This window comes from Vibrio sp. Y42_MX_L11 (assembly GCF_024181785.1).
GTDB lineage: Bacteria > Pseudomonadota > Gammaproteobacteria > Enterobacterales > Vibrionaceae > Vibrio > Vibrio diabolicus.
This window is the reverse complement of record NZ_JAMZAP010000001.1, coordinates 288356-346026: the sequence shown is the minus strand read 5'-3', so window position 1 is coordinate 346026 and position 57671 is coordinate 288356. Positions and strand designations below refer to the sequence as shown.

Annotated in this window: 47 protein-coding genes and 1 other RNA gene (2 of these 48 running past the window's edge); 28 read left to right on the top strand and 20 right to left on the bottom strand. The window is 44.5% G+C overall.

Going from position 1 to position 57671, the window contains the following annotated elements; genetic code table 11:
• Both vmeF and NL643_RS01485 read left to right on the top strand, forming a co-directional pair.
• Positions 1–1660: the 3' portion of a multidrug efflux RND transporter permease subunit VmeF gene (vmeF, locus tag NL643_RS01490; RefSeq protein WP_253643789.1), read on the top strand. 1454 nt of this gene lie to the left of the window's left edge; only the last 1660 of its 3114 coding nucleotides appear in the window; the start codon falls outside the window, past its left edge; its stop codon occupies positions 1658–1660.
• 223 nt (positions 1661–1883) lie between these two features.
• Positions 1884–2081: a type II secretion system protein gene (locus NL643_RS01485; RefSeq protein WP_047008491.1), complete on the top strand. Its 198-nt coding sequence runs from the start codon at positions 1884–1886 to the stop codon at positions 2079–2081.
• A 90-nt stretch (positions 2082–2171) separates the two neighbouring features.
• Here the strand turns inward: NL643_RS01485 and NL643_RS01480 are convergent, their stop codons facing one another.
• Positions 2172–2747 carry a porin family protein gene (locus NL643_RS01480; RefSeq protein WP_253643788.1) on the bottom strand — a complete coding sequence of 192 codons (576 nt, stop codon included), beginning with the start codon at positions 2745–2747 and terminating at the stop codon, positions 2172–2174.
• Between the two features lie 213 nt (positions 2748–2960).
• Between NL643_RS01480 and NL643_RS01475 the strand changes: the two genes are divergently transcribed.
• Positions 2961–3278, top strand: a complete 318-nt coding sequence (locus NL643_RS01475; protein WP_005390574.1) for a DUF1244 domain-containing protein — start codon at positions 2961–2963, stop codon at positions 3276–3278.
• Between the two features lie 64 nt (positions 3279–3342).
• On the opposite strand, the gene NL643_RS01470 is transcribed toward NL643_RS01475, so the two are convergent.
• Positions 3343–4437 carry a PLP-dependent cysteine synthase family protein gene (locus NL643_RS01470; RefSeq protein ID WP_253643787.1) on the bottom strand — a complete coding sequence of 365 codons (1095 nt, stop codon included), beginning with the start codon at positions 4435–4437 and terminating at the stop codon, positions 3343–3345.
• 138 nt (positions 4438–4575) lie between these two features.
• On the opposite strand from NL643_RS01470, the gene NL643_RS01465 reads away from it, so the two are divergent.
• Positions 4576–5040 carry an Lrp/AsnC family transcriptional regulator gene (locus tag NL643_RS01465; protein WP_053807138.1) on the top strand — a complete coding sequence of 155 codons (465 nt, stop codon included), beginning with the start codon at positions 4576–4578 and terminating at the stop codon, positions 5038–5040.
• Positions 5041–5501: 461 nt separating this feature from the next.
• Positions 5502–8543 carry a cadherin repeat domain-containing protein gene (locus NL643_RS01460; RefSeq protein ID WP_253643786.1) on the top strand — a complete coding sequence of 1014 codons (3042 nt, stop codon included), beginning with the start codon at positions 5502–5504 and terminating at the stop codon, positions 8541–8543.
• 63 nt (positions 8544–8606) lie between these two features.
• On the opposite strand, the gene tesB is transcribed toward NL643_RS01460, so the two are convergent.
• Positions 8607–9467, bottom strand: a complete 861-nt coding sequence (gene tesB, locus NL643_RS01455) for an acyl-CoA thioesterase II (protein WP_005390581.1) — start codon at positions 9465–9467, stop codon at positions 8607–8609.
• A 240-nt stretch (positions 9468–9707) separates the two neighbouring features.
• Between tesB and NL643_RS01450 the strand changes: the two genes are divergently transcribed.
• A complete protein-coding gene (locus tag NL643_RS01450; RefSeq protein ID WP_012842007.1) occupies positions 9708–10142 on the top strand; it encodes a YbaY family lipoprotein in 435 nt (144 codons plus the stop codon).
• Positions 10143–10172: 30 nt separating this feature from the next.
• Here the strand turns inward: NL643_RS01450 and NL643_RS01445 are convergent, their stop codons facing one another.
• Positions 10173–10475: a DNA base-flipping protein gene (locus NL643_RS01445; protein WP_005390592.1), complete on the bottom strand. Its 303-nt coding sequence runs from the start codon at positions 10473–10475 to the stop codon at positions 10173–10175.
• Positions 10476–10732: 257 nt separating this feature from the next.
• On the opposite strand from NL643_RS01445, the gene NL643_RS01440 reads away from it, so the two are divergent.
• From NL643_RS01440 to udp, 7 genes are all read left to right on the top strand, one after another.
• Entirely contained in the window at positions 10733–11476 is a 744-nt protein-coding gene (locus NL643_RS01440) for a hypothetical protein (RefSeq protein ID WP_253643785.1), read from the top strand.
• Between the two features lie 152 nt (positions 11477–11628).
• Positions 11629–13632 carry a GGDEF domain-containing protein gene (locus NL643_RS01435; protein ID WP_253643784.1) on the top strand — a complete coding sequence of 668 codons (2004 nt, stop codon included), beginning with the start codon at positions 11629–11631 and terminating at the stop codon, positions 13630–13632.
• 137 nt (positions 13633–13769) lie between these two features.
• Positions 13770–13866: signal recognition particle sRNA small type (gene ffs, locus NL643_RS01430), an RNA gene on the top strand.
• Between the two features lie 208 nt (positions 13867–14074).
• A complete protein-coding gene (locus tag NL643_RS01425) occupies positions 14075–14809 on the top strand; it encodes an RNA methyltransferase (RefSeq protein WP_005390601.1) in 735 nt (244 codons plus the stop codon).
• Between the two features lie 248 nt (positions 14810–15057).
• Entirely contained in the window at positions 15058–15477 is a 420-nt protein-coding gene (locus NL643_RS01420; protein WP_005390603.1) for a CBS domain-containing protein, read from the top strand.
• 178 nt (positions 15478–15655) lie between these two features.
• Entirely contained in the window at positions 15656–17962 is a 2307-nt protein-coding gene (locus NL643_RS01415; protein WP_253643783.1) for a zinc/cadmium/mercury/lead-transporting ATPase, read from the top strand.
• 306 nt (positions 17963–18268) lie between these two features.
• A complete protein-coding gene (gene udp, locus NL643_RS01410; protein WP_253643782.1) occupies positions 18269–19027 on the top strand; it encodes a uridine phosphorylase in 759 nt (252 codons plus the stop codon).
• Between the two features lie 156 nt (positions 19028–19183).
• On the opposite strand, the gene NL643_RS01405 is transcribed toward udp, so the two are convergent.
• Together NL643_RS01405 and NL643_RS01400 are read right to left on the bottom strand one after the other, a co-directional pair.
• Positions 19184–20344 (bottom strand): DUF1887 family protein, encoded by a 1161-nt coding sequence (locus tag NL643_RS01405; protein ID WP_005390608.1) that lies wholly within the window; start codon positions 20342–20344, stop codon positions 19184–19186.
• A gap of 163 nt (positions 20345–20507) precedes the next feature.
• Positions 20508–22499 carry a methyl-accepting chemotaxis protein gene (locus tag NL643_RS01400; RefSeq protein ID WP_005390610.1) on the bottom strand — a complete coding sequence of 664 codons (1992 nt, stop codon included), beginning with the start codon at positions 22497–22499 and terminating at the stop codon, positions 20508–20510.
• A gap of 267 nt (positions 22500–22766) precedes the next feature.
• Between NL643_RS01400 and hinT the strand changes: the two genes are divergently transcribed.
• The 7 genes from hinT (at position 22767) to NL643_RS01365 (ending at position 28984) form a co-directional block, all read left to right on the top strand.
• On the top strand, positions 22767–23117 hold the full coding sequence (gene hinT, locus NL643_RS01395; RefSeq protein ID WP_005390611.1) for a purine nucleoside phosphoramidase: 351 nt from the start codon (positions 22767–22769) through the stop codon (positions 23115–23117).
• Between the two features lie 71 nt (positions 23118–23188).
• The gene (locus NL643_RS01390) at positions 23189–24586 is read left to right on the top strand and encodes a hypothetical protein (protein ID WP_253643781.1); all 1398 of its coding nucleotides are present in this window, start codon (positions 23189–23191) and stop codon (positions 24584–24586) included.
• Positions 24586–24978, top strand: coding sequence for a YcfL family protein (locus NL643_RS01385; protein ID WP_005390620.1), 393 nt, complete (start codon positions 24586–24588; stop codon positions 24976–24978). The genes NL643_RS01390 and NL643_RS01385 overlap by 1 nt, the downstream gene beginning before the upstream one ends.
• Positions 24979–25044: 66 nt before the next feature.
• Positions 25045–25635 (top strand): penicillin-binding protein activator LpoB, encoded by a 591-nt coding sequence (lpoB, locus tag NL643_RS01380; protein ID WP_005378467.1) that lies wholly within the window; start codon positions 25045–25047, stop codon positions 25633–25635.
• A 24-nt stretch (positions 25636–25659) separates the two neighbouring features.
• Complete coding sequence (thiK, locus tag NL643_RS01375) at positions 25660–26541, top strand: thiamine kinase (RefSeq protein WP_114322534.1); 882 nt, start codon at positions 25660–25662, stop codon at positions 26539–26541.
• Positions 26542–26616: 75 nt separating this feature from the next.
• Complete coding sequence (gene ycfP / locus NL643_RS01370) at positions 26617–27156, top strand: alpha/beta hydrolase YcfP (RefSeq protein ID WP_012842003.1); 540 nt, start codon at positions 26617–26619, stop codon at positions 27154–27156.
• Positions 27157–27694: 538 nt separating this feature from the next.
• The gene (locus NL643_RS01365; RefSeq protein WP_005390626.1) at positions 27695–28984 is read left to right on the top strand and encodes an NAD(P)/FAD-dependent oxidoreductase; all 1290 of its coding nucleotides are present in this window, start codon (positions 27695–27697) and stop codon (positions 28982–28984) included.
• Between the two features lie 84 nt (positions 28985–29068).
• Here the strand turns inward: NL643_RS01365 and NL643_RS01360 are convergent, their stop codons facing one another.
• The 4 genes from NL643_RS01360 to NL643_RS01345 all read right to left on the bottom strand — a co-directional run bounded on the left by NL643_RS01360 (position 29069) and on the right by NL643_RS01345 (position 34595).
• Positions 29069–29617, bottom strand: coding sequence for a GNAT family N-acetyltransferase (locus tag NL643_RS01360; RefSeq protein WP_047008529.1), 549 nt, complete (start codon positions 29615–29617; stop codon positions 29069–29071).
• Positions 29618–29780: 163 nt separating this feature from the next.
• A complete protein-coding gene (locus NL643_RS01355; protein WP_074191059.1) occupies positions 29781–30551 on the bottom strand; it encodes a peptidoglycan binding protein CsiV in 771 nt (256 codons plus the stop codon).
• 7 nt (positions 30552–30558) lie between these two features.
• Positions 30559–34020: a transcription-repair coupling factor gene (gene mfd / locus NL643_RS01350; RefSeq protein ID WP_253643780.1), complete on the bottom strand. Its 3462-nt coding sequence runs from the start codon at positions 34018–34020 to the stop codon at positions 30559–30561.
• 5 nt (positions 34021–34025) lie between these two features.
• Complete coding sequence (locus tag NL643_RS01345; RefSeq protein ID WP_114322529.1) at positions 34026–34595, bottom strand: PilZ domain-containing protein; 570 nt, start codon at positions 34593–34595, stop codon at positions 34026–34028.
• A gap of 249 nt (positions 34596–34844) precedes the next feature.
• On the opposite strand from NL643_RS01345, the gene lolC reads away from it, so the two are divergent.
• The 3 genes from lolC to lolE are packed head-to-tail and all read left to right on the top strand — an operon-like array spanning position 34845 to position 38000.
• A complete protein-coding gene (gene lolC, locus NL643_RS01340) occupies positions 34845–36053 on the top strand; it encodes a lipoprotein-releasing ABC transporter permease subunit LolC (protein ID WP_253643779.1) in 1209 nt (402 codons plus the stop codon).
• A complete protein-coding gene (gene lolD / locus NL643_RS01335) occupies positions 36046–36753 on the top strand; it encodes a lipoprotein-releasing ABC transporter ATP-binding protein LolD (protein WP_237283738.1) in 708 nt (235 codons plus the stop codon). The genes lolC and lolD overlap by 8 nt, the downstream gene beginning before the upstream one ends.
• A 2-nt stretch (positions 36754–36755) precedes the next feature.
• On the top strand, positions 36756–38000 hold the full coding sequence (gene lolE, locus NL643_RS01330) for a lipoprotein-releasing ABC transporter permease subunit LolE (RefSeq protein ID WP_048626175.1): 1245 nt from the start codon (positions 36756–36758) through the stop codon (positions 37998–38000).
• A 148-nt stretch (positions 38001–38148) separates the two neighbouring features.
• On the opposite strand, the gene NL643_RS01325 is transcribed toward lolE, so the two are convergent.
• Positions 38149–38658, bottom strand: coding sequence for a DUF2062 domain-containing protein (locus NL643_RS01325; protein ID WP_006742150.1), 510 nt, complete (start codon positions 38656–38658; stop codon positions 38149–38151).
• An 8-nt stretch (positions 38659–38666) separates the two neighbouring features.
• Between NL643_RS01325 and NL643_RS01320 the strand changes: the two genes are divergently transcribed.
• Genes NL643_RS01320 through kdsB form a run of 5 tightly spaced genes read left to right on the top strand, consistent with a single transcriptional unit; the run spans position 38667 to position 44633 of the window.
• Positions 38667–40925, top strand: coding sequence for a DNA internalization-related competence protein ComEC/Rec2 (locus NL643_RS01320; protein ID WP_253643778.1), 2259 nt, complete (start codon positions 38667–38669; stop codon positions 40923–40925).
• Positions 40926–40956: 31 nt separating this feature from the next.
• Complete coding sequence (gene msbA, locus NL643_RS01315; protein ID WP_005390646.1) at positions 40957–42705, top strand: lipid A ABC transporter ATP-binding protein/permease MsbA; 1749 nt, start codon at positions 40957–40959, stop codon at positions 42703–42705.
• A 5-nt stretch (positions 42706–42710) separates the two neighbouring features.
• A complete protein-coding gene (gene lpxK / locus NL643_RS01310; RefSeq protein ID WP_253643777.1) occupies positions 42711–43718 on the top strand; it encodes a tetraacyldisaccharide 4'-kinase in 1008 nt (335 codons plus the stop codon).
• Positions 43699–43878: a Trm112 family protein gene (locus tag NL643_RS01305; protein ID WP_005390649.1), complete on the top strand. Its 180-nt coding sequence runs from the start codon at positions 43699–43701 to the stop codon at positions 43876–43878. Before lpxK ends, NL643_RS01305 begins: the two co-directional genes overlap by 20 nt.
• The gene (kdsB, locus tag NL643_RS01300; protein WP_005390653.1) at positions 43878–44633 is read left to right on the top strand and encodes a 3-deoxy-manno-octulosonate cytidylyltransferase; all 756 of its coding nucleotides are present in this window, start codon (positions 43878–43880) and stop codon (positions 44631–44633) included. Before NL643_RS01305 ends, kdsB begins: the two co-directional genes overlap by 1 nt.
• A gap of 77 nt (positions 44634–44710) precedes the next feature.
• Here the strand turns inward: kdsB and NL643_RS01295 are convergent, their stop codons facing one another.
• From NL643_RS01295 to NL643_RS01255, 9 genes are all read right to left on the bottom strand, one after another.
• Entirely contained in the window at positions 44711–46270 is a 1560-nt protein-coding gene (locus NL643_RS01295) for a SpoVR family protein (RefSeq protein WP_006742146.1), read from the bottom strand.
• 11 nt (positions 46271–46281) lie between these two features.
• The gene (locus NL643_RS01290; RefSeq protein WP_005390656.1) at positions 46282–47553 is read right to left on the bottom strand and encodes a YeaH/YhbH family protein; all 1272 of its coding nucleotides are present in this window, start codon (positions 47551–47553) and stop codon (positions 46282–46284) included.
• 47 nt (positions 47554–47600) lie between these two features.
• Positions 47601–49535, bottom strand: coding sequence for a PrkA family serine protein kinase (locus tag NL643_RS01285; protein WP_253643776.1), 1935 nt, complete (start codon positions 49533–49535; stop codon positions 47601–47603).
• 486 nt (positions 49536–50021) lie between these two features.
• Complete coding sequence (locus NL643_RS01280; RefSeq protein ID WP_005390659.1) at positions 50022–50522, bottom strand: YfbU family protein; 501 nt, start codon at positions 50520–50522, stop codon at positions 50022–50024.
• A gap of 136 nt (positions 50523–50658) precedes the next feature.
• Complete coding sequence (locus tag NL643_RS01275) at positions 50659–51324, bottom strand: energy-coupling factor ABC transporter permease (protein ID WP_253643775.1); 666 nt, start codon at positions 51322–51324, stop codon at positions 50659–50661.
• 154 nt (positions 51325–51478) lie between these two features.
• Positions 51479–52219: a pyruvate formate lyase 1-activating protein gene (gene pflA, locus NL643_RS01270; protein ID WP_005390663.1), complete on the bottom strand. Its 741-nt coding sequence runs from the start codon at positions 52217–52219 to the stop codon at positions 51479–51481.
• Between the two features lie 211 nt (positions 52220–52430).
• A complete protein-coding gene (locus tag NL643_RS01265; protein ID WP_253643774.1) occupies positions 52431–53408 on the bottom strand; it encodes a lipid A deacylase LpxR family protein in 978 nt (325 codons plus the stop codon).
• Positions 53409–53560: 152 nt separating this feature from the next.
• A complete protein-coding gene (pflB, locus tag NL643_RS01260) occupies positions 53561–55837 on the bottom strand; it encodes a formate C-acetyltransferase (protein ID WP_005390666.1) in 2277 nt (758 codons plus the stop codon).
• 305 nt (positions 55838–56142) lie between these two features.
• Positions 56143–57671, bottom strand: the 3' portion of a protein-coding gene (locus tag NL643_RS01255) for a DUF3360 family protein (RefSeq protein WP_005390668.1). Its footprint extends 19 nt past the window's final position; the window shows 1529 of its 1548 coding nt (coding positions 20–1548); its start codon lies off the right edge, out of view; its stop codon occupies positions 56143–56145.

Genomic DNA, 57671 nt, shown 5'->3' with positions numbered 1-57671 from the left:
GGGTAGTCAGATTTTGAAGGCGAATGTAAAACCAAATCGATTTAATCAAGTGGTCGATCGCCTATTTAGTAAACTTGAGAGTGGTTACCGCTCATTATTGAAAGGCGCATTGAAAATGCGTTGGGCTGCACCGCTGGTGATTTTGGCGTGTTTGGGCGGCAGTTACTTCTTGATGAACCAAGTGCCAGCCCAGTTGACCCCTCAAGAAGATCGCGGAGTGATGTTTGCGTTTGTTCGCGGGGCTGATGCCACGTCATACAATCGTATGTCAGCCAATATGGACATTGTTGAAGACCGATTGATGCCATTACTCGGGCAAGGGTATCTGAAGTCGTTTAGTATCCAAACGCCTGCATTTGGTGGACAGGCTGGCGACCAAACCGGCTTTGTTATCATGATTCTAGAAGACTGGAACGAGCGAGATGTAACAGCTCAGGAAGCGCTTAACAAAGTGCGTGGCGCACTGGCTGGCATACCTGATGTTCGAGTGTTCCCATTCATGCCTGGTTTCCAAGGTGGTTCGAGTGAGCCTGTTCAGTTTGTATTAGGTGGCTCTGATTACGATGAACTTCTCGTCTGGGCTGAAATGTTGAAAAACAAAGCAGAAGAATCGCCAATGATGGAAGGCGCTGAGATCGATTACTCAGAGAAAACGCCAGAGCTATTGGTTACGGTCGACAGACAGCGTGCCGCAGAACTAGGGGTCAGTGTCAAAGACATTTCTGATACGCTAGAAATCATGCTTGGTGGTAAAAGTGAAACGACTTATGTTGAGCGTGGCGAAGAGTATGATGTGTATCTTCGTGGTGATGAAAACAGCTTTAATAATGCAGCGGATTTAAGCCAGATTTATCTGCGAACTAATAGTGGGCAGTTAGTGACGTTAGACGCGGTCACTAAAATTGAAGAAGTGGCAGCTTCTATTCGTCTATCTCACTACAACAAACAGAAATCCATCACTATTACAGCCAACTTGTCAGAAGGCTACACATTAGGAGACGCGCTGAATTACCTTGATCAACAAGCGATAGACAATTTACCAGGCGACATCTCGGTGAGTTATTCTGGTGAGTCAAAAGACTTTAAAGAGAACCAAGCGAGTGTTGCTGTTGTGTTTGCGTTGGCATTGCTTGTGGCATATCTCGTGTTGGCGGCTCAGTTTGAAAGCTTCGTGAACCCGTTAGTTGTGATGTTTACGGTGCCGATGGGCGTATTTGGTGGCTTCCTTGGCTTGGTTGTGATGGGGCAAGGCATGAACATTTACAGCCAGATTGGCATGATCATGTTGATCGGCATGGTGACGAAAAACGGCATTTTGATTGTCGAATTTGCCAACCAGTTACGTGACCGTGGTGTTGAATTCGAAAAAGCGGTTATTGATGCAGCTGCGCGACGTCTACGCCCGATCTTGATGACAGCATTTACCACGCTTGCTGGTGCCATCCCACTGATCGTTTCGACAGGGGCAGGTTATGAGAGTCGTATTGCTGTGGGTACCGTGATCTTTTTCGGGATGGGATTTGCAACATTGGTGACCTTATTTGTCATCCCGGCTATGTACCGATTGATTTCGGCGAAAACACAGGCGCCAGGTCATGTAGAAGCAGAATTGAACAAAGCACTCAGCCACGATACAAAAGGCCGTATTGCTCATCCTTAGCCGCTGTACGTAAAGCTTTGATTGAAAACACCGAACAACTTTTGTTCGGTGTTTTTTTATATTGAGAGTGATTACTTATAGATCTAATGATTATTTTTGTTTATTATTTCGCCACTTCTTCGAGGGGCACAGGACTCGCTCATCGTATTTGACTGAATGTCGGGTCTTGTTAGGTGTCATGCCGGGAAAGCAGCATATACCTATTATTATTTGAGGTGTTCTCTTGAAAAAAGTACGTGGTAGTTACATGGTAGAAATGGTTTTAGTTGCGGGTGTTATGGCGTTGTTAGCGACCACTGCACTTCCGACGTTAACGAATGCACTAAAAGATCGTCAAGATGGCATTTTACACTCTCTCGATACCGGTCAACCAAGTAGCCATGTGAATCAAGAGACAACAGAAAAGTTCTCCGCTCAGTAACTGATGACACTCCGTAGATTGTAAAACAAGCCGAGGTAAAAACCTCGGCTTGTTTGTATTTCAATTCTGGTAACTTGGTGCTACCTAATGTTAGAAGCGTTTACCTAAGCTAACTTGCACACCTTCGTAGCTGTCGTAAAAATCTTCAAAGCCCATATCTGCGACATTATAGATGTACTCTGCGCGCAACCAGATGTCTTTGCTCATATCCCAATGGATACCAGCACCGATGTTGAATAGTGCTCCTGAATCATCGGTGACTTTTTGTTGGTTTGGAACGTACATTTCTGCCTGAGTCCCTAACGCGGTCACGCGGCCAAACAAAGAAAGTGGCGTATCGCCAAGGTTATCACTGGTCAATACAGCTGACATACCCGCTTGGTAATAGTGCAAATCCAAATCTGTTTTCAGTTTGTCGTTCTTAAGTTCGTTTTGGGAATAGCGAAGCACACCTTCAAACGCAAGGTATTGATTAACATGATAGCCCCAACCAACAGTGATATGTGGTGTGGACCACTCATTGTCTCTGTCTGAGCCAAAATAGGGGGTATCAAAACCGACGTTACCAGTACCCAGATAAAAATAAGATTGATGAGTTTGTTCTTGAGCAGCAAAAGTCGGCACACTGATGGTCAAGGCAGACAATAATAGAATGGCGTTTTTCATAACTTGACGATAACCTTTGTAAAAGACCGTTGTAATGATTTGTGTTAATATTAAATTAATCAATAAGATAGATGGCGTTTATCATATCAGCTTTTACGCAAAGGTAGTCATTTAGACTGGGAATTGTTGCGCTAAAGCAGACTTCCTAGGCTGGAGAACTTACTATTCGGTATGGTGACTAACGTCAATCAAATTAGAGAGAAGGAAAGGAAAGTGGCTGAATTCAAATATAAAAATCTGACTCAAGAAGAACAAGATAAGTTAGACGCGGCGACATTTCGTCGTTTATTGGCGCATTTAGACGCGAATAAAGACGTGCAGAACATCGACCTCATGATTCTTGCGGGCTTCTGTCGCAACTGCTTTAGCAAATGGTACAAAGCTGAAGCGGAAAATCTCGGTGTGGATTTAGATATTGATGACGCTCGCGAACGTGTTTACGGCATGACTTACGATGAATGGAAACAAAATCATCAGCCAGCGGCAACGCCAGAACAATTGGCGGCGTTTGAAGCGCGTCAGAAAAAGTAATACTCATTTCCAAAAAAACAGCCCGCACATCAGCGGGCTGTTTTTTTACATTCGAATTTACATATTAAGCGGTAATTGGACCGCAACATGCAGGTTCGACACAGCCTTTCGCTTGAATGACTTCAAGTTGCGCGAGGTAAGGTTGAATATCACCGATGTTCTCTTTTACCCATGCTAAGTCGTAATACGTATCTAAGTAACGCTCACCAGAGTCACATAAAAGTGTCACGATAGAGCCTGTTTCACCGCGTTGTTTCATTTCGCAGGCCAGCTGAAGCACACCGTAGAGGTTCGTCCCCGTTGATGCACCGACTTTACGCCCAATGAGTTGAGAAACCCAATGTGCAGTTGCCACACTGGCAGCGTCTGGAATTTTGCGCATTTCATCAATGACACCTGCAATAAAGCTTGGCTCGACACGTGGTCGACCAATGCCTTCAATTTTGCTGCCGGTCTCACCTTTTAATGAGTGATTCCCTGACTGGAAAGCGTCGTAAAACACCGAGTTTTCAGGGTCTACGACACAAAGTTTGGTGTCGTATTTTTGGTAACGAATAAAACGGCCAATGGTTGCGGATGTACCACCAGTTCCTGGGCTCATTACTACCCAATTAGGAATTGGGTGATCTTCTAGTTCCATTTGGCTAAAGATAGAGTTCGCAATGTTGTTGTTGCCGCGCCAGTCAGTCGCACGTTCAGCATAAGTAAACTGATCCATGTAGTGACCATTTAACTCTTGAGCTAAGCGTCGAGACTCGTCATAAATCTGATCTGAGCGCTCTACAAGATGCGCTTTACCACCGTAAAACTCAATTTGTTCAATCTTTTTACGTGCGGTGGTTTTCGGCATAACAGCAATGAACGGTAAGCCAAGCAAGCGAGCAAAATACGCTTCTGAAACGGCAGTGCTGCCTGAGGACGCTTCAATCACTGTGGTTTCAGGACCAATCCATCCGTTACAAATCGCATAAAGAAACAACGAGCGTGCCAATCGGTGTTTCAGAGAGCCTGTTGGGTGCGTGCTCTCATCTTTTAGGTAGATATCGATACCATCAAGAGAAGGCAGTTCGAGTTTAAATAAATGAGTATCAGCAGAACGTTGAAAGTCTGCTTCAATTTTACGCACTGCATTGTTGATCCAGCTGTGGTCAGTACACATGGCGTCTCTCCTTGGAAATCGATAGATAAGCATTAGATGGGAATAATTTACCTATAATACGAGAGAAAAACTTTGCTATAGTTGCCGGTAATGACTATTTTGATAGAAAAGTTTTCTACACTTCGTGGGTTTTATAGGATGATTTTGGATCGGGTCGATAAGCAGCTGCTTGCGTTGTTACAAACCGACAGCACCTTGTCATTAAATGAGTTAGCAGAGCAGGTAAATCTGACAACAACGCCATGTTGGAAGCGTTTGAAAAGGTTGGAAGAAGAAGGCTACATTGAAAAGCGCGTGGCGTTACTGAGTGCAGAAAAACTCGACCTGTCTTTTATCGCTTTTGTTCAGCTAAAAACCATCGATCACTCCGAAGATTGGTATCACCACTTTGTCACAACAGTGAGTGATTTCCCTGAGGTGATGGAGTTTTATCGTATGGCCGGCGAGTATGACTACATGATGAAAGTGCTGGTGAAAGATATGAAGTGTTTTGACGAGTTTTATAAGCGCTTAGTTAATAGTGTAAAGGGATTGTCTAATGTGACTTCAACATTTGCTATGGAATCCATTAAATATACGACTGAGTTACCACTTCTCAACTAAATAGCTTTATACGAATTTTATTTAATGGTTACTCTACCTGTTAGCATTTTAAGTGTTAACAGGTAGCAGGGTTATTCTAACTAGGTTACTTTTTACTGGATTGGAATAAATATAAACGATATTTATTCTCTCTTCTATTTTCGCATTAACTGTTTGTTTTTTATCCTTTATTAAGTGCTCATACAGCAAAACGCATGAAAAAATAACGCAATTTTTTCTCTTTATTTTTCGTGTTTTATTTTTATTGAATATTCATTTTTACTAAATTAATTAATTGGTTTAATTTAAACGTTTGCTTAGTGTTGTTTTGTGTATTTTAGTCACCACTTCTGAACATTTCTTTTTATGCGTAATACAGTAGCAAATACTTAAGTAACAAAGTACTCAAAAATGGATATAGTGATTAATAAAACATCGTATTATTATCGCTAGCACTTATTTGTGACAAAGTGTTTCTAAAAATGAACAGAAAATATTATTTGCTTTTTCTCGCGGCGTTACTCGCTGGTTGTGGTGGTGGAGGTGACTCTAAAACGAACAATACAAACACACCAACTACGATAACAAAGCAGAGCCGTCCACAGTTAAAAGCTGAAGACACGGTATTGAAGTTTGAGGGCGTGGGAACCGTTACAGAGGCAAAATTGAGCAATGTACATGGCTCGGTGTCTTATCAAGTCATTGACTCTAATCCGCTAAATGTTGTGAAAATTAATGACTCTGGAATGCTACAAATTTTGCGTCCAGGAACGGCAACAATTCTGGCTACGGATAGCAGTTCTGCTTATGAATCCTCTGAAGCACGATTTTCTATCACTGTGGAACGAGGTATTAACACAGACCTTTCGGTTAGTGATCTAAACTTCAATGCAATCGAATCTGAAGGGAAAGCGCTGACCGTTCGTGGCCAAAAAGGTGAATTGAGTTATGAAGTAGAAAGTGGTCATAACTTGATTCGGGTTGATCAGAACGGTTCGGTATATTCATTAGGCTCAATTGGTCAGGCGTCGGTACTGATTACTGACTCAGGTAACGAGCTTTATCTGCCGAAGCAAGTTCGCGCGACGGTGAAGCTTCATGGAGTAGCATCCGGGCAACTTCAATTCGCCTTGCTGGAAGACGAATATAGAGAAGGGCTGACGTTAGAACCTGCACGTTTAGATAAAGCTCAAACGCAAAGCATCACATACAAAATCATTCGCAGCGAACCAGACAACAAAGTTGCCGAGTTACTCAACCCTGAGTCAGGTGTGCTCCTTGTTCATAATGTTGGGCAGTTAACCGTTGAAGCGACAGCAACTTACAGCGATGCCTTTTTAGATAAGCAGCAAACGGCGCAATTTGTTGTGGATGTAAAGCAAGGTCAACGCGAAACAATCAGCGTAGCGGATGTTGTGAAAACTTATGAGGAAGGTGGCCGAATTTTCCCTAAGGTGACGAATGCTCGCGGCGACTATTCACTGCGAATTATTAGCGGCACAGATGTTATCGCTAAGTCTATGAGCAGTGAAGCACTGCTGATCAAAGGTGTAGGTACGGCTGAAGTTGAAATCTACGAGCATGAAATGCGTAATTATCCTGCAAGTAAAGCTCGCTTCAATGTTGAAGTTAATCGCGCGCCTCATCCAGTGATGAACGACATTGAAATGTCGCTTATTTATCAGCCTAGCCTCTCAATTCCTTTGGCATTTTCAGGACAAAAAGGCAACGTAAGCCTAGTCGGTAGTTTACCGGACGGTTTAAGAATGACCGATGGCAAGTTAGAAGTAGAGACGGCTGGTGAATATCGTCTTAAGTTTGAAGATGATGGTGGGGATTTATATCAACCAATTCAGTTTAATGTAGTCATCAAAGTAGCGAAAGCTGCGGGACAAGCCATGGTGACACAAGATTATGAAATGGTGTATAGCAAAGACTATAGCTTTGATCTTCGTCGTGACTTTGGTTTAAGTACAAGTAACGATCATGTAGAACTCGTTGATAACACTGCTACAGATGTTATAGAGGTTACTGCAGATGGACGTGCCTATGTTTACAAAGCGGGTAAAGCGACGTTAACAGTTCGCAGACAGGAGAGCGCGAATTATACTGCGGGTCCAGATCAGAAAGTGTACGTTAATATTCTTAGTGCGCCGAGTCGGATTGATGTGCAATCCGATGTGGAAGAGACTTGGAAAACCAGCCAGCCTTATGTTCAAAAACCGACCATCTCTGGTACGGTTGGCGAAGTTTCGTATCGATTTGCAGAAAATGCAGCAACGGATGTGGTTTCCCTAGACAGCAAAACGGGCGAGATGCGCATCCTCAATGCTGGCAGCACAAGAGTTGTTGTATCGGATGCAGGGGACGATAAATTTACTCCGGGTGAAAGCAGTTTCTCTGTAACGATCAAACAGGGCACAAACCCTGTATCGATTGCTTATCCAACGGTAGACTTTTCAGCGGGTACTATTATCTCACCAGTGATGAGTGGAGGAGAGGCGAAAGCCAGCTATCGTCTTATTAACCAAAAAGATCCTGTGGTTGAGTTAGTCTCTTCTGAAACGGGGCGTTTGAAGATTTTGCACGCAGGCGAGTACCAATTAGAAGTGACACTAACTGCACGTAACTATACAACTAAAACCGTATTGGTTAACGGCACCATTAATAAAGCGGATCATCCCGGTCTTACCACGAAACTTCAAACCGTTGAGTTTACGCCTTTCAAGGCAATTGACTTAGATTTCGGTAGAACGGTCGGTACTCGCACTTACTCATTTGGCGATACTGTGAGCAAAGATCTTGCCACGTTAGACAATGCGAATGCAGAGTTGACGCTAACCAATTACTCTCAATACCATTCTATTGCGCTAGACATCTCTGAGAGTGAATCGCGAGATTACAAAGCGTTACCAAGAACAAAAGTCACGGTTAGTGTCGATTTGGCAGAGTCGGGTGTTGCAGATAAATACACACAACTTAATAGCGAACAAACCGTCATTGTGAGCACGCTTAGTGCCCCACAGTTTGCCAATTTAGAAGAGAGTGAATTTGGTATCTTGGGTTCGCGTTCGGTACGTGAACCGACGGATGACGAGCTGCAAAAACACGGTAAAGGTAAGGTTGTGCTATTTATGTTTAAGCCAGTTGGTAGCGATGACCGAAGACAAGAAAAGGCTGCATGGGTGCATGTTGCTCGATTCGATGGATGTACATCAGAGCTATTTGCTGATGACCTTAAGCCTTTTAATGCAATTAGTTATGATGATCCAGGGTATTGCACCAGCGGTAGCACTATCCGTATGACTCGGTTCTTAGTGATTGATGATTCTAATTTGGAAGACATAGAGTATGAGTTGGCAGCACCAGTCATTACTTACCGTCGTGGGGTGCGTGAATTTTTAGCAACGGATAAAGGTGGATTCTATGCTGACCCAAATGTCGTTTACGGGAAAGGCGAATACGGTTACCCGAAATCACTTTACGAATGGTCGGTCATTACTATGAAGTATCAACCAAATTAATTATCGTTTGATACCCATAAAAAGGAGTGCTGAGCACTCCTTTTGTCGTTTAGGGTTTAGCGGTTACTTGGTATAGCGCATTACACCTTCTTGCACTGCGGTTGCCACTAAATGACCTTGCTGGTTATAGATTTCGCCACGCACTAACCCACGAGTGTTACTCGCTGTTGGGCTTTCTATCGCGTACAACAGCCATTCATCCATTTTGAACGGACGGTGGAACCAGATTGAATGGTCAATGGTGGCAACTTGGAAGTTTGGTGTCATTAATGACACTTCATGCGGGTGCATTGCTGTCACGAGGAATCCCCAATCTGATGCGTAGGCCAACAGGTACTGATGTATAAGCAGGTTCTCTGGCATTTCACCATTGGCACGAATCCAAAGATACTGTTTAGGCTCTGCTTTTTTGGGTTTTAGGGGGTTGATGACCGTAACAGGACGGGTTTCAATTGGCTTTTCACCACAAAATGTTTTGCGTAGTCGCTCTGGCAGGAATTCGGCTATATGGCTAGCAAGCTCACTCTCAGAGGCGAAGTTTTCTGGGCCAGGAATGTCTGGCATTTCCTTTTGATGATCAAACCCAGGTTGATCGCCATGGTAAGACGCCGTTAGGTAGAAAATAGGGCGTCCATTTTGAATCGCCTTAACGCGTCTGGTGCTGAAGCTGCGGCCATCCCTTAGGTTTTCTACATCATAAATGATGGGCTTTTCTGGATCTCCAGGGTACAAAAAATAGCTATGGAAGGAGTGTACCGCGCGTGTTTCTTCAACGGTGTAGCGCGCAGCAGAAAGCGCTTGCCCAATCACTTGGCCGCCATACACTTGAGGCAAACCTAGGTTTTCACTTTGGCCACGAAACAAGCCTTCTTCTAATTTTTCGAGTTGTAGTAGGCTGAGCAATTCTCGTAATGGTTTACTCATTGTGTCTCCTCACCGTTGTCTTTCACTCCAACTTACCTCAACAGTCTCACTCTTGTGAAGTGCCATAGTTAAGAACTATTGAGTAACTTAGAAATAGTATTGTTCCGATTATGAAACAAAATCAATTGTTTGATAAATTCTAACTCAGTCAAACTATTGTCAAATAAACTGGCAGGAAGCAGACAGTTTTATATTCCACACCTATAATTGCTCCGGTTTAATACTCTTTTCGAGGAAGATATGAAAAAAACACTACTGCTTGTTACTTCTTTACTCTTTGGGGCTGCGTTAGTGGGTTGCCAAACTTCTCAAAATACAGAAATGGAATCTGCAGAGGCGTCAATGAAGACGATTACAGGTACAGTGGCTTACCGTGAGCGTATTGCTCTGCCGCCAAACGCAGTGGTTACCGTCGCGTTAGAAGATGTGTCTTTGGCTGACGCGCCAGCAAAAGTACTAGCAAAACAGACATTCGAAACGGAAGGTAAACAAGTTCCTCTTTCTTTTGAGCTGAACTACGATAACAATGAAATCAAACCAAACCATCGTTACAGCGTCCGTGCGCGTATTGAAGTGGATGGTAAATTGCGTTTTATCAGCGATACGCATAACGGTGTAATCACAGATGAAGCACAAACTCACCAGTTGGATATTCGTCTAGTTGGTACGCGTTAATATCAAACTCAGCGAACAAAAAATGGCAGCCTAAGGCTGCCATTTGTATTTTCTTAGCGAAATTTTTCCAATCTCAGATACTTCAATTCCTTCGGCTTCTAACTTCTTTGTTTGTCGTTCTAAATTACTGCCTTTTAAGGATATTTTTCCTTGACTATTTATCACTCTAAACCACGGGAGTTTGCTGTCCTCTGGCAAATTACCAAGCGCCTTACCAACATGTCTTGCGTAGCCCGGGTAACCTGCCATTTTTGCGATTTCCCCGTAGGTGGAGACTTTTCCTTTTGGAATTTGGTGAATTACAGCAAAGATTTGCGCTAAAAATTGGTCCATACTCAAAAGTGTCTATTGTGGATTACTAAGGAATGGTAAACCATCGGACTTGTATATTGCTAACGGTTCTTAACGTTTATATTGCCCGCGATTGACTTTTGTTGATCACATTTTCTCTTCAGTCGTGCCGTATGTTAATGAGCGTTAAAAAGCATAAAACAAACACAAGCTAAGCTTGAATCTAGACCCTCTCAACGACTTTTAATCCCAGTTTTTGCCGTTGAGTCACCAAGTAGGTGGGGAAGCCAGGAGGCGCTATGATTTTATCGACACTTCAATTTTTCATTACGACTTTACTCGCAGTGGTGTGCGTTCGAGCGATGAGTTTGAGCGAGGGAGATATTCCCGTTCTTGCACTCATGATCCCGGCGTTGTGGATCTTGCCACAAGGCGGGTTTGCAGGCTTGGTGTTGCTGGGCGCAATGATGGCTTTTGGCGCTACGCTCTCAATGCAGCCAATCGCGCTATCGATTGGTATTTTGATCCTTTTCCCACTTTTAATGGTAGTGTTCTCTCGTAGAAGTTCGTTGGGCGTCCTGCTCACCGCAGGCCTAATCGTACTTACTCTACAAGTCGGTATTATGGTCACGCAACAAGGTGGGAAGCTGGATGGATCCGCTTGGGTTACAGTGGTTCAAACTGTCGCTGTCATGGTGATGTGGTGGTCTGCTGTACATTGGACCCCATCCAATAAGCACAGCTGGTGGCCGATGCTGTTGTTGTTCCCATTATGGATTGCTGGCTTGCCATATGCCGTTCTTGTGGCATTGAGCGTGACAGGAATGCTGGCTTCAATGGAAACCCTCGCGAAGCTTAAACACTCCATTCGTTGGAGTAAACTATTGTGCTGGACATTACCGACCGTTGGCTTTGCTGCCTTAGTGGTAAGTCCGACTACAGATGTACCAAACCCTGTTTTTGTTGTTTGGATCTGTTTGTTAGGAACGGCTTGGATGACGGACTATATCTTACGTAGCAGCGATGAACAGGCAGAATTATGAGTATTTCGTCAGGTAAAAAGTGACACGTGCGGCAGACTATCGAATTGGTTGTGGAACAAAATGAAGATTAGTATATGTTCTTCATTTCATATTTACTAAACTTCCAATAATAATAACCACATTATAAGTGGTTGATTTAAGATAAGTTTGTCATGACTACCTTTGCTCGAACACTGTTGCTTTTTACTTGTTGCCTACTGAGTTTGAATGTAAAAGCTGAATCACCTTTAATTGCTCATTATAAAGTTGCGACAGAAGCGGATGATGTCGTCACCCGTGTTCTTTTTAATGCTGCATCGAAAGAGTTCGGCTTTACCGTTCAATATGTGAACTATTCCAGCTTTGATGCCATTCTAAATTCCGTCGCGAATGGAGAAGCGGACTTTGCTGCTAATATCACTTACACAGAAGAGCGTGCTCAACGCTTTAGTTACTCCCGTCCAACTAATATCGAATATACCTACCTTTTTGGTTTAAAAGACTCGACGTTGAGTGACATTTCACGAGTTGGCGTCCCTAAAGATACGGTTTATGCCGAATTACTCAAACAATACTACCCGGAGCTAAAACAGGTCTCTTATCAAGGTCATGAGCAAGCGGTAACGTTACTGAGATCAGGCGTTGTTGAAGGCGTAGTCGATGCCATCAATCAGCTTAAGCCGATGCTGCTGGAGGGCTTTGACGCTAAGATGTTGAATGATCAGATTTCGATAAAGCCAGTATCGATCATCAGTAAAAAAGATCATCACCTCGAAGAGTTGGATACGTTCGCTACGTTTATTCATGGGGAAGGAGTGCAAAAGCAACTTCGTGAAGAGATCTCCCAGTATCAATTTGAATTAAGGCGAGCGGCATTGCGAGAATCTATTCGCTTATTACCTCTCGATTTTAGTGAGCCTATACGGATCAAGCTCGAATCTATCTTTCCATATGTTGTTTACAACGAAGACGGCAGTATCGAAGGGATGACGGCAGATGTCGTCCTGAGAAGCTGTGAGATCTTGGCATTAAACTGCGTGATCATTAGTGAGCCAAATGAAAGTTGGGGTTCCATGTATCATGAGTTTATGCAGGGGAATTTTGAAATTTTAGCGCCGTTAACGGTCAGTCGCGAGCGGCATGAATTTAGTTACTTTCCCAAGCCCCATTACTCACCAGCATCCGTTATGGTCAAGCGTTTAGGTTACAAGCCGAACACTTACTCTCATGTGTCACAGTTGATCTCTGAGCGGATTGGTGTGGTTGAGGACGACTTTTTCGACCAAATGATGACACAACTTTTACCGCTAAAAGAGCTGAAACGTTATCGTACCCAACAAGAACTCATTCAGGGTTTATTGAATGAAGAGGTCGATTACATTCCGATGGATACCGCGATGCTCAACCACTTTTTACGTCTGAGCGAGTTGGTTCCGATAGAGCAGGACACGGCGATTGGTGAGTTTTACCAGTCACAACTTTCTGTTGGATTGGTGGCGAACGAGAAAGGTGCCATGCTTGCTCCTTTTTTCAGTCGAGCGATAGCGATGTTGGAAGTTGATAAGATCATTGCCCAGTACGACCTGCGCCCAGATTGGCGTACCGCGCTTGAATATGAGGTTCGGCTGGCGACGCAAACACAGGCTGTGTTTGTCTTTGTATTGTTGTTTGCGATTTGCGTTTCGCTCTATCTTTACCGTCAATCGAATACCGACAATTTAACGGGGTTAAGAAATCGCCGCGCGTTGCAAGTAAAACATCGAAAAGGAGTAAACAAAGATCTATCCATACTTTACTTGGATATTAACCACTTCAAACGAATCAATGATACGTACGGTCACCGTGCTGGTGATGAGGTGTTGCAATTATTAGCGCTAAAAGTTCATTATGTATGGTCAGGGAAAAGTTACCGGATAGGGGGAGATGAGTTCATCTTGTTGGGCTACCCGACTCAAGCAGAATTAAATAGGGCAATGAAAGAGCTCAGCAGAATTGATGTAAAAGGCAAACTGTGTAGTGAGTTAGAGTCTGTGGGTATCTCTATCGGTGTCTCTGCAAAAAGAGAACAGCACATGAGCTTAGAGCAAGCCATGCATTTAGCTGATGAAGATATGTATTCAAGTAAGCAGTCAACACGCCGCTATCCTTCTTCGCATCGTTACGTGGCTCAATCATAGAGGAATGAATTGATCGAGTTTTGTCCAAACGGTAATGAAATGATGAAATTCAAGGCTTTTGCTCTTGCATTATGAGGGCTGATACTGAATAATCGCCCCATCGATTGAGGCAAGTCCTCTCGAAAAGAATTATGGGGCTCTGGTCCTCTCGCAACAATAGCTCGTGAACTCGGTCAGGTCCGGAAGGAAGCAGCCGCAGCGGGTGACTTGTGTGCCGGGATGTGGCTGGGGTCCCACCCTTTAAAAGCCCTGCGTATATCGCAGGGCTTTTTTCGTTTTTGAACCCTCTTTTACTGCGTTTGCTCTTCAAAGTCTTCTGATGAATCAAGTTTCTTGAGGTTATTTAGGTATAATTTATAATCTCACGCGCTTGATACCGAACTGTCGTGAAGATTGTTTCGAGTACATTCGCCGAATAACCATTTTCACCTGGGATACTTTAATGATTTCAAAAAACCAATTAAAACTGCTTCGTGCTTTAGGTCAAAAGAAACAGCGTAAAGCGCATGGCTTATTCCTAGTTCAGGGTGAAAAGAACGTTTTAGAGCTGGCAAGCAGTTCATTAAAGGTGAAGCATGTCTTCGCAACCGAGGCATTTCTCGAACAAAACGCTAGTGCGCTAAGTGGTTTTGATTGCATTGAAGCATCGCTTGACGACCTGACCAAAGCGAGCACTCTCGTGAGCAATAACGCGGCCATTGCAGTGGTTGAAATCCCGAGTGTAAAAGTGCCTCAAGCAAAAGGCTTGATGATTGCGCTAGATGGTGTATCTGACCCAGGTAATCTAGGAACGATTATTCGTGTCGCAGACTGGTATGGCATCAAGCACATTATTGCGAGTACAGATTGTGCTGATCCGTATAACCCTAAGACGATCAGCGCGACCATGGGCAGTTTTGGCCGCGTACAAGTGAGTCTGGTTGATTTGCCAAGTTACTTAGAAGAAGCCAATTTGCCAGTTTATGGCGCGTTTCTGGAAGGGGAGAGCGTTCATAAAACGGAATTCGCTGCTGAAGGTATTTTGTTGATGGGCAGCGAGTCCCACGGCGTACGTGAAGAAGCTGCGAAGCTCGTGACAAATAAGATCACGATTCCGGCATTTGGTGGTGCTGAGTCGCTGAATGTCGCAATGGCAACCGGTATTATTTTAGACAATATGCGTCGACATCATTGTTAATGTAACTATGCGCCAATAATGAAGCCAGTCAATTTGACTGGCTTTGTTGTATTTACCACCTGTTAAAAATCAGCCCATTTGCAAGTTGTACTCAATTAAACAACAGTGAATGCCGATGATGACTTAATTTTGATTCAGATCAATAGGCTGCACCTATAAATAAAATTACTCATTTCCATTTAGTAAATTCAGGAAATTAGGCGACACTTATCTAAAGGCCGCAATAAAATGCCCTTAAGGAGATAAGAATGCATTCATTAAAAGTAAAAGATTACATGACGTTGCAAGCGGTGACCTTCACTAAAGATATGTCACTTTCGGCTGCTTTGAATAAAGTCATGCAAAGCGTCACATTAGGTGGCCCCGTCATTGATGAGAATGAAAAGGTAGTTGGATTCTTATCAGAACAAGACTTGTTAGATAAATTGGTGAAAGCGAGTTATCACTGCCAAGATACGCATACCGTTCAAGAGTGTATGCATGACGATGTTTTATCTGTTTCTCCAGACATGTCAGTGATTGAGTTGGCTGACATGATGAAGATTGGTAAGCCAAAAATGTATCCAGTGGTTGACGGTAAAGGTAAATTGGTTGGCGTTATCACTAGGCGAGATGTGCTGCGCGCCATCGGGATGACTTTAAATGAGTGTTTTAAGCATCCAGTTTAACCTTTTTGATCAAATATCATAGGTGCTTGATTTTAAATAAGTCATTTGGAAAGACGCTTCGGCGTCTTTTTTATTTTCAATCGACGAGTTTTTAAAAAATCACCTTGACCTTGGAGCTAGCTCTAAGGTTTATCCTTAGTCATAGGCAAAGAGCCTACACCAATAAGGAAAATAAATTATGTGTACGAAACATCAAGGTTGCCAATCTAGCAAAATCAAAACTGCGGTGCCGCTTGGCGCGAGCGAGTCGTGCTGCGCACCAGTAAAATCTTCACTCAACATTTCTCAAGCTGGCGTAGAAGTGTCTGAAAGTTCATGTTGCAGCGGAGGGAGTTGTAGCGCCGACCCAGGTGAGGAAGAAGAGCCCTCAAGGGAGAATGATTCCTCAATTCGAAACTCGTGGCTTGTGTCAGGTATGGATTGCCCCTCATGTGCACAAAAGCTTGAGAAGGCTATTACGTCTTTGGAAGGTGTTAGCCAAGCCAAAGTCTTGTTTGCAACAGAAAAACTGGTTGTCGATTTTGACGATCGCGAGCTGACCTCTACGATAGAGCATACAGCCCAACAAACAGGTTTTCCGCTTTCTTCACTCGATGCTCCAAAACCAAATACCGCAACGAAGGGCTGGCGTGGGGTAGTAAAAGACAACATTCAAATTCTCTCTATTGCTAGTGCGATGGTTGTCGCGGCAATAATTTCTAAGATCGACCCTCAAATAAGCACTTGGTTATTCACGTTGACCTGTTTACTGGGTTTATACCCAATTGCGCTCAAAGCGTTCAAGTTGGCGCGTAGCGGTACGCCTTTTGCGATTGAAACGTTAATGAGTGTGGCAGCGCTCGGCGCTTTATATTTAGGTGAAACCGCTGAAGCGGCAATGGTGTTATTGCTTTTCCTTATTGGTGAAAAGTTAGAAGCATATGCATCATCCCGCGCTCGAAGTGGTGTCCAAGCGCTAATGGACTTAGTCCCAGAAAATTCAATTTTAATTGTTGATGGTGAGCGTAAAGAGGTGCCTGCAGCTCAGCTTAAGCCGGGGGATATTATAGAAGTTGCCCCCGGTGGTCGTTTGCCAGCGGATGGTGTGTTGCAAGATGCGCTTGCGAGTTTTGACGAAAGTGCGTTAACGGGAGAATCCGTTCCCGTTGAGCACCAAACGGGTGGCAAAGTGATGGCCGGAGCTGTGGTTGTCGATAAAGTCGTTCGTTTACAGGTGACTTCTCGTCAAGGCGAGAATGCGATTGACCGAATTCTCCATTTGATTGAAGAAGCAGAATCTCGTAAGGCACCATTAGAACGTTTTCTGGATAAATTCAGCCGTTGGTATACGCCGCTGATGATGTTGGTGTCCTTGATGGTTATCGTCACGCCACCACTGTTGTTTGCTCAACCATGGGAAACGTGGATTTATCGAGGACTTGCCCTGTTACTGATCGCCTGTCCGTGTGCGTTGGTTATTTCAACGCCTGCAGCGATTACTTCTGGCTTGGCTGCTGCGGCGAAGCGGGGGGCATTAATCAAAGGTGGTGCGGCGCTTGAGTTGCTTGGTAAAGTGGAGTCCGTCGCATTTGATAAAACCGGTACATTGACGCAAGGTAAGCCGCAGGTGACCGACGTCTTTGCTTTTGATGTAGATGAAGACAAGTTACTTAGCCTGACAGCCTCAATCGAAGTTGGCTCAAGCCATCCTCTCGCGGTTTCTTTAGTTAATAAAGTGCAACAGCAGGGGCTTCCTATTCCTGAAGCGCTAGATAAAACCGCGCAAGTGGGCTCTGGTGTCACAGGTTACGTCGATGGGAAAATAGTCCAAGTAGTCACGCCTTCTAAGGCCGATTTCCCACTTTCTCAAGAAACCGAAGAGCGAGTGGTGACGTTGGAACAACAAGGTAAAACGGTTGTTATTGTGCGTTACGATTACGAGGTCATTGGCGTGATCGCATGGCAAGATACATTGCGCCCAGATGCCCAAGAAGCTATCGCTACGTTGAAGGAGCTTGGGATAACGTCGGTGATGCTAACCGGTGACAACCCGAGAAGTGCTGAAGCAATGGCGACCAGAATAGGCTTGGATTATAAAGCAAGCTTATTACCAGCAGATAAAGTGCATTACGTCGAGAAACTATCACAGCAACACACCGTTGCAATGGTGGGAGATGGTATTAATGATGCGCCAGCGATGAAAGCTTCGAGTATCGGTATTGCGATGGGAGGCGGTACGGATGTTGCGCTGGAAACGGCCGACGCGGCATTAACGCACAATCGTCTGATTGAGTTACCTGCCATGATAGAACTATCGCGTGCGACGTTAAGTAATATTCGTCAGAATGTTGCGTTAGCGCTTGGTTTGAAAGGTGTTTTCTTGGTGACAAGTTTATTGGGCATTACGGGTCTATGGGTGGCAGTATTAGCCGACAGCGGCGCAACTGCACTGGTTACGTTAAATGCGTTGAGATTGCTCCGTTTTGAGTCCAAGCAGGCCAAGTGACCTACCTAACTAGCTAATAAAAAGCCCGAGGCATTCGTGTCTCGGGCTTTTTTAACCGTATCGACGAAATCTAATAATATGTTTTAGTTTGTTTTTGAAATCACGCATCGCTATGCAACAAAATGAGCCAAACTCCCCAAAAGTGTGATCATTACTTGTTTTGGGTGAAATTATAGTTTCATTACATTTTCTCATTGTGATTGTGATCACTCTATGTTGGTGAAAGGTTCGCTACAGTGCATTTGTACCCAATAACTGATTAATGAGCTTATTGTTCATAAAATAAGCCACAATAAGGAGCGACTTATGTCTCAAGCTGTATTTCATTTAGGTGTTACTGAAGCTGATCTTAATGGTGCGACTCTAGCCATCATTCCTGGTGATCCAGCGCGCGTTCAAAAAATCGCAGAACAAATGGAAAACCCAGTATTTCTAGCAAGTCACCGTGAATACACGCTATACCGTGCCGAATTAGACGGTAAACCTGTTGTGGTTTGTTCTACAGGTATTGGTGGCCCTTCTACCTCTATCGCAGTTGAGGAACTCGCGCAGCTTGGTGTTCGTACTTTCCTACGTGTTGGTACAACTGGCGCAATTCAACCGCATGTAAACGTAGGTGACATGATCGTAACGACGGGGTCAGTTCGCCTTGACGGTGCGAGCCTGCACTTTGCGCCAATGGAATTCCCAGCAGTTGCTGACTTTGAAGTAGCAACTGCAATGAAAGCGGCAGTAGAAGAGTCTGGCGCTGCGGTTCACATGGGTGTGACGGCTTCAAGTGATACTTTCTACCCAGGTCAAGAGCGCTACGACACGTTCTCTGGTCGCGTTGTTAAGCGTTTCCAAGGTTCTATGCAAGAATGGCAAGACATGGGCGTACTTAACTTTGAGATGGAGTCTGCAACATTGCTAACAATGTGTGCGAGCTCTGGTCTAAAAGCAGGTTGTGTGGCGGGTGTAATCATCAACCGTACACAAAAAGAGATTCCAGATCATACAACTCTGAAAGAGACGGAAGCTCGTTCAATTAAGGTGGTAGTAGAAGCAGCGCGTAAAATGCTGTAAGCCGCGATAATTGGCATTTTAAACAAACGGAAAAACCAGAGGCACGCCTCTGGTTTTTTTCTACCTATCTAAACCCACACTTAAAAATTAGGTATGAAAAAAGCAGCCTGTAACGCTGCTTTTGATCATTTTGAATTCTAGTTCTTATCACTGATACTAGATCTCGTCCGAGCCGCCTGCGTCTTTAAACCAAGCCGTTAGGTGCGTTCTTAAATCTTTAAGCTCATCAGGGCCAATCAGAGCTAGCCCCAAATCTTCTGCACGAGTAATGTCATTATGACGAAGCGGTCGGAAGCTCACCAGCATTGCACGTGCTTGTAAACCACCTAGTAGATCTCTGAGGGATTCTAGCTTGTACAAGGTGTCATCGCCGTCATCTCGCATGCCTTTGGTTTTACACTCAATGATGTGGAGCTTGTTGTTTACCACTGTTGCAACATCCAACTCATTGCGTACTTCACTTTCACCAAGTTTGCGATAAACCTGAACATTCAAAGAGCGATCTTGAATCGTCGGCATCGTATCTTGAATTTGCTTGACCGTGCTGTGTACCAGAGTCTCTAACCATTCACCGTTTGAAAAGCGGCGTGCATCTTCATCTGCAAACGTTAGAACGCCATTCTCATAAGTGGCGATTTGCGCTTCCACTAAGTCCGAAAGCAGCATGTTGAGCTCACGGTAGCCTTGTTGCTTTTCAGAAAGCTCCACATCAAGTTTTTGCTCTTTGCGGCATGTGGTTGCAAGGTAGTTAAGAGTCGCTAAGCCTGGACCAAGCTCAAGCGCATTTGAGGCCCAGCGTTCACCAAGTTCATACAGTTTTTTATCAAGAAGAGGAGGTAAATCAACGTGGTGGAACTCGCCGCGTGCGCCGAAGATGGTAAGGTAGTCAGCAATCGTAATGTGGTCTTCGACTTGAGTATCTTCTTTGCCATCTGGGTATAACCAGCAAAGCTTATCGCTACTTGGCTCAACCACAAAAATTGGCCAGCGATAGGTACGGAAAACCTCGTACACAGACAATAAGCGATGACGAAGACCGCAACTGGCGTTTAATTTCACATCTTCGCCGCGTTCATGGAGATCTTTTGCCAGTTTTTGAATCGCTTGTTTGATCAGCGAAGTATTGACGGCGGATGGGATTTCAAAAAATTCGGAAGTAATGTCTCGTTGCTCTAAAACGGCACTCAGTCGGTCAAATATATCTAACTGGCTCTTGTCTCCGATGAAGACGATATGTGTGCTTAGCGTACGATTATCTAATAGAGGAGTGACCAATCTCACTGGGTCTTGGTCGATAATACCAACATGAACAGCCATAGATTTTCCTTTTTATGAGGCCGCTCGAAAAGAGATGTGCAAGGGGATGAGCTGGCCATATTAATCATATGTAGACATGGCCGATAAAAAACAAGGGCGACTTAACAAAAAGTCGCCCTTATACAGTTGATTGCACTAATTAATGCTCAAATTTATAAATTATTTATAACTTAAAGCGGTGAACCAATTCATTCTGTTGATGAGCCAAGTGAGTCAGTGATTCACTGGTCTGTGCGATGCTCGACATAGCTTGGAAGCTTTCATCGGCGATACTATTGATATCTTCAATACTGCGTGCAATGTCTGCTGAGGTTTCACTTTGCTCTGCTGCCGCTTGCGAAATATGCGTACTCATTTGGCTGATTTCGATGATTAGCGCTTGAATCTCTTCCATTGAGCTGTTCGCTTTTGATGCTTGCTCAACAGACATCTCCATATCGCTCATACAGCTTTGTATTACTTGATTTGCTGACTGAGAGCTGGATTGCAGATTACTGATCATCGATTCAATTTCAGTGGTGGACTGAGTGGTTCTGGATGCAAGCACACGCACCTCATCGGCCACTACCGCAAAGCCGCGACCTTGCTCGCCAGCGCGAGCCGCTTCAATTGCTGCATTCAATGCCAATAGGTTAGTTTGTTCAGCAATGTTGCGAATCACATCGAGGATAGAACCAATTTGACCACTCATTTTTTGCAATTCAGAGACAGCGGAAACGGATTCGTTCAAACGCGTTTCCAGTTGATTTATGGTCGAGATATTGCTGCTCATGACATTTCTGCCTTCTTCAGAGGCAGATTCGACACGCTGCACCATTTCTAGTGAACCTTGTGCACTTTGAGCGACTTCTTGCACTGAGTGAGACATTTCCGTCATTGCAGTCGCAACGTTTGCTGTTTGCTCGCGTTGTGAGCTTAATTTGCTTTGCGCTTGCGAAGACGTGCTTTCGTTTGTTGCTGCGGTCGAAGATAGGTTCTCTGATGCTTCGTTGAGTTTCACTAAGATCTCGTGAAGGCTGTCGGCGAGTGAGTTAATGTGTCCACTCACTCGGCTGAACTCGTTGTTATAGCGAATATCGATACGTTGTGTCATGTCACCTTCAGTCAGGCTTTCAAGCACTTTTAGAATACGAGTCAATGGTTCGCGAACGCTATGCGCGATGTGGTAGCCAATCGCTGTGGCAAGTAACACGACAACAACGCCAATGATGATGGCTTTTGTCACACCCGCAGAATAAATGTCACCAGCGTCTGCTAACGATTCATTAAGTTTATCCGTTGCGGTTGTCGTAAATTGCTCAAGAATCGCCATGGTTGAATCAACTTTATTCGCTAGGTTGGCGATGTTGTTGTATAGCGCTGCACGAGCATTGAGGTAATTATTGTGCTGGTCTAAGACCCCTCCACGCATTCCCACATCGCGTGTGAATTGTTCTACCGACTCACCAAACGCTGTTTTTAGTTCAGGTAATTGAGTAACTAAACCACGGAAAGCATAGTTCAAATGAGTTACTGCTTTGCGGTTTTTGGTCACGGCTTGTGTAACAAACTCAGGATCAGAGCTGGCGAGGGCATCAGAGGTTATAACTTCGGCATCTTTTAGCTTAATGAAGTAACTCTTCGCCATGACTTTGACAGAAATGCTGGTTTGATCTGCCACATATTCTTTAAGGCCGACCGACAACTCGGTATTCAGCTTTTGGAAGCGACGTGACGATTTTTGCACTTTTTCTTGCGCAGCGAACATTGCTTCGTAGTTGTCCATAGCTTCAAGAGCTTCAGTAAAATAGCTCTGCTCTAACGTTTTTAACTGTGAAAACGGTTCGGCAAGAGAAGGGTAGATTTGGCTTGCAGTTTCCAGTTGAGCCAAAGTGGATTCGAAACGTTGTTGAGATCTAGCAAATTCCTGACGCATTTCATCCATGCGTTGTTTATTCTCTGTCGTCAGAAAATCTTTAAACGATTTGTCGGCAGAAAGCAGTTCAACACTGGTTTGGTTAGATAACGATACCAGTGGTAGGGATGATTTAGACACGGTGCCAAACTTCCCGTGAATATCACTCATTCCTCCCATCATAATGGCAATTGTGACGGCAAATAGGATGATGATCAGAGCAAAGCCCGCATACATCCTTTTAATAACTGAACCTCGCATAAGTGAGCTTCCTCTCCCAAAATAGACAAGCTACCCAAGAATTTTGAGCTTACTTGGGTATAAAAATAATAATTGTCTTAAAAAAGTAACAAAATTCATTGGATTGTATTGAGTTTGTGACGCGCATTTTATGACGCACACGACAAAAAAAGCTTCGTTAATTAGCGTTTGATTAATAATGTTAAGTGAACACTGTTTTTATTGAGCTCCGCTTTTGGTTGGCGCATACTAATTGGGGTCTAATTACCTTTATAAAATGGAGTCCTCATGGCGGAAGAAACGATCTTTAGTAAAATTATTCGTAAGGAAATCCCAGCCGATATTCTTTATCAAGATGAGTTGGTGACTGCGTTTCGCGATATTAACCCGCGCACACCGAGCCATATTCTCATTATTCCGAATAAATTGATCCCAACAACGAATGATGTTGAAGCTGAAGATGAAGCAATGATGGGGCGTTTGTTCACTGTTGCTAAAAAACTGGCGAAAGAGGAAGGCATTGCGGAAGACGGCTATCGCCTGATCGTTAATTGTAACCCGCACGGTGGCCAAGAGGTTTACCATATTCACATGCACCTATTAGGCGGTCGTCCTCTAGGTCCAATGGTATTGAGCTAAGCTTTAAAAAGTGGGTGGCGCAGTTCACCCACTTCTTTTTCCTGTCGAATGACACATTTGTGGAGATAAATGTGAAACTAGGTGTAAAGCTGTTAGGGCTGATGAGCTGGGCTTTAATGGCCTCTGGCTGCGCGAATTTGTCTGCGGGCAATCTGTTTAGTCACTACAGCAACCAGAATCAAGAAGTTTATCAAGCCGTTGTTGCAGGGGAATATGCGAAAGCGAAACAACTTCAATCGAGCGAAGTGGGTGGCGAGATACTTGGCAACTTTGAAAAGGGCCGTATTTCTTTTCTTGCTGAAGATTACCCGACAAGTTTGAAAGCACTGGAAAATGGTGATCGTGCCGTTCGTGTTCAGCAAGATCGCGCGACTATTTCTGTGTCAGAAACGGCAACGAGCGTCGGCTCTCTCGCAGTGAACGACAATCTCCAAGATTATCATCCCGCCGATTATGAACTTGGCTTTCTGCACCTTTATCTCGGGCTAAACTATTTACAGAAAAACGATTTGGAAGGGGCGCTTGTTGAAGTGCGTCGAGCCAATCAAGTTCAGGAAGCGGCAAGAAAGGCGCGTGAAAAAGAACTAAAAGCAGCAGAAAAAGACCTGAAAAAGCAAGGCATGTCTGCCAATTTAGGCAGTGTGTTGGCGAGATACCCTGATGCTGGTAAAAAACTAAGCGCAGTACAAAACGGCTATTTGTTCTATCTTTCTGGCTTGTTATATGAAGCGTCACGAGATTTAAACAGTGCTTATGTTGATTACCGACGAGCACTCGCTGTGATGCCAGACAACAAACAAGTTGTTGAAAGCACGCTGTACGCCGCTAAGAAACTAGGCATGCGTGAAGACTTACGCATGCTAGAGAAACGGTATGGTAAAGCACCTTCTGGGTTAACTCAGTCTCAAGGTCGAGTCATCGTTATTGATGAACAAGGCGTTGTGGAGGCTTTGAAAGGTTGGCGTATTGATCTACCGATTTACGACAGTCGCGATAATGGGGCCATTTATTCGTTGGCGCTTCCTTATTATCCGAATCGGGGTGCGCAACGTTTTAGCGATGTGGTTTTAAATGGTCAGGTATTGCCTTCTAGCACGCTGACTGATGTTAATGCGATGGCACAAAACGATCTTAATGAACGTCTGACTACAATGGTGATCCGTCAAGCTCTTCGCGTTTGGGCAAAAGATCAAATCCGAAAAGAGGCGGCGAAAAAAGGCGATGATGTGGGTAACATACTTTTCAATGTATGGAACACATTGACCGAGCAGCCGGATACGAGAAGTTGGCAAACATTACCAGCGCAAGTGAAAACGGCATCAAAAGTCGTGAAACCGGGAACACAAAGTTTAAACTTGGGTGATCAAACCTATCAGTTTGAAGTGCCTGCACAGCAGACTACATTGGTATGGGTATCTCGTCAGGGAACACACTCAACCGTGTGGCATAAACAGCTAGGGAGACTGTAATGAAAGCATGGCTTATTTGTTTAGCAATGGCTATTGGTTTAGTTGGATGCGCCGAAAACACGGCTGGTATTCGAATTGATGGTCAAACGCAAAAAGTATTTTTTAATGATAACGTTTTGGGTAGTCGCTTATTAGTTGACAACATCACCACCACTTACGTTGATGATCGTCCACGTGGAGTGGTGCAACTAAGCAGTAACTATAAAGGTGACCAGCACATTCTTTACCGCTTCTATTGGTATGACAATAATGGTTTAGAAGTGAATACCAAGCCTGGCCCATGGCGCAAAATGATTGTGCGAGGGTTTGAGCAAGTCACGTTATCTGAAGTTACTGTGAATCCAAATGGCACCAAATTCCGTGTTCAAATTAGAGAAGCACAAGACAATTAATCTTAACGGCTTTGCCGAAGTTGCCGCGCTAACGATGCGCTGGTATTGAAAAACTAAGGAACTCTCATGAAAAAAAGTATTATTGCTCTTTTAGGTCTTGCCGTCATTTTGGGTGGCTGTTCTAACAAAGTCTCTTACGGCGATGCGCAAGCAACAGAAACCACAACTATCGATTTTGGCTCAACAGATTTACAAAAAATCGCGGCTGAAATGGTGGATAGCATGATGATGTCGGGTTCTGTAGCAGCAATTACTCGTGATCAACGTCCTATCGTTTTTGTTGAGCGAATTAAGAACAAGACCAGTGAACACATTGACACTGAATCCATTACAGACACTATTTCTACTAAGATGTTGAACTCTGGTAAGTTCCGCTTTGTTGATATGGACCGTGTTGAGTCTGTGCGTGAACAGCTTAACTTCCAAAACACGGATGAGCTGGTTAACCAAAGCACAGCGATCCAATTTGGTAAAATGGTGGGTGCGCAATACATGCTTTACGGTAACCTATCTAGCATCGTCAAAAATGCAGGTAGCGATAAAGATGTATACTACAAGATGACCATGCGCCTAATGGACCTAGAAACAGGTTTGATTGAGTGGGCGGATGAAACGGAAATTCGTAAAGCGCAATCGAAGAGCTTATTCGGTCTTTAATCGATACTGATGGAGAAGTCATCAATGGCATGGTTTTCTTGGCAACAAGCAAAACAGTTAGATCCGAGTCTTAATGCTCTCGATGGCTTCTTTACTGAGCCTCCGGTAAAAGTTCAAACCGTTACCGGGGGACTAACCAACCGTTGTTGGCGGTTGGAATCCTCTCAAGGCCTCGTATACATCTGGCGACCGACCAGTAATGTTTGCAAGGCTTTTTCAATTTCTCGCCACAATGAATATCAAGTTCTGAATGCTATCTCTTCATTAGAAATTGGTCCTAAGCCAGTGTTTATCCACGAGCAAGGTTTACTGGTGGAATGGATCGAAGGGCAAGCACTTTCGGATGTAGGGCTACCAGTAAGAGATTTATTATCCATTGCGGCGACCATTCATCAGCACCCGATCAGCGCGCTCCCTTTGGTTCCATTTTCTTATATTTCTCGCATCGATCATTACTGGCTTGAGCTTGATGGTCAGTATGCGGATACGGAATTTGAGGCTCTATACATGAAGTGGCGCACGGAACCGAGTGTAGCGCCGGTTCCACTAGCTCTTTGTCACTTTGACCTGGGGTGTTACAACCTCGTTCGGGGAGGTAGTGGGGTGAAAGTCATTGATTGGGAATATGCTGGTATTGCTGACCCTAGGCTTGATTTGACCTTGACTATTCAAGTCGCGGATGCGCCTGTGGAAGAGGCGGTGAAACAGTATTGCCAAATTCGAGGTATCGAAGATGCGTCTCTTTGGTTAAGTGGTGTACAGGCGTGGCAGCCAAGAACCCTAGTGATGGCGATGCTTTGGTATTTACTGGCCTATAAATTGTGGGGAGATGAGCAATACTTAAACAGTGCGTATGAGTTGAAAGGCTCATTGTGTATGGAAGATCACTGTTTTGAGAACTCGTGATATTTTCCCCTTTAACAGTAAGGAAATAGTGGTAGTTTTAATAAAAGTACCAGATACACACAGGGAGAGGTACACATGATTATTTACTTACACGGCTTTGACAGTACAAGCCCGGGTAACCACGAAAAAGTTCTTCAACTGCAATTCATCGACGACGACGTTCGTTTTATTAATTACAGCACCCTTCACCCAAAGCACGACATGCAACACTTGTTAAAAGAGGTGTCTAAAGTTATCGATCAATCTGATGATCCAAACCCGTTAATCTGTGGGGTTGGTTTAGGTGGTTATTGGTCTGAACGAATTGGTTTTCTATGCGGTATCAAACAAGTGATGTTTAATCCGAACTTGCACCCAGAAAAAACGATGGCTGGTCGAATCGATCGCCCAGAAGAGTACGAAGATATCGCAACAAAATGTGTTGATCAGTTTCGAGCGAAAAATCAGGCGCACTGCTTGGTGATTTTATCCAAAGATGATGAAGTGCATGACAATGCGAAAACTGCAGCTGAGTTAGAAAAATACTATCAAATCATTTGGGACGAAACGCAGTCCCACAAGTTCAAAAAGATCTCTCACCATTTACAAGCGATGAAGGCATTTAAAAATACTTAAGAGTGTTTGAGTGTGAACAGTAAAGCGGCATTTTTTATCGGCTGCTTTGCTGCGACCCCCTTTTGTGAGTATGCCGAGTCCCTTTCTCTTTAAAGGCCTCATTTTTTGGTTTAGCGCTTAAATTATTGTGTTCTTCTTACCGTTTTCTTACTTCCATCCTATGTGGCACGAATACCTTGTTGTAGAGTAGTCGAAAAGTAGTCAATCCGTACTCGTCACACGGATTTTGGTTGCCTTCAAAGTACGTCTCTATATAATGAACCAGACTAAAATAATTTGATAAATATCAAAAAAAATTGAGAGCGAGTAATAAACTTGCCCAAAAATCTCTGGCGTCGTATGCGTACCAGACAAATATGCTGATTCCTAACAAGTTATTGATAGATAAAGAATAAAATTAGGCAGCAGTTTTTAATCCAAATAAATTGAGACACCTCTAAGAACCAAGAATTCATCGGTTGGATGTATGGCACAGCATGCCTGTGAGCCATATGTCGAGCTGAACCCCATATATTCATTTTTGTAGAGGAAAATCATTGTGACACGCATTATCGTTGTAGGCGGCGGTGCTGGTGGTCTTGAGTTGGCAACTAAGCTTGGCCGAACTCTAGGTCGCAAGAACCGTGCGCAAATTACGCTAGTAGATCGTAAAGCGAGCCACTTGTGGAAGCCATTATTGCATGAAGTTGCAACTGGCTCTTTGGACGAAGGGGTGGATGCTCTGAGTTATCGAGCTCATGCAAAAAACCACAGCTTCGACTTCCAAATGGGTAGCCTTCAAGACATCGACCGCGAACGTAAAGTGATCATCTTAAGTGAGCTTAAAGATGAGCATGGTGAGCTTCTGATGCCAAGCCGCGAGCTAGAATACGACATTCTGGTCATGGCGATTGGTTCAACATCAAACGACTTCAACACTCCTGGCGTTCGTGAGAACTGTATTTTCCTAGACAGTCCAGAACAAGCGCACCGTTTCCGCACAGAAATGAACAATGAGTTCCTAAAACTGCACGCGAAAAACGGTAACGGTACGGTGGATATCGCGATTGTTGGTGCTGGTGCAACTGGCGTTGAGCTATCTGCAGAACTACACAATGCCGTTAAAGAGCTGCGTACTTACGGCTTTGGCGATCTTGACTCTAGCAAGCTGAACGTCAACCTGATTGAAGCAGGAGAGCGTATTTTACCAGCGTTACCTCCACGTATTTCTTCTGCTGCTCATCAAGAGTTGGTGAAGTTGGGCGTAAACGTACGCACGGCAACCATGGTGACTAAAGCTGAAAAAGATGGCCTCACCACGAAAGATGGTGAGAAGATCCCGGCACAAATCATGGTTTGGGCTGCGGGTATTAAAGCACCAGATTTTATTAAAGATATCGCTGGTTTAGAAACGAACCGTATCAACCAGCTGGTAGTGAAAAATACACTACAAACGACGCGTGATGATGACATTTTCGTTATTGGTGACTTAGCACAATGTACTCAGGCTGATGGTTCGTTTGTTCCACCACGTGCGCAAGCTGCGCACCAAATGGCAAGCCAAGCATTCAGCAACATCGTTGCGAAGATCAACGGACGCGAGCTGAAAGATTATGTGTATAAAGATCACGGCTCATTGGTGTCTCTAAGCCGTTTCTCTACCGTTGGTAGCTTGATGGGCAACCTAACCAAAGGATCGATGATGGTAGAAGGCCGTATTGCACGTGTCGTTTATATCTCGTTATATCGAATGCACCTGATGGCGTTGCACGGCGTATTTAAAACCGGACTGATGATGCTCGTGGGCCGTATCAACCGAGTACTGCGTCCAAACCTTAAGCTTCACTAAGACGCCAAATTCACATCTACGCGGATTGCGCGGATGCTGTATCTTCGAAATATAAAAAGCCACCGCAAGTCGGTGGCTTTTTATTTATGTTAGATCTGCCGGTAAAAGTGAGTACACAACGCCATCCTTAGGCTTACCATGAAAAATAAACCGGTTTCTGGCGATGGTTTCTTTTTGTGCACCGACTGACTCAATTAAGGTTTGGCTTGCTTCGTTGTCGGGGTCACAGACAATTTCCAGTCGAGTTAAACTCAGCTTTGCAAAGCAGAATTCAGCCAAGGCTCTAACGGCTTCTTGAGCATAGCCCTGTCGTTGATAGCGGTCAGCAACCCAGTAGCCAATACTTGCCATATTAAACGTGTGATATAACTCGTTTACGGCGGCCATTCCTACTAGAGTGTTACTTTGTCGCTCATAGATACCGAAACCGAAAGCTTCTGTTTTTACCCAGTTAAGTCGGGTTGCCAACAGGAAGTCCTGTGCATCTTTCAACGTAACGTTTTGATTACACCAATCTAGCCACTGGTGTAGGGAAGGGGATTCTGCAAGCAAACGTTGTAGTGAGTGAGCTTCTTCAGAAGGGATGAGCTTGAGCGCTAAGCGGGGCGCAATGATTTCAAAATCTGGACTCATGAACTGATACGACTTCCATGTTGAGTTTAAGTAATTTGAAAACTGTCTACTTCATACTGTAACGCAGTTATTTTCCTTGCTCTGCGTTGGTTAGGAATAACTGAGGACATAACAGATAAAAACAAAGCGCAGCAAATGCTGCGCTTTGTTGAATCACTCGTGCTTATCGAACGCGACGAACTTGAATGATCATGCCCATCAATGGGTTGTCTAGGTAATGAGTCTCACTACTACGCATACGGCGTTTTTGATCCATTCGATAGCTCTTGAGGAACTTTTCTTCTGTTATTGTAGGGGAGATTTCCGCCAAGTTACCCACTTGAACATTACCATCGACCTCACCTAAATCATCCGCCAATTGCTCGGTTGAAGTTGGTTCAAAACGCACTTCTCTAACACTTGGCTCGCGCAGGTCTAGTGTCGTTTCAGCGAATAGATAATGCTGCACGTAAATTTGGAATCGACCGTCTAGTTCATACAAAGGACCGTTGACTGTCTCTTCACTGTAACCGTCAGTGGAAAATGTCTGAGTACTGCCATTGATTGGACTACCATCTGCGTGATAAGAATCAGAAAAATCTCGTCCACCAACAATACGGAAAATTGGGGCGCTAGATTTGCCTCGGTCACCTTGACGCCATGCTACGTGTTTAAGCACTTTAAACCCAGCATGGTTGTTTAATGCCGCTTCTTGCGCATTCAGGCGGAAAGATGAGCGTGGCAGTAGTGTTACGCCTTTAGAGCGACGGTATGATTCACTCTCTAAGCTGCCGACATTTTCCATATCGATTTTTGGCAGTTGATTCGGCCAAGATTCAGTGGTGCTTTCAGCGTCGACTGCTCGCTTGAAAATGATCACTTCAATATCAAATTGACGCTGTGCCCAAGAAGGCATTGAGACACATAGAAGCAATAACGGGATCAGTATTCTCATTCGACTATTAGCTCGTTGGTAATAAATTCTGTTTAAAATCATTCAGTAAGTCTTGAACAAACTGAATGCGTTTACGTCGGTCCGCCAATGGTACGCTAAACTTGAACTTAGTTGGACCTTCCATTGCAAATTTTTGCGGCTGTGATTGCAGCAGTTTAACCAAATACGCTGGATTTATGTCAGCATCAGGGTAAAACTCGATAAATCCACCTTTATCATGGGCTTCTATCTTTTTCGCTTTTAGGCTACCAGCCGAAATTTTCAATTCTGAGACAGCAAGTAAGTTCTTCGTCGCGTCTGGAAGCAGTCCAAATCGATCGATAAGTTCCACTTTGAGCTCTGAGAGTTCTTCACCACTCGTAACGCTCGCAATACGTTTGTACATCGACAGTCGTGTATTCACATCCGGGATGTAATCGTCTGGCAAGAGCGCTGGGATTCGCATTTCAACTTCAGTTTGTTCACGAAGCAGCTCGTCCAAAGAAGGTTCTTTACCTTCTTTCAATGCTTGGACTGCTTGTTCCAGCATTTCCATGTACAGTGTAAAACCAACCGATTGAATTTGCCCACTTTGCTCGTCACCAAGCAGTTCACCAGCCCCACGGATTTCCAAGTCGTGAGTTGCTAGAGTAAAGCCTGCACCTAAGTCTTCCAGTGAAGCAATCGCATCAAGACGCTTGATAGCATCTTTGGTCATGGCTTTTGGATGTGGCGTTAATAAGTAAGCATAGGCTTGATGATGAGAGCGTCCAACACGGCCACGCAATTGGTGCAGTTGCGCTAAACCAAGGTTGTCTGCACGATCCATAATAATGGTATTCGCCGTTGGTACGTCGATACCAGTCTCGATGATCGTTGTACACACCAACACATTAAAGCGCTGGTGGTAGAAATCATTCATGATGCGCTCCAGTTCGCGCTCACGCATTTGACCATGTGCCACGGTAATTCGTGCTTCAGGAATCAGCTTTTGCAAGTCTTCCGCGGTTTTCTCGATAGTCTCTACCTGATTGTGCAGGAAGTAAACCTGACCACCACGCATGATTTCACGCAGTACCGCCTCACGGACCACAGATTCTTCTCTTTGACGAACAAAGGTTTTGATGGCTAAACGACGCGCTGGAGGTGTCGCGATGATAGACAGATCGCGCATGCCACTCATGGCCATATTCAAGGTACGTGGAATTGGTGTTGCGGTGAGGGTAAGAATGTCCACATCCGCACGCATTGCTTTGACTTTTTCTTTTTGACGAACCCCGAAGCGGTGTTCCTCATCAACGATCAACAAACCTAAATCTTTGAATTTAATGTCGCTCGAAAGCAGCTTATGTGTACCAACGACAATATCGACTTTACCATCGGCAACGTCTTGCAAAATGACTTTTTGTTCTTTGGCCGATTTAAAACGAGACAGTACTTCAACTCGGATTGGCAAGTTGGCAAAACGGTCACGGAAGTTTTCGAAATGCTGCTGAGCAAGTAAGGTTGTTGGTACGAGTACGGCGACCTGTTTACTGTTATCCGTTGCGACAAATGCTGCGCGCATAGCGACTTCCGTTTTCCCAAAGCCCACGTCACCACACACTAAGCGATCCATCGCTTTTGCTTGGCACATGTCTGACAAGACGGCATTGATGGCCATCGCTTGGTCATCCGTTTCTTCAAATGGGAACGTTGCTTTAAACGTTGCGTATTGCCCACGATCTAGCTCAAATTTGAAGCCCGGTTTTAATTCTCGTTTAGCGTAAACATCCAGCAACTCAGCCGCGACATCACGCACTTTTTCTGCCGCTTTACGACGTGCTTTTGCCCAAGCCTCGCCACCCAATTTATGCAGTGGTGCACTTTCTTCAGCACCGCCTGAATAACGGCTAATAAGGTTTAGTGATGAAACTGGTACGTAGAGCTTGGCATCGTTTTGATACTCAAGGGTGACGTATTCCGTTTTCATGCCACCAGCTTCAAGTGTTTGCAAACCGATGTAGCGGCCAATGCCGTGATCAATATGAACCACGGGTTGACCGGGTTTCAATTCCGCAAGGTGGCGAATAACGGTGTCACTGTTGACTGCTTTCTTATCTTTGCGGCGTCGCTGGATAACGCGGTCACCGAGAAGATCACTTTCACAGATCAGAGCGAAGTTCAGCTCTTCGTGAATGAAACCATGCTCTGCAGCGCCTAAGATCAAACTGAAGCGATCACCCGAATCTAGAGCTTGGTAAAGTGAACCATGTACGACTGGGCGAACTTTGATGCCTTGCAACAGTTCTGTTAGTGCTTCACGACGACCTTCCGACTCTACCGAGAAAACAATTTTGCCGCTGAATTGCTCACTGAATTGACGAAGACGCGAAAGCGGTTCTTTATTTTGTTGCTGAACGCCAAGCTCGGCTAACGATTGTACTGGTAGGTTTTGACGACCAGCACGCTTAACCACTTTCTCTAGGCTCAATTGAGCCATAGGGAGCTGTTTTAGTTGGCTGAAGAGTTCGTCTTTATTCAGCCAAAGTTGTTCAGGAGTCAAAAGAGGACGTAGTGGATCAACTTTTTTCTGGTCGTACCGATATTCGACATCGGTTAAGAAAGTATCGACCGCAGATTCAATATCACCATATGTGATGACTTGAGAGTCTTCTGGCAAATATTCAAATAAAGTCTCGGTATGGTCAAAAAACAGCGGTTGCCAATACTCAATACCCGCGGGCCAAGTGCCTTTGGTCACTTGCATGTAGATCGACTCTGGCTCTCGGCGTGCTTCAAATTGGGTGCGCCAACGTGTACGAAAATCCTCAATCGCTTCTTTAGTGGTTGGGAACTCATGCGCGGGCAGCAATTGGATTTGCTGAATATCGTCGATAGAGCGTTGGTTCTCTGGATCAAAGGTGCGAATGGTATCTATCTCATCATCAAAGAAGTCGATGCGATACGGGTCATCGCTGCCCATAGGAAAGAGATCCAGAATCGACCCACGGCTCGCGTATTCACCTGGCCCAAATACTTGGTCTACGTGGCGGTAGCCCGAATTTTCAAGTTGTACACGTAGCTTCTCAAGCGAGAGTCGATCACCAGTTTTCACCATTAAAGTGTGTTGCAACAGAAAATCACGTGGCGATTGGCGTTGCAATACTGTACTGACCGGGACGATGGTTATGCCATCACGTTGGCTTGGCAGTTGGTATAGGCGCGCGATACGTTCAGAGATGATTTCTTGATGCGGAGAAAAGTTATCGTAAGGCAGCGTTTCCCAATCAGGGAACAGGCTTACTGTTTGGTCGGTGAATTGTTCAATCTCCGCTTGAAGTTTTAAAGCGATTTGCGGGTCAGGCACGACGAGTAGCGAGTGACTCGAATGCTGCTTGGCTAGCTCAGCAATAGCTAGAGGTAGAGCCGCGCCCGGTAAATTACCTAGCTGTTTTTTGTCGCCACGCTCAGAAGGATTGGTGACGGAAAGAATCGTTGCTTTTGTCATAGGAGTTATTTTTTATCTCGCTCCATCGAGCGCTGACGTAAAAGTTTTTGTTGTTGATATAGTGCCGCTTTTATCAGCAAATCTTGGTCAGATTCACGTAGCATCTTATATCTAAGAGTGATAATGAAATCTTGCTCTGAAGCCTCACATTCTTCTACTTGAGCGTAACCGTAAATCGCTGCAGCAGGATGGTCGAGAAACAGTTTAACACGAACGAGTTGTTGGGCAGATAGCGCTGTATCTGAACGGTAACTGAGTTGGCTGGCGCCAAACTTTGTGGTTTGGTATCGAATGGAGGCGTCATCTTGTTGTGAAAGCATAAAGCTCAACAAGAGGTTAAGTTTCGCGTTTTGCGTATCAAGCAAGTTAATCACATGCTTTAAATCTTTGTTTTTTAGCTCTAGACGTGCATTGTCTGCCAACATATCTAGATGGCTAAATTCGCTGGCAACAATAAACGGTGCTGGAATTTCGGAGACAAAGGTTTCTTCATCTGGCAAAGCAAAATCCGCACTCAACGTTTCGACGTTGATAGTGAGATTATGATGGACGGTAAAGTATTCTTGCTCTGTCATATAGTCGGTCCTTTTGCCAGCGAGCGCTCCCTGTTCACTCAACAAACAAAGAGAAGTAGGGCACTGATTATCGCTAACTGAATGAAGTTATCAAGTTTACCTGATTTGTCCTTGAACTTTTTGCCCTAAATACAGACTTATTGCATGTCGTTGACAAATTTAGCGATTCTCTTGTCTTCTTAATGAGAAGAGTAAGGTAAGATAATCTGCTAAAGCTTTATATCAAAACAACCAGTTGGTTTGTCTTATATGTATCATCCTATCTCATTATTTATTGGTTTGAGATATCTTCGGGGACGCTCTGGAGATAGGTTCAGCCGATTTGTTTCTTATATGTCGACGGCGGGTATTACGATCGGTGTAATGGCGTTGGTGACGGTTCTTTCTGTGATGAATGGGTTCGAATCGCAGTTAAAAGAGCGCATTTTAGGTGTGCTGCCTCACGCTGTTGTTTCACAACACGATGGAAAAACGCCGTTGACCGAGTCTGCCCCTTCATTTGTTCAAGCGATGTCGAGTGAATCTGAACCGGAGCCTATCGTGCGTGGAGAGGCTGTAATTCAGAGTTCTGCGCAACTGACGGCAGGTTACCTCATTGGCATTGAACCAAAGAAAGGCGACCCGATTAGCAACCATTTGATTGCTGGGCGATTATCGTCACTTCAAGCGGGCGATTACAATGTCTTTTTAGGTCATAGTTTGGCGCGCTCTCTAAAGGTATCAATGGGGGATAAAGTGCGCTTAATGGTGACCAACGCGACGCAGTTTACCCCACTTGGCCGTATTCCTAGCCAGCGCAATTTTACTGTCGCTGGTATTTTCAATACGGGATCGGACGTTGATGGTCAATTAATGATTGTTAACATGACGGATGCATCTAAGCTGATGCGTTTTCCGAAAGACACGGTTTCTGGTTGGCGTGTCTTTTTCTCTGATCCATTTATGGTGACGGATTTTGCTGATCAACCCATGCCTGACGGGTGGCAATGGAGGGATTGGCGCGAACAGCGTGGTGAGCTTTTCCAAGCGGTGAAAATGGAAAAGAACATGATGGGACTCATGCTAGGTCTGATAGTGGGCGTTGCTGCATTCAATATTATCTCCGCCTTAATCATGGTGGTGATGGAGAAGCAATCAGAAGTCGCAATATTGAAAACTCAAGGCATGACTCAATCTCAAGTGATGACCATTTTCATGGTGCAAGGTGCAAGCAGTGGTGTAATTGGCGCGATTGTTGGTGGTGCTGCGGGCGTGATCTTGTCACTTAACCTGAACGCTATTCTTGAATCTGCTGGTGTGGCGCTATTCAGTTTTGGTGGTCATCTACCCATCTTGATTGATTCACTGCAAATTCTTTTAGTGGTGGTGTTGGCGATTGCTCTTAGCCTTGCTGCTACGCTTTATCCTTCTTATCGAGCATCTTCTGTTAAACCTGCTGAGGCACTTCGCTATGAATAAGCTATTAGAATGTCGTGATATTCGTAAAGTCTACCGAGAGGGTTCGTTAGATACGGAAGTGTTGAAAGGCGTAAGTTTCGATATCGACAAAGGGGAGTTGGTTTCTATTGTTGGCTCTTCTGGTTCGGGAAAAAGTACCTTATTGCATATTTTAGGGGCGTTAGATGACGCAACTCATGGTGAAGTTGATTTTCTAGGGCAAAACCTATCGGCTTTAAGTTCGAATAAACAGGCGGCTTTACGCAACAAGCACCTTGGTTTTGTATACCAGTTCCATCACTTGTTAGCTGATTTTACTGCGCTTGAAAACGTGGCGATGCCACTGATGATTGGCGGCGCTAAAGTAGCGGATGCAAAACAGGCGGCTAAAGTGTTGTTAGATAAAGTTGGTTTGAGTCATCGGATGCAACACAGGCCTTCTGAGTTATCGGGCGGTGAGCGTCAACGTGTTGCGATTGCGCGTGCATTGGTGAATAAGCCTGATCTGGTTTTGGCCGATGAACCTACGGGGAACTTAGATCACAATACGGCACTGTCTATCTATGATTTGATGCGCGAGCTCAATAAAGAGTCAAACATTGCATTTTTGGTTGTCACGCATGACAAAGAGCTGGCAGCGAAAATGGATCGTCAAATGCACATGCAAGATGGTTTGCTCGTAGATCGTTTTGTGACTGATACTGCGTCTGCGGAGGGCTAATTTTGTTTTCATCTTTAGCATTGATGATTGGTGGTCGCTTCAGTCGAGCGAAAAAGCGCAACAAGATGGTGTCTTTCATTTCGCTTTCTTCAACGATTGGTATTGCGGTTGGTGTAGCCGTGATCATTATCGGTCTTTCTGCAATGAATGGCTTTGAGCGCGAGCTGCAATCGCGTGTGTTGTCAGTTATTCCACACGGTGAGTTGGAAGGCGTTAATGGTCCGCTTCATAACTACACCAAAACGATGAATCAAGCCCTAAACCATGAAGATGTTGTTGCGGCAGCGCCGTACGTTCGTTTTACGGGGTTAGCAGAAAAAGGCAGTAAGCTAAAAGCGATAGAAGTTCGTGGCGTAGAGCCTACTTTCGAGCAAGCGGTGTCGAGCTTATCGAATTTTATTGACCAAGAAGCTTGGCAAAACTTTTATGCCGGTCAGAAGCAAGTGATCTTAGGCCGAGGTGTTGCAAACGAGCTAAATGTCGCCGTGGGGGATTACATTACGTTGATGATTCCGCAAACAGGCGGCGCAAACAAAGTGCAGGCTCCCAAGCGTGTGCGCGTGAAGGTGTCTGGGTTCTTAACGTTGAATGGCCAAATAGACCATTCTTTAGCGTTAGTGCCATTAGCGGATGCTCAGCAATACGCGAGGTTAGGGGAAGGGGTCACTGGCATTTCACTAAAAACGGATGATGTTCTCAATGCGCCTTCTATTGTTCGTGAGGTAGGTAGCATGGTGGATGTTTACGTGTATTTGAAAAGCTGGCAGCAAAAGTTTGGTTTTTTGTATCGCGATATTCAGCTCGTACGCACCATTATGTACTTGGTGATGGTACTCGTGATTGGTGTGGCATGTTTTAACATTGTGTCTACGCTGATGATGGCAGTGAAAGATCGAGCCGCAGAAATTGCAATTTTGCGAACAATGGGAGCAAAAGATAGCCTAATCAAACGTATCTTTGTTTGGCAAGGCGTGTTCTCTGGTGTATTTGGCAGTCTCGTCGGCAGTGTTATTGGTGTCTTAGTGGCGTTAAACCTGACTCCGTTAATTAAAGGGTTAGAGAGCTTAATCGGTCATCAGTTTTTATCGGGTGATATTTACTTCGTCGACTTCTTACCATCACAGTTACACTGGCCAGACGTAGCATTGGTGTCGGTGACGGCGATCGTTTTGAGTTTGCTTGCAACGTGGTATCCCGCTTCTCGCGCCGCGAAGTTAAATCCGGCAGCGGTGCTGAGTTCTAAATAACCAACCGTTTTACAATACGAGAAAAGCAAACAGGACCGAATTCGGTCCTTTTTTGTATTTATCCAACTTGAGCGACATCGTGTTTCATTCTAACTGTTAGGTGCCCCTCAACTGATAGCGCAAATGCTGATTTTTATGCAGTAACGTCTTATCTTATTTTGCGTTTTTGCCAGCTCCGAACCACTGAGTAGCGCCAAAGTCCTCTAATGCCGAAGTAGCCAATAATCGCGGATATGACACCACAGATAGCACAGCCTAATAAGAATGGAGGGCCAATAGTGCTCATCTGTTGCATGATGAATTCCCACGAAAGTTCAAAGTGGAAAGGTTGCGGAGGAACATGCATCACTAAAGCGCCAAGCTTATACGCAAAATAAAATAACACAGGCATGGTGATGGGGTTGCTTATCCATACCAAAGCGACGGAGAGAGGTAAATTGACGCCAAGCATGATTGCCAAACCTGCAGCCATGATCATTTGGCTTGGTAGCGGAACAAATGCCATAAATAACCCGACAGCAAAAGCCCCAGACGCCGAGCGACGATTTAAACACCACAAGTTCGGGTTGTACAACACATTGCCGAAGACCTTCAATGCTTTTTGGCGTTTGATCAATTCATGATCTGGCATGAAGCGTTTTATCAGCTTTCTAGGCATAGGACAGCATGACTCTCTCAGAAAAAAGTTGGACCTTGGCGTTATTTGTAGCGAGCGTAATTTCGTCAGCTTGGTGGCCGACAATACCAGATTGGCGTTGGCTGCTGCTGGGAATAATAACCACTGGCTCAATAATCAAATTACGTCGTGGCTTAATTAGCATAGGCGCAATTGCGGGCTTTATGGTTGTCATCGTCCACGGCAATGTATTGGAGTCTCAGAGACAAGCCCTTTTTCAAGCAGGGGAGAATATTACCATAATTGGTAAAGTTGACAGCCCTTTTACGCAAATAAGTCACGGATATGAAGGCATTGTGGCTCTAAAAAAGGTAAATTCTCAAACTCTGTTACCTTTTCTTAAACCTAAAATCCGTCTTATTACGTCTTTTCCCCTCGATGTTAACAGTGAGTTTACGACATCCGTCTCGTTAAAGCCGATTACAGGCCTACGCAACGAAGCTGGTTTTGACGCCGAAAAGCACGCAATGGGTAAAAGTATTATCGCACGCGGTGTTGTTAACAAGGATGTTACCTGGATTATTCGTTCTACTACATCTCTGCGCCAAGCCATTATCGCTGATGTTTCGGAGGATGTGTCTTCCCTTCATCATTTCTCGTTAATAAATGCGTTAGTTTTTGCTGATCGCTCTTGGTTATCTAAGGAGGATTGGCAAGCACTCAGAGACAGTGGTTTACTGCACTTGGTCTCGATTTCGGGCTTACATATTGGTATGGCGTTTACTTTTGGGCTAGTGGTGGGCGGTGCCATTCGTTATGCGTTACCTCAATACCAGCTATTGCCTAGCTTATGTGGGCTGATGTTTGCCGTTGCCTATGCTTGGTTAGCGGACTTCTCATTACCTACTACCCGCGCGGTGTCGGTATGTGTTATTTACGTCGTTCTCAAATATACCTTAGTGCACTGGGCATCCTGGCGGGTACTTTTGCTCGCGGTAGCGCTACAACTGCTTGTTCAACCTTTTGCATCGTATAGCATGAGTTTTTGGTTATCGTATCTGTCAGTTTGCGCAGTGCTGTTCGCAATCAATTTGATTCGGCATCAAAGCGGGGGCTGGAAGGCGAAGTTAAAAGTGTTATTGCTTACTCAATTGATGTTGAGTGTGTTAATCGTGCCTATTAGTGGCTATTACTTTTCTGGTTTCAGTTTGTCATCAATTGCATACAACTTGGCGTTTATTCCTTGGTTCGGATTTATCGTTGTGCCTTTGATGTTTCTGGCCCTGTTCTCATCTTTATTTCTTGAAATGATAGCAAAGCCTCTGTGGCAGTTGGTGGACTGGTCATTGCAGCCATTGAGCACGTCAATTCAGCACGCGATAGGCTCCTGGCAACCCATTAGTATAGAAATGACAGGGCTGATTCTGGCGGTAATTGCTTGCTTGGTGTTTCAACGATTCATGTTTCAGTACGCGTGGTGTTTGTTACTTGGCATTGTAATTAGTATTAAGCTCACATCGGAATATGATCAGCAACATTGGCGCATTGATGTACTAGATGTGGGCCATGGCCTTGCGGTGATTGTAGAAAAAGACGATAAAGTGTTGCTCTATGACACAGGTAAAGCATGGCAAAATGGCAGTATTGCGGAGCAGGTCGTCACTCCGGCCTTGCATCAACGAGGTTATGAAAGCATCGATACGATGATCCTCAGCCATTCCGACAATGACCATGCAGGAGGGCGCTTGTTCATTGAAGATGCCTTTTCGCCACAGCGCAAACTCAGTAGCCAAAACTTTATCGGATATGAGTCTTGTACTCGCGGCGATCATTGGAAATGGCAAGGGTTAAATATAGAAGTACTTTGGCCTCCTGCTCTTGTTCAACGTGCATATAATCCGCACTCCTGTGTACTACGTCTTACCGACCCTATTTCTACGTTCAGTATGCTTTTTACTGGTGATATTGAGACCATTAGCGAGTGGATCTTGCTCAGGGAGCCTGAAAAGTTAAAAAGTGATGTGATGTTGGTCCCTCATCATGGTAGTAAAAGTTCGTCGAATCCTCGCTTTATTGAAGCGGTAAACCCGAGTGTGGCCGTTGCTTCTTTGGCAAAAAATAATCAATGGGGAATGCCGGCAGAACATGTTGTTGCAGCATATCGCAAGCTTGACATTACTTGGCTTGATACTGGGGAATATGGTCAGGTAAGCTTCTCTATTCACCGTGATAATTGGCGCTCAGAAACCAAACGTAGCGATACATTTGAGCCTTGGTATAGGCAGATGCTGCGTAAGGGAGTAGAATGAGAGTCTTAATGTAAGAAAATAAAGCACTTCTATGTCGATAAATACTGATGAAACGACTTGGCAGACGTTTAAGCGTCTATGGCAATTTATTCGCCTTTACAAGTCAGGTCTTGTCGTTGCAGTCATTGCATTAGTTATTAATGCTATATCAGATACCTATATGATTTCCCTATTAAAACCATTACTAGATGAAGGTTTTGGGAACGCTGAATCTGATTTTCTACGCACGCTTCCATTGATTATTTTTGCCATGATGTTTGTCCGTGGCATAAGTGGATTTGTCTCCACATACTGTTTGAGCTGGGTATCCGGCAATGTGGTTATGCAAGTCCGCCGCATGGTATTCAATCACTTTATGCATATGCCGGTGTCTTACTTCGATAAGGAAAAAACGGGCAATTTATTGTCACGTATTACCTACGATTCAGAGCAAGTATCTGCGGCAACCAGCCAGGCGTTAGTGAGCATCGTTCGCGAAGGTGCAAGTATCATTGGCCTGTTAGTCCTGATGTTTTACAACAGCTGGCAGTTGTCGTTAGTGCTGTTTGCTGTTGCTCCCGTTGTCGCGTGGGGTATTGGTGTCGTTTCTAAACGTTTTAGAAAAATATCCAAAAATATGCAAACAATGATGGGCAACGTGACTGCGTCAGCAGAGCAGATGCTGAAAGGCCATAAAGTCGTGTTGAGCTACGGCGGCCAGGATATCGAACGTAAACGATTTGAGAAGGTCAGCAACCAAATGCGTCAACAAAGCATGAAGTTGGTGACAGCTCAAGCAGCGGCTAACCCTATCATCCAAATGATTGCGTCACTTGCTATTGTTGCCGTTCTTTACTTAGCAAGTATTGACTCGATTAAAGAGCAACTGACTCCAGGTACATTTACCGTTGTATTCTCTGCGATGTTTGGTTTGATGCGTCCGCTTAAAGCGCTTACTAACGTTACCTCTCAGTTCCAACGTGGTATGGCTGCGAGCCAAACGCTCTTTGCGTTGATTGACCTTGAGCCTGAGAAAAACGAAGGTAAGTTGACAGTTGAACGCGCAAATGGCGATGTTTCAGTTAAAAACGTAAGCTTTACTTATACTGGCGCAGAAAAGCCAGCATTGGAAAATGTCAGCTTCGATATTCCAAGAGGGAAGACCGTTGCGCTGGTTGGTCGTTCCGGTTCCGGTAAAAGTACCATCGCGAACTTGTTCAATCGTTTCTATGATGTTGATAGTGGCTCCATCACATTAGACGGACATGATATTCGTGAATACGAGTTAAAGAACTTGCGTCAGCAGTTTGCGCTAGTATCACAAAATGTTCATTTATTTAATGACACGATTGCAAACAATATTGCTTACGCAACGGATGGAAAATACGAGCGCAGTGATATCGAGAAAGCGGCAAAACTCGCGCATGCTATGGAATTCATCAGCAAAATGGATGATGGACTTGATACCATGATTGGTGAAAATGGCGCGAGTCTATCTGGTGGTCAACGTCAACGTGTCGCTATTGCACGTGCTCTATTGCGTGATGCACCGGTATTGATTCTTGATGAGGCGACCTCTGCTTTGGATACGGAATCAGAACGCGCTATCCAAGCTGCATTAGATGAGCTGCAGAAAGACAAAACGGTACTCGTGATTGCGCACCGCTTGTCAACTATCGAGAAAGCCGATGAAATTCTTGTGGTTGATGATGGCGCCATCATTGAGCGTGGCAACCACGCCGATCTTATTGCAAAAAATGGTGCGTATGCACAATTGCACCGTATTCAGTTTGGTGAATAAACGCGGTGGTTGAAAAAATCTGGTTTGAAAACCATCCAATAAAATACCTCTTGTGGCCGCTTTTGTGGCCACTGAGTGTATTATTTGGAGCAATAAGTAAGTCTAAGCGAAAGCAATATCAAACAGGCCGTAAGCAAGCCTACAACGCGCCTATCCCTGTTATTGTTGTCGGCAATATCACAGCTGGTGGTAATGGCAAAACACCAGTTGTGGTTTGGCTTGTTGAGCAACTGCAACAGCTTGGGCTTAAGCCAGGGGTCGTTTCTCGTGGCTATGGAGCAAAAGCTCCTGCCTATCCGTTAGTGCTAAAAGAAGATACGCCTGCGAAACATTGTGGTGATGAGCCTAAGTTGATTCATCGCCGCACAGGAGCGCCTGTTGCGGTAGACCCGGTGCGTTCAAATGCTGTGAAAGCACTGTTAGAGTCAGGTGTAGATATCATTATTACGGACGATGGGTTACAGCATTATGCGTTAGGCCGTGATATTGAGTTAGTGATTGTGGATGGGAATCGCCGATTTGGGAATGAAAGCCTCATTCCGCTTGGCCCACTTCGTGAAGGGGTCGAGCGTCTTGCTGAAGTCGACTTTATCATCACCAATGGCGGTCAAGCACATACGGGCGAAATCGCAATGACTTTAGCGCCATCTAAAGCCATTAACCTCAAGACTAAGCAACTTGTGGACGTTTCTGAATTAAAAGAGCTAGTGGCATTTGCAGGGATTGGGCATCCACCACGATTTTTTCATACATTAAACTCGATGAACGCAGATGTTAAAGTCACAAAAGGTTTTGCTGACCATCAAGACTTTGACCAACAAGAATTAGAAGCATTGGCTCAACAAGGAGCCAATGTGATTATGACCGAGAAAGATGCCGTCAAGTGCAGCCATTATGCGCAAGATAATTGGTGGTATCTGCCTGTATCTGCCCAGTTTGAACCAAACGATGCAGAGCAAATTTTAAAGAGAATAAAAGAGGTTAAAGCGGCTTATGGATCACCGTCTGCTTGAGATTGTAGCTTGCCCTGTTTGCAAAGGTAAGCTGACGTACGATAAAGAGAATCAAGAGTTGATCTGCAAATTGGATCGCCTCGCTTACCCGATCAAAGAGGGTATTCCCGTTCTGCTGGAGCCTGAGGCTCGTACTATGAGTATGGATGAGGGACGCTAATGTCTTTTACGGTTGTCATTCCTTCGCGTTACGCATCGAGCCGTTTGCCTGGTAAACCGTTGGCGGATATTGGCGGTAAGCCAATGGTTCAGTGGGTTTACGAGCAAGCGCTACAAGCGGGTGCGGAAGATGTTATCGTGGCAACTGATGACGAGCGTGTTGCTGATGCTGTCTCGTCGTTTGGTGGTAAAGTCTGTATGACCTCTCCCAATCACGAGTCAGGTACTGAACGCCTTGCTGAAGTTGTTGAAAAGATGGCTATTCCTGCAGACCACATTATTGTTAATGTGCAAGGGGACGAGCCTTTGATTCCACCGTCTATCATTCGTCAGGTTGCTGATAACTTATCGGGATGTGATGCTCCGATGGCGACATTAGCCGTAGAAATAGACTCGGAAGAAGAAGTGTTCAATCCGAATGCAGTTAAAGTTGTGGCTAATGAGCAAGGCTATGCGATGTACTTTAGCCGAGCAACTATCCCTTGGGATCGCGATAACTTTGCCAAACAAGACAAAATCATTGCCAACCCATTAATGCGTCATATTGGTATTTATGCTTATCGAGCTGGTTTTATTAATACGTATGTAAACTGGGCTCCGAGCGCATTGGAGCAGATCGAGTGCCTTGAGCAACTACGAGTGCTTTGGTACGGTGAAAAAATTCATGTAGCGGTAGCGAAAGAAGCGCCAGCAGCCGGCGTTGATACGCCAGAAGATCTAGAGGCGGTGCGCGCTATTGTGGCGAAGCAAGCATAACTAAAGGTCACATTGAATTAAGAACGAGAAAGGCTCCTGAATTAGGAGCCTTTTTGTTGCTTATATCCAAGTATTAGTTAGATGTTTGTGTCATATTGGTTCCGTTTAGGGCAGGTCGCTAAGACTTCTCGGTGACCTGTGTCTTTTACTTCTTGCAGAATGACATCAAATCCCCACAATCGGTACACGTGTTTCAGAACTTCTTCATAACTGTCATCAAGCGGGATTCGGTTATGAGGTACGTATTGCAACGTGAGTGAGCGATCACCACGAACATCGACATTAAATACCTGAATGTTTGGCTCAAGATTAGATAAGTTGTACTGAGCGGCTAAGGTTTCTCTAATGCGTTTATAACCCATCTCATCGTGTATCGCGGCGACTTCAATAAAGTTTTTGTGGTCATCATCGTTGATCGCAAACAGCTTGAAATCACGCATTAATTTCGGAGAAAGGTATTGGCTAATGAAGCTTTCATCTTTGAAATTATGCATCGCGAAATGTACCGCATCTAACCAATCTGTTCCTGCCAAATCCGGAAACCACTCCTTGTCCTCATCAGTTGGTTCTTCACAGATACGTTTAATATCTCGGAACATTGCAAAGCCCAAGGCGTATGGATTAATACCATTAAAGTAAGGGCTATTATAAGGCGGTTGAGCTACCACACTGGTATGGCTATGTAAGAACTCTAGAATGAACTTTTCGGATACCAAACCCTCATCGTAAAGATGATTGAGAATGGTGTAATGCCAGAATGTTGCCCAGCCTTCGTTCATGACCTGCGTTTGTTTTTGCGGATAAAAATACTGACTGATTTTGCGTACAATCCGCACGACTTCACGTTGCCACGGCTCTAGTAGCGGGGCATGCTTTTCGAAAAAGTAGAGCAAGTTTTCCTGAGGCTCGCTTGGGAAACGCTCTTTAAGATCTTCCTCTTTGGTTTTGGCTCTTGGTACTGTGCGCCACAATTCATTCACTTGAGACTGTAAGTATGCCTCGCGTTCTTCTTGTCGCGCTTTCTCTTCGGTAATGGAGATTTTCTCTGGTCGCTTGTAACGATCCACACCAAAGTTCATTAAGGCGTGGCAGGAGTCGAGCAGTTTTTCCACTTCCTGTACCCCATATCGCTCCTCACATTCAGCTAAATACTTTTTGGCAAACAGCAAATAATCGATGATGGAACTAGCGTCCGTCCAAGTTTGGAACAGATAATTACCTTTGAAGAAAGAGTTGTGCCCGTAACAAGCGTGAGCAATCACTAGCGCTTGCATTGTCACGGTATTTTCTTCCATCAAATAGGCGATACACGGATTGGAGTTAATGACAATCTCGTAGGCTAACCCCATTTGACCATGCTTATAGTTCTGCTCCGTTTGGATGAACTTCTTACCAAACGACCAGTGGTTGTAATTGATGGGCATACCAATACTTGAGTAGGCATCCATCATTTGCTCGGAAGTAATCACTTCTATCTGGTTAGGGTAAGTGTCTAGGCGATAGTGTTGTGCGACACGCTTAATCTCTTTGTGGTAGCGTTCCAACAGCTCAAATGTCCAATCCGGTCCATCTGGCAGCATTTTACTATTACGCTTCTTAGGCGCCTCTCCTGAGAGGTTTTTCGTTGCGGTACTCATCGCTAGCCTCCTTACGCCGTTTCTTTTTGGAATAGTTCACGGAAGACTGGGAAAATATCCTCCACAGAGCGAATGTTTTTCATTGCGAAGTTCGGAAATTCATCGGTGAGCTTTTCGTACTCATGCCATAGAGTTTGGTGCGAGCGCCGTGTGATCTCTATGTAGGAGTAGTACTGACAGTTTGGCAGTAGTTTGTTCACTAATAGATCGCGGCATCTTGGCGAGTCATCTGCCCAGTTATCACCATCGGATGCTTGCGCAGCATAAATGTTCCATTGTCCAATTGGATAGCGCTCTTTTACGATTTCGTCCATCAGTTTCAATGCGCTGGATACAATAGTGCCCCCGGTCTCTTGTGAGTAGAAGAACTCGTGTTCGTCCACTTCTTTCGCTTGGGTGTGGTGGCGAATGAAGACAACGTCTACATTCTCGTAAGTACGAGTTAAGAACAGGTATAACAGAACGTAAAAACGTTTTGCGATGTCTTTTGTTGCTTGATCCATCGAGCCCGATACGTCCATCAAACAAAACATCACAGCTTGACTAGATGGTACAGGGCGTTTTTCATAGTTTTTAAAGCGTAAGTCGAAGGTGTCAATAAATGGAACCCCCTCAATTTTCTTACGCAGCTCTTCAATTTCAGCCTTCAAGCGGTTCTCTTCAAACTGCTGAGCGGGTTCAATGTTTTTGATGCGAGCAAGTTCATCTTCTAGCTCTTTGAGAAGACGTTTCTTACCCGCGGTCATTGCCGTACGTCGTGCAAGAGATTGTTGCAGCGAACGTACTACCGCAATGTTTGAAGGGATACCAGCAGTTTGAAAGCCTGCGCGGTGCGTTTTCCATTCAGTAATTTTGGCAATTTGGTTTTTTTCTAGATTAGGCAGCTCGAGATCTTCGAACAAAATATCGAGGTACTCATCTTTTGATATTTGGAATACAAATTCGTCTTGGCCTTCTCCATCTGGACTGGCATTGCCTTCTCCCGAGCCACTACCTTGACCGCCACCTTTAGGACGCTCAATTTTATCACCAGTAATGAACTGGTCATTGCCGGGATGAACTCGTTCGCGAACACCACCTTTGCCTTGATGAAAGATCGGCTCATTGATGTCTTTGTGAGGGATAGAGACGTCTTCGCCCGTTTCCGTATTCGTAATCGAGCGTCGATTCACTGCGTCTGCTACCGACTCTTTTATTTGCTCTTTGTGGCGCTTCAAGAAGCGCTGTCGATTAACAGCGCTCTTGTTCTTGCCATTGAGCCTTCGGTCTATAAATTGCGCCATGAAATAGCCCTCTTCATGTTTCACAAGCGACCTAACTCAATACTGGGTTAGGATGACTTACGTACTCGTAGGTACCACTCAGAAAGTAGGCGAACCTGTTTCTCGGTATAGCCTTTTTCCATCATGCGAGCGACAAAGTCGTCATGCTTCTTCTGATCTTCAGAAGAGGTTTTCGCATTAAATGAGATAACCGGAAGTAGCTCTTCGGTATTGGAGAACATTTTCTTCTCGATTACTGTGCGCAGTTTTTCGTAGCTGGTCCAAACCGGGTTTTGACCATTGTTATTCGCTTTCGCACGAAGCACAAAGTTAACGATTTCGTTTCGGAAATCTTTCGGGTTAGAAATGCCAGCTGTTTTTTCGATCTTCTCTAGTTCAGCATTCAGTGAAGAGCGATCAAATAGCTGACCAGTTTCTGGATCTCGGTACTCTTGGTCTTGAATCCAGAAGTCTGCGTAGGTGACATAGCGGTCGAAGATGTTCTGACCGTATTCAGAGTAAGACTCGAGATAAGCGGTCTGAATCTCTTTACCAATAAATTCAACGTAGCGAGGCACTAGGTAGCCTTTCAAGAACTCGAGATATTTCTCTGCCGTTTCAGCAGGGAACTGTTCACGTTCAACCTGTTGTTCAATCACATAGAACAGGTGTACAGGGTTGGCTGCCACCTCGGTTTGGTCGAAGTTAAATACGCGCGACAAAATCTTAAAGGCGAAACGTGTAGAGAGACCATTCATGCCTTCATCGACACCCGCATAATCACGATACTCTTGATAGCTTTTCGCTTTCGGATCGGTGTCTTTTAGCGTTTCACCATCGTAGACGCGCATTTTTGAGAAAATGGATGAGTTTTCAGGTTCTTTCAGGCGTGAAAGAATACTGAATTGCGCTAGAGTTTCGAGCGTGCTTGGAGAGCAAGGGGCCTGAGACAGCTCACTGTTTTCAAGCAGTTTTTGGTAGATTTTCACTTCTTCGGATACGCGGAGACAGTAAGGTACTTTTACAATGTACACACGGTCGAGGAAGGCTTCGTTATTTTTGTTGTTACGGAAAGTCTGCCACTCAGATTCGTTCGAGTGAGCCAGAATCATACCGTCGAATGGAATCGCAGATAGACCTTCAGTACCGTTGAAGTTACCTTCTTGCGTTGCCGTCAATAGTGGGTGAAGTACTTTGATCGGCGCTTTGAACATCTCAACGAATTCCATTAAACCTTGGTTTGCTTTACACAGCGCACCGGAGTAGCTGTAGGCATCTGGGTCGTCTTGCGAATAATGTTCGAGTTTGCGGATATCGACTTTACCAACCAGTGATGAAATATCTTGGTTGTTTTCATCCCCAGGTTCTGTTTTAGAAATACCGATCTGATCGAGAATTGAAGGGCGAACTTTCACTACCTTAAATTTAGTGATATCGCCGCCAAATTCATGAAGGCGCTTAGCTGCCCATGGCGACATAATCGAGCGAAGATAACGTTGCTCGATGCCATATTCTTTTTTCAAAATATCGCCGTCTTCCGTGGCTTTGAATAGACAGAATGGATGGTCATTCACTGGGCTACGTTCGCCATTAGCAGTAAGAACATAGATAGGCATCTGTTCCATCAAAGCCTTAAGTTTTTCAGCAAGTGAGGACTTACCACCGCCGACAGGACCGAGTAGGTAAAGGATCTGCTTACGTTCCTCTAAACCTTGCGCCGCGTGTTTTAGGTAAGACACAATTTGCTCTATGGCATCTTCCATACCATAAAAATCTTTAAAGGTTTCATAACGAGAGATAACACGATTCGAGAAGATGCGGCTCAATCTCGGGTCTTTTGCCGTATCGATTATCTCTGGTTCACCGATCGCCATCAGTAGGCGTTCTGCTGCATTAGCATAAGCGCTTTTGTCATCCTTACACAGGGCTAGAAACTCCTGTAACGACATCTCTTCATCTTTTGCAGCTTCATATCTTGATTGATAGTGGTCGAAAATACTCATGTCGCTTTCCCCTTTAATAGTCAGTCTACCGACGAACGTTGATTCAGGCTTTCCCACCTATTGTTATGCTCCTTGTTGTTTGAATATACGTCCTGTTATCACATTTGGTTCGTACAGAATGTAAGATTGGCGACACCAAAGACTTTGCTTTATGGACAGTTTTTTCATTACAACGGTGAGCGGTGGGTATGAATCTTTCAATCACAGCCTTTCTCTACTTAAGCCTAGTCGGGGATTTGCAATTTTGCTTAACAATTATGAATTTATTGCAAAAGTGACATTTGAATCACTCTTTCACTGAAGATGAATTTATGTCGTGAATAGGTGCAATAGAAATCAGATATTTGGCAAAGACAGAAGGGTCTCAGTGATTCATTGCTCTACATCGCACAAGGGAAGCGTAAGAAGGTGAAAAAGCAGCGGTAAGGTTGTGACAGGGCAAATAAAAAAGGAAAGCGAGCGCTTTCCTTTTCGTAGACGAATATTTTATGCGCTGAAGATTTGTGCAAGCTCGTTTTCGCATAAATGGTACTGACGAGGGCAGTTGCGCCAAGTTTGTAGCATACGACGGTATTTATCCAGCATTGGCATTTGGCTGTTAAAGTGATGGTCTGCTTTATCAAATTGAGGGTACAGACCTTCAGAATCAATAAGGAAGCGTACGTAATGGACTTGTTGGGCCTCCGAAGCAATATCAAACCCAAGGAACTGCAAGCGGCGCTGATCCACTTTGTTACGATCTTCGGTATCGAGCATGTTGTAAGATTCTTGCATCGCGTGATACATCTCCATAACGTCGATGATCTCACGACACTCCGCTTCTGACAGACAGCCGAAATCTTTATTCAACTCACGCATTTGTAGCTCATAGCCACGTTCAACGATCGTTTGTAAGCGTTTGTATTTGGCCGCATTACTTGGATCAAGTTGAGACATAAGGTTGTATTGGTTTGATAGAATCAAACGTTGAGCGTTTGACATTTCCATGATGACCTCACTAGATATCTAATACATTTTTAATGTGCTTAGGTTAACGCTTAAGACATGAGTGAAACATGATCTCAACACATATTTAATACTAAAAAATGGCAAGAACTGTCACTTTTGACCAGTTTAAAAACACTTATTTATGGTAATGATTGTATATGTAGTCTCGGTCTGAAAATACTCTTAGCCACTCTGGCTTGAATACGGTTAAAACCGCCAGTGACATACCATTTAATAGGCCCTCAGGGAAGGCAAGCAACGGTACAAAAATAAAGTAGTTATGTTGAATGGTTTCCCAATCGTAATGACCAACCGATAAATGGTAAAAGGAGTTAATCAGCAGATGCAGGCTTCCTGTTATCGCGCCGTTGAAAAAACCTGCAACGAAGATGAACACAAAAATGTTTCTTGGCAAGTAGTGATAACTCAAAAGAAAGACGAGGTAACTAATGAAGATAGGAAGCAGGGCAGACAATACTAAAGACGTGGGTAACTGCAACAACGACACATCATGTAGCAGGTGGTTGACCAGCATTGCGGGGATACTGATTAGAAAGGCCATACGCCAACCATACATCATCGTCAGCGTTGTTAGCGCGAGAAAATGAATCTGTAGTCCTTCTTTTACGCCTGCTTGAGTTGCCCATAGGATGCTGAAAAAAAAGAGTGTTGCAAAAACGAGGTGCTGAAATTCTTTTTCCTTTTCAAGCTTGGGCCAAACTACTTTTTTCCAATCTGGTAGACAGTAGGCGAGCACTATCCAAAGTATGACAACCAGAGAGCCCAAGTTAAACCAATCCATGTTACTTCCTTCCTATGCGATCATGACGCAATCATTTCTATTGTTCTTTTTATACCTAAATCAACTCATAGAGATTCATTGAAGGTACTTAGGTATAGTTAAAAAAATACCAGCAATATGCTGGTATTTTAAAGAGGTTAGTCTTGCTGTTCACTTAGTATTTTACGTTATCGTTGTACTGCGCAAGAATGGATTGAATCTCGTCCATAGTTTCTTTCGGTGGAGGGTTTACCCCTTCGAGTGGGTATTCTAAGCCCAATGCTTCCCATTTATGGGCACCCAATTTGTGATAAGGAAGTAACTCGACCTTTTCGATGTTATCCATATCTTTAATAAACTCACCAAGCATGTGTGCTGCTTCAGGGTCATCTGTGTAACCAGGCACGACTACATAGCGAATCCAAGTTTTCTTTCCGATTTTTTGCAAGTAACGAGCAAAGTCCAATGTACGTCGGTTCGATACGCCGATGAGATCTTGGTGCACTTCATCTTTCATGTGCTTGATATCAAGCATTACTAAGTCTGTTGCATCCAGTACTTCATCAATAACATCAGTGTGTTTACGAACATAACCGTTCGTATCTAGACACGTATGAATACCTTCTGCTTTAGCTGCGCGGAAAAAGTCCCGTACAAATTCAGGTTGAAGCATCGCTTCGCCGCCAGAACAAGTAACGCCACCACCTGATGCATTCATGAAGTGGCGGTAACTTTTCGCTTCGGAAATGATCTCTTCAACCGTAACTTCTTTGCCATCATGCGTATCCCATGTATCGCGATTGTGGCAATACTTACAGCGCATCAAACAACCTTGCAAGAAGACGATAAAACGAATACCAGGTCCGTCTACGGTACCACATGACTCAAATGAGTGAATACGACCAGTTGTTGACATCTTTTGCTCTCATTACTAGTAAATTCTAGCTGTTATTTTATTACAAAAAGCAGGGTTAAAACAGCTTTGTCGGTACTAAAGGCAAGGTTATGTGAAGAAAGAAAATAGATAGACCAATCTAAATAAATGCTTGATCACAGGGTTGGTTAATACCAAACGAGAGAACTTGCCTTGTATTTAGATTGGTGTGGATACAGGGATAAGTCAGCTTTTAAAAAAAGGCGAACACAGAGAAGGAGCCTGTCCCATAAACATCAGTTTGGGATTCTTCATAATCTGGCGTTTTTATCGTAAAGGTTAGGCTTGCACCGTAATTTTGGTTATACCAAGTTGCACCCGCTACGGCGCTTGCTTGCCAATTTTGCAGTGTGACGTCGTATGGCGCGGATGGCTCAGGAATACCAGGGCGATCGCCTTCGATGGTCATGTCATTGAAACGGTAACGACCTTCAAACCCCGTAAATAAGAACCAGCTTGAAGTATCCTGTGCGAGCATACTCGCTGAGAACGGGCTCTCAACACTAATATTGGCGGCTCCGATGCTGCTTGCTAGGTTTGTACCCCAACGAAACATGACGCCTTGAGAGACATCACTACGGAAGTTACCTGCATTGATGTCGTTAATGTTGGTGATTTCCCATTGCGTTTTTTGTTCTTCGCTGCGCATCAATTTATTAAATACGCGGTAGCCAAGGCTAAACGCCACTTTATCGTCGATCTGGTAATCCCAACCTTGTGGGTCAGTCGAGCCTGTTATGCCGTGAACGATTTCTTGCGCTTTTTCTGAAAGCGAACTTTCACCTGTTGCACCGATGGTGAAGTTGTAGCGGACGGCCTTATCATCAGTCAAAGAAAGATAGTTGATCTCAGTATGTAGATAACCCGCATATGGGCGATCATTGATCAGTGGATAATCCGCTTCAATGTCGCTTGGAGTCCACATTTTGTGGCCAAGAACCAACTCTATTTTATCGATATTGGGGTGTACTGAGTCTGCCAGACTCAGCCATTTCCATTGGCTTTCTTGTTTCAGTTGGCCTGTTGCGTAGGAAAGAAAAATACCATTTGTGTAGTCTTGGTCGACGCCGAAAATACCATCATTGTCGAGTGTAAAAGAGACCGTAGACTTAGTGGATGCCATCGCAACTGGAGAAAGAAGAGTAAGAACAATTAATTTACTGAGTTTCATATACTTTATTTACTAACTTTTTTCGCATCATACGTAAGAATGTGGGCAAAATCTTTCGTAATATCACAACTTTCATTCAAGAAATAAAAAAAGGCTGATGCTTAGAAGCATCAGCCTTTGTTGTATCACTAAAACGTTATTTCATTAAAGTCTTATAGAGACTCTGTGAATGTACGTGCGATTACGTCAGCTTGTTGCTCTGCAGTTAGAGAGTTAAAGCGAACAGCGTAACCAGATACACGGATTGTTAGCTGAGGGTATTTCTCTGGGTGCTTAACGGCGTCTTCTAGAGTTTCGCGGTTAAGAACGTTCACGTTTAGGTGTTGACCACCTTCGATACCCGCTTCGTGGTGGAAGTAACCATCCATCAGGCCAGCAAGGTTAGCGCGTTGTGAACCCTCATCTTTACCTAGTGCATTAGGTACGATAGAGAATGTGTAAGAGATACCATCTTGTGCGTCAGCAAACGGCAGTTTTGCAACTGAAGTTAGTGATGCTACGGCACCTTTTTCATCGCGACCGTGCATTGGGTTAGCACCTGGAGCAAATGGAGCGCCAGCACGGCGACCGTCAGGTGTGTTACCAGTTTTCTTACCGTAAACCACGTTTGAAGTGATAGTAAGAATTGACTGAGTAGGGATTGCATCACGGTAAGTCTTAAGCTTACGGATTTTGCCCATAAATACAGAAACAAGTTCACATGCGATATCATCAACGCGTGGGTCGTTGTTACCAAATTTAGGGTAATCACCTTCGATTTCGAAGTCGATTGCTAGACCGTCTTCGTCACGGATTGGCTTAACTTTTGCGTATTTGATTGCAGAAAGAGAGTCAGCCGCAACAGATAGACCAGCAATACCACAAGCCATAGTACGTTTAACGTCACGGTCATGTAGAGCCATTAGTGCCGCTTCGTAGCTGTACTTGTCGTGCATGAAGTGGATAGCGTTTAGTGCAGTCACGTACTGCTTCGCTAGCCAATCCATGAAGTGGTCCATTTTCTCCCACAACTCATCGTAGTTCAGTACATCGCCTTCGATCTTCGGCATTTGTGGACCAACTTGGATTTTTAGCTTCTCATCCACACCACCGTTGATGGTGTAAAGCATAGTTTTCGCAAGGTTAGCACGAGCACCAAAGAACTGCATTTGCTTACCAACAACCATTGGAGATACACAACATGCGATTGCGTAGTCGTCAGAGTTCATGTCTGGACGCATTAGGTCGTCGTTTTCGTACTGGATTGAAGAAGTATCGATAGACACTTTCGCACAGAACTTCTTGAAGCCTTCAGGTAGTTGCTCAGACCAAAGAACAGTGATGTTTGGCTCTGGAGAAGGACCCATTGTGTATAGTGAGTTTAGGAAACGGAAGTTTGTACGAGTAACTAGCGTACGACCGTCAAGACCCATACCACCCATAGACTCAGTTGCCCAGATAGGGTCGCCAGAGAATAGATCATCGTACTCAGGAGTACGTAGGAAACGAACCATACGTAGTTTCATTACGAAGTGGTCGATCATTTCCTGAGCTTGTTCTTCTGTGATGCGGCCAGCAGCGATATCGCGCTCGATGAAGATGTCTAGGAACGTAGAAGTACGGCCTAGAGACATTGCCGCGCCGTTTTGAGATTTAACAGCAGCTAGGTAACCGAAGTAAGTCCACTGGATAGCTTCTTGTGCAGTTTCAGCAGGACGAGAAATGTCACAACCGTATTTTGCAGCCATTTCTTTGATTTGACCTAGAGCACGGTGTTGCTCTGCGATCTCTTCACGAAGCTGCATTGTCATTTGTAGGTCTTCGCCGTTCTCGAAACGCTCTTGTAGAGAAGAGAACTGTGCGAATTTATCCTTCATTAGGAAATCAATACCGTATAGAGCAACACGACGGTAGTCACCGATGATACGACCACGACCGTATGCATCAGGAAGACCAGTCAATACGCCAGACTTACGACACGCCATGATTTGTGGAGTGTAGATGTCGAAAACGCCTTGGTTGTGAGTTTTACGGTATTCTGTGTAGATTTTCTTAACTTGTGGGTCAAGCTCGCGGTTGTAGGCTTTGCATGAACCTTCAACCATACGGATACCACCGTTAGGGATGATCGCACGTTTTAGAGGAGCGTCAGTTTGAAGACCTACGATAGTTTCTAGGTCTTTTTCGATGTAGCCTGCATCGTGAGCAGTGATGGTAGAGATAACTGAAGTATCAAAATCAACAGGAGCGTGAGTCGCGTTCTCTTGTTTGATGCCTTCCATTACCTTAGCCCAAAGCTTGTTAGTCGCTTCAGTACCTTCAGAAACTAGGAAAGATTCGTCGCCTTCGTACGGAGTGTAGTTCTTCTGAATGAAATCACGAACGTTTACTTCGTTTTGCCAGTCGCCTGCAGCAAAACCTTCCCAAGCTTTAGCAAATTGCTCTGCCATGACATACCTACCTTTTTAGTAGAAAAAAATACGTACTGCTTCGCCGTTGAGCCAGCTATCCCCAAGTTAAAGAGGGGAACAGTACACTCTTATGAATAACAATATTTATAGTCTTAAATTTAAATGTTCGAGTTACAAAACTATAAATATTGTCACTAGTTTTAACGTTTCTCTTTTTAAGCAACAGTTAGAGGTTAAACTAAAATTTTTTTGCAAACCTTAAACTAAATCAATAAATCCTCAAAAATCTCGATAAAAATGGGGTAGCGACTAGCGCTACCCACACATTTTCTGAACTGTCAGCTTTACAGCCAAGCTTGGATGCCATATTGGCCTTCAAGCATACCAACTGCAAGCATAGCAACTAAACAGATAATAAGTACGCTTACTGGGATCACAATCTTGTCTACAAACGACAAGCGAGACGCGCGCTCTTTATCACCAATTAAGCCGTTGTTATCTAAAAGCATAGTTAGTGCCCAAGCTAGAACAGGGTTAACGACTGCTGAACCAAAGATACAGATGCCTGCTGCTTGTGAATCTTTTGAGTCTTTCACCATCTGCATGCCTGCTTCAAGTAGTGGTAGAGAGACACCAACGAGAAGAGCAACGCGCATAACTGGTGGCCATACAGCAACATCCATAGGGAAACCAAGGATTGCAACAATAATACATAGAGAACCTAGTAAGATTGCACCGCCAGGAATAGGGCGCTTCGCGATTGCTGCTGGGATCATGTAAGTCCCCCAAGATGATGTGATGTTACCACCACCGACAGCGGTACCGACCATTTGGCGCACAGAACACATTGTCATTGTGTCATCAACGTCCATCAGTACTTTTTCACTCTTACGTGGGTAGTTCATTTCTTGGAAGATGCGGTGACCCAAGAAGTCAGGAGACCACATTGCTACAGCAAGAATTGCGAATGGTAGAGAAGCAATGAAGTGTTCCATATTAGGAAGACCAAGCATCCAACCTTCTTCTGTTGAACCCCACCAGTAGATTGGGTTTAGGTTTGGAAGACCCGTCTCGGTTACGAATTTAATATCGAAGCCTGCGCCAAGAACAAGTGCGATTGCAAGGCCAGTGAAGGCACAAACAGGGATTGCTAGCCAGCGTTTGTTCACTTTAGCAAGGAACGCGTATAGGCCAATAGTAACCGCAAGAACGATTAGACCGATGTAACCCATGCTACCTGCGGCAACTGTGTCGGATTGCAAACCAACAGCCCAAGCTTGAATGGAATTAATTTGGCTCATCGTTCCGGTTAAACCCAAGAAGATGAGAAGGCCACCAGCCGTACCTTCAGATGTGAGGTTAACCAGTTTTGAACCACCTTTTAACAGGCTCAGAATTAAACCAAACACACCAATGAGAATTGCCAATGCAAGAGGGTGAGCACCAGCAAGCGCGATGGTACCAATAAGAGGGATCATTGGGCCGTGGTTACCTGCTAGGTTGGCTTTAGGGTTAATAAAGCCAGAAGCAAGTACACAGAAAAGAAGTGCAGGGATGAGCATCTCTACACGGGCAACTTCGATGGCGAAATCTTTGCCCAGGTTAACATGGTCCCATGCGGCAGTTAGGCCTTCAGCCCAAGACATCATTACCGCAGAGTACATCGCGATAATACCAATCGTACCGGCAAGTGCTGGAACAAGATCTTCAAGTTCAAAACGGAAGTCACGACCTGGCAAGTTTAAGCCGAAACGACGCGGCTTCATAATTTGTAGTTCGTGGTCTAGGTAGTCTGAACGGCTTGCGAACTCAGATGCTGGACGATGAAGCTCACGGTAGCTCTTGGTCTCGATATCTGAATCAGAGTGCGTTT

Excerpts from the sequence above, each read along its gene's own strand:
- thiK (WP_114322534.1), top strand. The coding sequence starts at position 25,660 with ATGGCATGGTTTTCTTGGCAACAAGCAAAACAGTTAGATCCGAGTCTT.
- NL643_RS01320 (WP_253643778.1), top strand. The coding sequence starts at position 38,667 with ATGACTCTCTCAGAAAAAAGTTGGACCTTGGCGTTATTTGTAGCGAGC.
- lpoB (WP_005378467.1), top strand. The coding sequence starts at position 25,045 with ATGAAAAAAAGTATTATTGCTCTTTTAGGTCTTGCCGTCATTTTGGGT.
- NL643_RS01345 (WP_114322529.1), bottom strand. The coding sequence starts at position 34,595 with ATGACAGAGCAAGAATACTTTACCGTCCATCATAATCTCACTATCAAC.
- NL643_RS01405 (WP_005390608.1), bottom strand. The coding sequence starts at position 20,344 with ATGGCTGTTCATGTTGGTATTATCGACCAAGACCCAGTGAGATTGGTC.
- NL643_RS01445 (WP_005390592.1), bottom strand. The coding sequence starts at position 10,475 with ATGGACCAATTTTTAGCGCAAATCTTTGCTGTAATTCACCAAATTCCA.
- lolC (WP_253643779.1), top strand. The coding sequence starts at position 34,845 with ATGTATCATCCTATCTCATTATTTATTGGTTTGAGATATCTTCGGGGA.
- NL643_RS01465 (WP_053807138.1), top strand. The coding sequence starts at position 4,576 with ATGATTTTGGATCGGGTCGATAAGCAGCTGCTTGCGTTGTTACAAACC.
- NL643_RS01325 (WP_006742150.1), bottom strand. The coding sequence starts at position 38,658 with ATGCCTAGAAAGCTGATAAAACGCTTCATGCCAGATCATGAATTGATC.
- mfd (WP_253643780.1), bottom strand. The coding sequence starts at position 34,020 with ATGACAAAAGCAACGATTCTTTCCGTCACCAATCCTTCTGAGCGTGGC.
- NL643_RS01470 (WP_253643787.1), bottom strand. The coding sequence starts at position 4,437 with ATGTGTACTGACCACAGCTGGATCAACAATGCAGTGCGTAAAATTGAA.
- NL643_RS01305 (WP_005390649.1), top strand. The coding sequence starts at position 43,699 with ATGGATCACCGTCTGCTTGAGATTGTAGCTTGCCCTGTTTGCAAAGGT.
- NL643_RS01435 (WP_253643784.1), top strand. The coding sequence starts at position 11,629 with ATGACTACCTTTGCTCGAACACTGTTGCTTTTTACTTGTTGCCTACTG.
- NL643_RS01440 (WP_253643785.1), top strand. The coding sequence starts at position 10,733 with ATGATTTTATCGACACTTCAATTTTTCATTACGACTTTACTCGCAGTG.
- NL643_RS01420 (WP_005390603.1), top strand. The coding sequence starts at position 15,058 with ATGCATTCATTAAAAGTAAAAGATTACATGACGTTGCAAGCGGTGACC.
- NL643_RS01290 (WP_005390656.1), bottom strand. The coding sequence starts at position 47,553 with ATGGCGCAATTTATAGACCGAAGGCTCAATGGCAAGAACAAGAGCGCT.
- NL643_RS01360 (WP_047008529.1), bottom strand. The coding sequence starts at position 29,617 with ATGAGTCCAGATTTTGAAATCATTGCGCCCCGCTTAGCGCTCAAGCTC.
- tesB (WP_005390581.1), bottom strand. The coding sequence starts at position 9,467 with ATGAGTAAACCATTACGAGAATTGCTCAGCCTACTACAACTCGAAAAA.
- lolD (WP_237283738.1), top strand. The coding sequence starts at position 36,046 with ATGAATAAGCTATTAGAATGTCGTGATATTCGTAAAGTCTACCGAGAG.
- hinT (WP_005390611.1), top strand. The coding sequence starts at position 22,767 with ATGGCGGAAGAAACGATCTTTAGTAAAATTATTCGTAAGGAAATCCCA.
- pflA (WP_005390663.1), bottom strand. The coding sequence starts at position 52,219 with ATGTCAACAACTGGTCGTATTCACTCATTTGAGTCATGTGGTACCGTA.
- NL643_RS01285 (WP_253643776.1), bottom strand. The coding sequence starts at position 49,535 with ATGAGTATTTTCGACCACTATCAATCAAGATATGAAGCTGCAAAAGAT.
- NL643_RS01450 (WP_012842007.1), top strand. The coding sequence starts at position 9,708 with ATGAAAAAAACACTACTGCTTGTTACTTCTTTACTCTTTGGGGCTGCG.
- NL643_RS01385 (WP_005390620.1), top strand. The coding sequence starts at position 24,586 with ATGAAAGCATGGCTTATTTGTTTAGCAATGGCTATTGGTTTAGTTGGA.
- pflB (WP_005390666.1), bottom strand. The coding sequence starts at position 55,837 with ATGGCAGAGCAATTTGCTAAAGCTTGGGAAGGTTTTGCTGCAGGCGAC.
- NL643_RS01295 (WP_006742146.1), bottom strand. The coding sequence starts at position 46,270 with ATGAGTACCGCAACGAAAAACCTCTCAGGAGAGGCGCCTAAGAAGCGT.
- NL643_RS01275 (WP_253643775.1), bottom strand. The coding sequence starts at position 51,324 with ATGGATTGGTTTAACTTGGGCTCTCTGGTTGTCATACTTTGGATAGTG.
- NL643_RS01480 (WP_253643788.1), bottom strand. The coding sequence starts at position 2,747 with ATGAAAAACGCCATTCTATTATTGTCTGCCTTGACCATCAGTGTGCCG.
- NL643_RS01355 (WP_074191059.1), bottom strand. The coding sequence starts at position 30,551 with ATGAGAATACTGATCCCGTTATTGCTTCTATGTGTCTCAATGCCTTCT.
- NL643_RS01265 (WP_253643774.1), bottom strand. The coding sequence starts at position 53,408 with ATGAAACTCAGTAAATTAATTGTTCTTACTCTTCTTTCTCCAGTTGCG.
- udp (WP_253643782.1), top strand. The coding sequence starts at position 18,269 with ATGTCTCAAGCTGTATTTCATTTAGGTGTTACTGAAGCTGATCTTAAT.
- ycfP (WP_012842003.1), top strand. The coding sequence starts at position 26,617 with ATGATTATTTACTTACACGGCTTTGACAGTACAAGCCCGGGTAACCAC.
- NL643_RS01425 (WP_005390601.1), top strand. The coding sequence starts at position 14,075 with ATGATTTCAAAAAACCAATTAAAACTGCTTCGTGCTTTAGGTCAAAAG.
- NL643_RS01400 (WP_005390610.1), bottom strand. The coding sequence starts at position 22,499 with ATGCGAGGTTCAGTTATTAAAAGGATGTATGCGGGCTTTGCTCTGATC.
- NL643_RS01415 (WP_253643783.1), top strand. The coding sequence starts at position 15,656 with ATGTGTACGAAACATCAAGGTTGCCAATCTAGCAAAATCAAAACTGCG.
- NL643_RS01460 (WP_253643786.1), top strand. The coding sequence starts at position 5,502 with ATGAACAGAAAATATTATTTGCTTTTTCTCGCGGCGTTACTCGCTGGT.
- msbA (WP_005390646.1), top strand. The coding sequence starts at position 40,957 with ATGTCGATAAATACTGATGAAACGACTTGGCAGACGTTTAAGCGTCTA.
- NL643_RS01280 (WP_005390659.1), bottom strand. The coding sequence starts at position 50,522 with ATGGAAATGTCAAACGCTCAACGTTTGATTCTATCAAACCAATACAAC.
- kdsB (WP_005390653.1), top strand. The coding sequence starts at position 43,878 with ATGTCTTTTACGGTTGTCATTCCTTCGCGTTACGCATCGAGCCGTTTG.